Origin of the sequence: Trichocoleus sp. DQ-A3, from assembly GCF_039961975.1 — a bacterium.
Classification (GTDB): domain Bacteria; phylum Cyanobacteriota; class Cyanobacteriia; order Cyanobacteriales; family FACHB-T130; genus FACHB-T130.
Genome location: NZ_JAMPKC010000011.1, coordinates 115,343 through 157,755 on the forward strand (window position 1 = coordinate 115,343; position 42,413 = coordinate 157,755).

General features: G+C 47.4%; 36 protein-coding genes and 1 pseudogene (1 of these 37 cut by a window edge). 11 read left to right on the forward strand and 26 right to left on the reverse strand.

Annotation, left to right across the window (positions count from 1 at the left end; genetic code table 11):
• The 4 genes in view from NDI44_RS17320 to NDI44_RS17335 are tightly spaced (at most 50 nt apart) and all read right to left on the reverse strand, a layout consistent with a single transcriptional unit that may run on beyond the window.
• Positions 1-2,543 carry the 5' portion of an ATP-binding protein gene (locus NDI44_RS17320; RefSeq protein ID WP_190414448.1) on the reverse strand. It extends 79 nt beyond the left edge of the window, so only the first 2,543 of its 2,622 coding nucleotides appear in the window; it begins with the start codon at positions 2,541-2,543; its stop codon lies beyond the left edge, outside the window.
• Between the two features lie 2 nt (positions 2,544-2,545).
• Entirely contained in the window at positions 2,546-3,547 is a 1,002-nt protein-coding gene (locus tag NDI44_RS17325) for an ABC transporter substrate-binding protein (protein ID WP_190414449.1), read from the reverse strand.
• A 34-nt stretch (positions 3,548-3,581) separates the two neighbouring features.
• Positions 3,582-4,583: an ABC transporter substrate-binding protein gene (locus NDI44_RS17330; protein WP_190414450.1), complete on the reverse strand. Its 1,002-nt coding sequence runs from the start codon at positions 4,581-4,583 to the stop codon at positions 3,582-3,584.
• 50 nt (positions 4,584-4,633) lie between these two features.
• Positions 4,634-5,629, reverse strand: a complete 996-nt coding sequence (locus NDI44_RS17335) for an ABC transporter substrate-binding protein (RefSeq protein WP_190414451.1) — start codon at positions 5,627-5,629, stop codon at positions 4,634-4,636.
• A 537-nt stretch (positions 5,630-6,166) separates the two neighbouring features.
• Here NDI44_RS17335 and NDI44_RS17340 point away from each other — a divergent pair.
• Positions 6,167-6,373, forward strand: coding sequence for a glycogen debranching protein (locus NDI44_RS17340; RefSeq protein WP_190414452.1), 207 nt, complete (start codon positions 6,167-6,169; stop codon positions 6,371-6,373).
• A 34-nt stretch (positions 6,374-6,407) separates the two neighbouring features.
• On the opposite strand, the gene NDI44_RS17345 is transcribed toward NDI44_RS17340, so the two are convergent.
• On the reverse strand, positions 6,408-7,496 hold the full coding sequence (locus NDI44_RS17345; protein WP_190414453.1) for an NAD-binding protein: 1,089 nt from the start codon (positions 7,494-7,496) through the stop codon (positions 6,408-6,410).
• Between the two features lie 101 nt (positions 7,497-7,597).
• Here NDI44_RS17345 and NDI44_RS17350 point away from each other — a divergent pair, with 101 nt between their 5' ends.
• On the forward strand, positions 7,598-8,275 hold the full coding sequence (locus NDI44_RS17350) for a TrkA family potassium uptake protein (protein WP_190414454.1): 678 nt from the start codon (positions 7,598-7,600) through the stop codon (positions 8,273-8,275).
• On the opposite strand, the gene NDI44_RS17355 is transcribed toward NDI44_RS17350, so the two are convergent.
• Positions 8,272-9,912: a sodium:proton antiporter gene (locus tag NDI44_RS17355; protein WP_190414489.1), complete on the reverse strand. Its 1,641-nt coding sequence runs from the start codon at positions 9,910-9,912 to the stop codon at positions 8,272-8,274. The two genes, NDI44_RS17350 and NDI44_RS17355, sit on opposite strands and share 4 nt — an antisense overlap.
• A 282-nt stretch (positions 9,913-10,194) precedes the next feature.
• Between NDI44_RS17355 and NDI44_RS17360 the strand changes: the two genes are divergently transcribed.
• The gene (locus NDI44_RS17360; protein ID WP_190414455.1) at positions 10,195-11,472 is read left to right on the forward strand and encodes an acetylornithine/succinylornithine family transaminase; all 1,278 of its coding nucleotides are present in this window, start codon (positions 10,195-10,197) and stop codon (positions 11,470-11,472) included.
• Positions 11,473-11,543: 71 nt separating this feature from the next.
• Here the strand turns inward: NDI44_RS17360 and clpS are convergent, their stop codons facing one another.
• Both clpS and NDI44_RS17370 read right to left on the reverse strand, forming a co-directional pair.
• Positions 11,544-11,906: an ATP-dependent Clp protease adapter ClpS gene (gene clpS, locus NDI44_RS17365; RefSeq protein WP_190414456.1), complete on the reverse strand. Its 363-nt coding sequence runs from the start codon at positions 11,904-11,906 to the stop codon at positions 11,544-11,546.
• Positions 11,907-12,082: 176 nt separating this feature from the next.
• On the reverse strand, positions 12,083-12,649 hold the full coding sequence (locus NDI44_RS17370) for a hypothetical protein (RefSeq protein WP_190414457.1): 567 nt from the start codon (positions 12,647-12,649) through the stop codon (positions 12,083-12,085).
• A 150-nt stretch (positions 12,650-12,799) separates the two neighbouring features.
• Here NDI44_RS17370 and NDI44_RS17375 point away from each other — a divergent pair, with 150 nt between their 5' ends.
• The gene (locus tag NDI44_RS17375; RefSeq protein ID WP_190414458.1) at positions 12,800-13,813 is read left to right on the forward strand and encodes a hypothetical protein; all 1,014 of its coding nucleotides are present in this window, start codon (positions 12,800-12,802) and stop codon (positions 13,811-13,813) included.
• 52 nt (positions 13,814-13,865) lie between these two features.
• Here NDI44_RS17375 and NDI44_RS17380 read toward each other — a convergent pair whose 3' ends face one another.
• A complete protein-coding gene (locus NDI44_RS17380; RefSeq protein ID WP_190414459.1) occupies positions 13,866-15,884 on the reverse strand; it encodes an FAD-dependent oxidoreductase in 2,019 nt (672 codons plus the stop codon).
• Between the two features lie 787 nt (positions 15,885-16,671).
• Between NDI44_RS17380 and NDI44_RS17385 the strand changes: the two genes are divergently transcribed.
• Positions 16,672-17,478 carry a DUF4142 domain-containing protein gene (locus tag NDI44_RS17385; protein ID WP_242037129.1) on the forward strand — a complete coding sequence of 269 codons (807 nt, stop codon included), beginning with the start codon at positions 16,672-16,674 and terminating at the stop codon, positions 17,476-17,478.
• Between the two features lie 211 nt (positions 17,479-17,689).
• On the opposite strand, the gene lnt is transcribed toward NDI44_RS17385, so the two are convergent.
• The 4 genes from lnt to NDI44_RS17405 all read right to left on the reverse strand — a co-directional run bounded on the left by lnt (position 17,690) and on the right by NDI44_RS17405 (position 24,471).
• Positions 17,690-19,390 carry an apolipoprotein N-acyltransferase gene (lnt, locus tag NDI44_RS17390; RefSeq protein WP_190414460.1) on the reverse strand — a complete coding sequence of 567 codons (1,701 nt, stop codon included), beginning with the start codon at positions 19,388-19,390 and terminating at the stop codon, positions 17,690-17,692.
• A gap of 23 nt (positions 19,391-19,413) precedes the next feature.
• On the reverse strand, positions 19,414-21,996 hold the full coding sequence (gene gyrA / locus NDI44_RS17395; RefSeq protein WP_190414461.1) for a DNA gyrase subunit A: 2,583 nt from the start codon (positions 21,994-21,996) through the stop codon (positions 19,414-19,416).
• A 242-nt stretch (positions 21,997-22,238) separates the two neighbouring features.
• Complete coding sequence (locus NDI44_RS17400; protein ID WP_339380745.1) at positions 22,239-23,537, reverse strand: chloride channel protein; 1,299 nt, start codon at positions 23,535-23,537, stop codon at positions 22,239-22,241.
• Positions 23,538-23,799: 262 nt separating this feature from the next.
• Positions 23,800-24,471, reverse strand: a complete 672-nt coding sequence (locus tag NDI44_RS17405; protein ID WP_190414462.1) for a hypothetical protein — start codon at positions 24,469-24,471, stop codon at positions 23,800-23,802.
• A gap of 331 nt (positions 24,472-24,802) precedes the next feature.
• On the opposite strand from NDI44_RS17405, the gene NDI44_RS17410 reads away from it, so the two are divergent.
• Positions 24,803-25,018, forward strand: a complete 216-nt coding sequence (locus NDI44_RS17410) for a hypothetical protein (RefSeq protein WP_190414463.1) — start codon at positions 24,803-24,805, stop codon at positions 25,016-25,018.
• Between the two features lie 75 nt (positions 25,019-25,093).
• Positions 25,094-26,014 (forward strand): histone deacetylase, encoded by a 921-nt coding sequence (locus NDI44_RS17415; RefSeq protein ID WP_190414491.1) that lies wholly within the window; start codon positions 25,094-25,096, stop codon positions 26,012-26,014.
• Positions 26,015-26,324: 310 nt separating this feature from the next.
• Here the strand turns inward: NDI44_RS17415 and NDI44_RS17420 are convergent, their stop codons facing one another.
• From NDI44_RS17420 to NDI44_RS17430, 3 genes are all read right to left on the reverse strand, one after another.
• A complete protein-coding gene (locus NDI44_RS17420) occupies positions 26,325-26,948 on the reverse strand; it encodes a hypothetical protein (RefSeq protein ID WP_190414464.1) in 624 nt (207 codons plus the stop codon).
• 314 nt (positions 26,949-27,262) lie between these two features.
• A complete protein-coding gene (locus NDI44_RS17425) occupies positions 27,263-28,870 on the reverse strand; it encodes a peptide ligase PGM1-related protein (RefSeq protein ID WP_190414465.1) in 1,608 nt (535 codons plus the stop codon).
• Positions 28,871-29,104: 234 nt separating this feature from the next.
• Positions 29,105-30,394, reverse strand: a complete 1,290-nt coding sequence (locus NDI44_RS17430; RefSeq protein ID WP_190414466.1) for an aminopeptidase P N-terminal domain-containing protein — start codon at positions 30,392-30,394, stop codon at positions 29,105-29,107.
• Positions 30,395-30,711: 317 nt separating this feature from the next.
• Here NDI44_RS17430 and NDI44_RS17435 point away from each other — a divergent pair, with 317 nt between their 5' ends.
• On the forward strand, positions 30,712-31,254 hold the full coding sequence (locus NDI44_RS17435) for a carboxymuconolactone decarboxylase family protein (protein ID WP_190414467.1): 543 nt from the start codon (positions 30,712-30,714) through the stop codon (positions 31,252-31,254).
• A gap of 80 nt (positions 31,255-31,334) precedes the next feature.
• Positions 31,335-32,672, forward strand: a complete 1,338-nt coding sequence (locus NDI44_RS17440) for an adenylate/guanylate cyclase domain-containing protein (RefSeq protein ID WP_190414468.1) — start codon at positions 31,335-31,337, stop codon at positions 32,670-32,672.
• Positions 32,673-32,722: 50 nt separating this feature from the next.
• On the opposite strand, the gene NDI44_RS17445 is transcribed toward NDI44_RS17440, so the two are convergent.
• From NDI44_RS17445 to NDI44_RS17475, 7 genes are all read right to left on the reverse strand, one after another.
• Positions 32,723-33,502, reverse strand: a complete 780-nt coding sequence (locus tag NDI44_RS17445; RefSeq protein WP_190414469.1) for an MBL fold metallo-hydrolase — start codon at positions 33,500-33,502, stop codon at positions 32,723-32,725.
• 91 nt (positions 33,503-33,593) lie between these two features.
• Positions 33,594-34,181, reverse strand: coding sequence for an aminodeoxychorismate/anthranilate synthase component II (locus NDI44_RS17450; protein ID WP_190414470.1), 588 nt, complete (start codon positions 34,179-34,181; stop codon positions 33,594-33,596).
• A 50-nt stretch (positions 34,182-34,231) separates the two neighbouring features.
• Positions 34,232-34,684 (reverse strand): diacylglycerol kinase family protein, encoded by a 453-nt coding sequence (locus NDI44_RS17455; RefSeq protein WP_190414492.1) that lies wholly within the window; start codon positions 34,682-34,684, stop codon positions 34,232-34,234.
• Positions 34,685-34,800: 116 nt separating this feature from the next.
• Positions 34,801-35,307 (reverse strand): rRNA maturation RNase YbeY, encoded by a 507-nt coding sequence (gene ybeY / locus NDI44_RS17460; protein WP_190414493.1) that lies wholly within the window; start codon positions 35,305-35,307, stop codon positions 34,801-34,803.
• 22 nt (positions 35,308-35,329) lie between these two features.
• Positions 35,330-35,491, reverse strand: coding sequence for a DUF3285 domain-containing protein (locus NDI44_RS17465; protein WP_347275892.1), 162 nt, complete (start codon positions 35,489-35,491; stop codon positions 35,330-35,332).
• Positions 35,492-35,780: 289 nt separating this feature from the next.
• A protein-coding gene (gene prfB / locus NDI44_RS17470) for a peptide chain release factor 2 (RefSeq protein WP_190414494.1) occupies positions 35,781-36,888 on the reverse strand; the annotation gives its coding sequence in 2 pieces (ribosomal slippage) (positions 35,781-36,815 and positions 36,817-36,888; 1,107 coding nt in all).
• 408 nt (positions 36,889-37,296) lie between these two features.
• Positions 37,297-38,025, reverse strand: a complete 729-nt coding sequence (locus NDI44_RS17475) for a Bax inhibitor-1 family protein (RefSeq protein WP_190414472.1) — start codon at positions 38,023-38,025, stop codon at positions 37,297-37,299.
• Between the two features lie 328 nt (positions 38,026-38,353).
• On the opposite strand from NDI44_RS17475, the gene NDI44_RS17480 reads away from it, so the two are divergent.
• On the forward strand, positions 38,354-39,139 hold the full coding sequence (locus tag NDI44_RS17480) for an RNA polymerase sigma factor SigF (RefSeq protein ID WP_190414495.1): 786 nt from the start codon (positions 38,354-38,356) through the stop codon (positions 39,137-39,139).
• Between the two features lie 134 nt (positions 39,140-39,273).
• On the opposite strand, the gene NDI44_RS17485 is transcribed toward NDI44_RS17480, so the two are convergent.
• The 3 genes from NDI44_RS17485 to NDI44_RS17495 all read right to left on the reverse strand — a co-directional run bounded on the left by NDI44_RS17485 (position 39,274) and on the right by NDI44_RS17495 (position 41,854).
• A complete protein-coding gene (locus NDI44_RS17485) occupies positions 39,274-40,434 on the reverse strand; it encodes a beta-ketoacyl-ACP synthase (RefSeq protein WP_190414473.1) in 1,161 nt (386 codons plus the stop codon).
• Between the two features lie 25 nt (positions 40,435-40,459).
• Positions 40,460-41,212, reverse strand: coding sequence for a peptidylprolyl isomerase (locus NDI44_RS17490; RefSeq protein WP_190414474.1), 753 nt, complete (start codon positions 41,210-41,212; stop codon positions 40,460-40,462).
• Positions 41,213-41,287: 75 nt separating this feature from the next.
• Positions 41,288-41,854, reverse strand: a complete 567-nt coding sequence (locus NDI44_RS17495) for a photosystem I assembly protein Ycf4 (RefSeq protein WP_190414475.1) — start codon at positions 41,852-41,854, stop codon at positions 41,288-41,290.
• Positions 41,855-42,291: 437 nt separating this feature from the next.
• Between NDI44_RS17495 and NDI44_RS17500 the strand changes: the two are divergent.
• Positions 42,292-42,413, forward strand: a pseudogene (locus NDI44_RS17500) (photosystem II D2 protein (photosystem q(a) protein)); the annotation flags it as partial.

A 42,413-nucleotide genomic window follows, 5' to 3' on the forward strand; every position in this document is an offset into this window, starting at 1 on the left:
TTTTCGGTGACAATTTGGTAGCTAATCGCTAGACCCAGCCCAGTCCCTTTGCCGACGTTTTTCGTTGTAAAGAAGGGATCGAAGAGTTTTGGCTGCACCTCAGATGGAATCCCCAATCCATTGTCAATAATGCGGATTTCCACTTGATTGTTCCCGGCAACTTTGGTGCGAATCCAGATGGTAGTGGGGTTATGTTTAATTTCTTCAATTGAGCGTTGACGATTAAACTCATCGAGAGAATCAATTGCATTTGTCAGTAAATTCATAAACACTTGATTCAGTTGTCCGGCATAACATTCTACTAAAGGTAAATTGCCATACTCTTTAATCACCTGAATCTCCGGATGTCCCGGCTTATCTTTTAGTTGATTCTGTAAAATTACTAGCGTATTCTCAAGACCCTCATGAATGTCAACGGCTTTCATCTCCGCTTCATCCAAACGAGAGAAGTTTCTTAGAGATAGAACAATTTGACGAATCCGTTCGGCTCCGAACTTCATGGAAGATAGAATTTTCTGAAAATCAAGGAGCAGGAAGTCGAGTTCAACTTCTTCGATATAGTCTTGAATTTCTGGTTTAGGATTGGGGTAGTGTTGCTGGTACAACTTTAGGAGTTTGAGCAAATCTTCCAGGTATTCATTGGCAGGCGTGACGTTGCCATAAATAAAGTTGACTGGATTGTTAATTTCATGAGCAACTCCAGCCACCAGTTGACCCAAACTAGACATTTTTTCAGTTTGAATTAATTGAGTTTGAGTTTGTCTCAACTCAGATAGAGTTTGTTGCAACTCTTGAGCTTTGTCTCGGTATTGGGCTTCAGCCTTTTGAATTTCTTCAAACAAGCGGGCATTTTCTAAAGCCGTGGCGATTTGTCCAGCGAGGGTGTTGAACGTCTCTAGATCCGTTTGACTGAAGCGATCGCTTTCCTTGTCTTGAATGTCCAGCACTCCTAGTAGCGCCCCACGGGCGACTAAGGGCACCACTGCGGAAGAACCCATTTGGATGGGTTTCAAGTCTCCTGCTAGCCCCGCACTGTCCTGTTTATCTACCCAGATCGTTTGCTGCTTTCGGGCAGCAAGGGCGACTAAGCTGCGATCGTCAAGAGACAGACAAGCGCTTTCATCATGCCCAAGCATACCCTGATTGCCGGAGTCAGCCCGCCGGATGAGTTGATTCGTGGTTTGATCCAACAGATAAATTTGCACATAGTGCAAGCCGAAGCGATTCTGCATAAGAGCGATCGCTTCGCGCAATAGCTTTTCCGGGTCTATAATCGCTTTTGACAACTCGCTGACGGCAACCGTAACGTGTTGACTAACTTCCAGTTCGCGGGTACGCTCTTCTAGGCCTTGAAGCAATTTACCGACTTGTTCTGCCATCCCATTGAAACTCAACGCTAGCACCCCAATTTCATCCTTTGATTGGATAGAAGTACGAGCATTGAGGTTGCCAGCAGTGAATTGAGTCACTGTTCCAGCGAGATTAATCAGTGGCTTAGCCAGTAGTTCTCCGATCGTAATCGCCGCGATAATGACTACACCTGCAATAATCGCAGCCAGCAACAGCGTGTCGCGGGCTTGGGCTTCGATAGGCGCTAGAAATACCGCTTTCGGTTGGACAAAAACCACAAACCACGGTCGCGTCTTTAGCTTGGTAACTGCTGCTGCGTTCGGCTCGTTGTTTGTAGAGGATAAGGCGGTTGTAAAGTAAGGGGATGTTGCAGCGTTATCTAGACCTTGCTCAAAATCAGGCAAATTTGTCGAAAAGTCTGCCGTTTTCCCCTTGGGCAACCGTCCTTCTGCTTGCAGAGCCTTCACTTTAGCCGGTGGGAGTGGTGCTACCGATTTAAAATTTAACTCAGGTGCGTTTCCGTGAGCTAAACGAATATGGTTTTCGTCTAGCAAAATCGCAAAGGAAGCGCTTCCTCTCACTAGGTCGGTATTTTGGCTAACCAATCGCTGGACAGCAGCAGCGTTATAACGGATACGTAAGACACCGATAGTATTTCCCGACGCATTTCGTACCGGACTACTGAAGTACAAACCGATCTCATTAGTACTTGGAGAAAACACGATGGGCGAGACATAGGGTAAGCCAGTTTTAAACGGTCGCTGAAAGTAATTCTGGTCAGATTTATCTGTACCGATATCTGGTGTATAAGTATCAATTACATCTCGCCCCTGACTATCGAGCAGCGCGTAGGACGAGATATTCAAAGTATCTTTACGGCTGAGCGAACGTAAAGCGCCCTCGACTTCTGAAGCGATACTTTGTCTCTGGTTAGCAGGTAAACTTAAGTACTTGGCGAAGACTGGCAACTGAGCTTCAACCCGCACAGCATCCAGATTCGAGTTTATAAAAGCATCTATACTCAGGGCAGTTTGAGAAGCAGATGTTAAGAGGGTTTGGTTAGCATTGTTCGTCAGCGTCTTTTGTGTGGCTCGCTGATTCAAGAAGGCTAGTAATGCTAAGGGGAGGAGTGCCACACCCAGGAAAGAAAAAATCAGCTTAGTGCGTAGGGTATAAAGTTGGAGCTGTTTCACAGTCAATTTACCTTTTGTAACTGCTGCACAAAGGACGGATCGATTAGTTTTTGAATATCCGGCGCAGCGCTTAGCCCTCCGGTACGAGTATAAAAGTCGGCGTACAATTTGGCTGTATGATACAGCGACTCTGTTGTTGAACCTGGAGTAAATGCCTTTAAGTTGTCTTGCAAATTAGACAACTGGATGCCATCTGTTGAAATAATTTCAGGTTTGATATTGAGGGTTTTGGCAATTATTGCTTTGCTTTCTTCTGGATTCGCTTTCCAGTAGTCTTGGGCTTGGAACCAAGCGCGAATAAATGCCTTTATATCTTGAGGGCGATCGCGTAGCACATTGCTGTGAAACACGATGACATCTGGAATTAACCCAGGAGTCTGCTTACTGGTGAATAGCACTTTAGCCCCAGATTTGACTGCTTGAGACAAATGGGGTCCCCAGGTTTGTCCTGCTTGAATTTCACCACTTTTTAAGAAAGCTGGAATTGCTTCCGCTTCTATATTGACTAAGCTGACATCTTGAGTAGAAAGACCTTTCGTTTCTAGTATCTTAGTGACAAACAGTTCTCCAAAATCATTTAACTTAGTGCCGATCCGCTTACCCTTCAAATCAGCCACGCTTTTTATATGGCGCTGAGCTACCATTGCGTCAGCACCCGCTGATTGATCGGTGACTAAAACAATTTTTGCATCTGGGTTTTGCCCAAGCCTACTCATAACGCTACCTAATGGCAGCGCAACCCCATCATTTTTATTAGCACTGAAGTTAGACAGGGGTAGGAGATAGTTTTCTGAAAAAATGGGTTCGACTTTAACACCCTGCGCTTGGAAGAATCCTTTTTCTTGGGCGATCGCCATCGGAAACTGTCCAGCCCAAAGATTATAGCTGACCCTAAGAGGCAAAGACTGTGGGCTGGAAGTTACGGTTGTCGTGCCATTGCAGGCGGTGATTAGCACAATGCTGAGTAATACAAGAGATACAAAGCGTAGCAATCGAGATTTCATGCTAAAACCTGTTGATGTGTGTGACTGAATACGGTCAACTTCCTGGCTGCAACTGCTGCACAAAAGACGGATCGATCAGTTTTTGAATATCTGGCGCAGCGGTTAATCCTCCAGTACGAATCGAGAAATCGGCGTACAATTTGGCGGTATGGTACAACGACTCTTCTGTGGAACCTGGAGTAAACGCTTTTAAGTTTTCTTTTAAGGTGGACAGCTGAATGTTATCGGTTGAAACGCTCTCCGGTTTAATCTTCAGCCGCTTAGCAATCAGTGATTTGCTTGCTTCTGGGTTGGCTTTCCAGTAATCTTGGGCTTGGAACCAAGCTCGGACAAATGCTTTTATCTGTCCAGGGCGATCGCGTATTACATTGCTGCGAAATAAGATGACATTCGGAATCAACCTAGGTGTTTGCTTACTGGTAAATAGTACCTGCGCTCCGGCTTTCACTGCCTCTAATGTGTAGGGATACCAAGTTTGTCCGGCTTGAATATCACCGCTTTTTATGTGTGCTGGAATGGCTTCCCCTTCTATATCGACTAGCGTCACGTCATCGGTAGTAAGACCATTGCTCTCCAGCATCTTGACAACAAACAATTCTCCGTAGTCGCCTAACTTCACGCCGAGTCGCTTGCCCTTCAAGTCAACCACACTTTTAATATCACGTTGCACCACTACGGTATCAGCACCAGCCGATTGATCGGTTTCCAGGACAATGTGGATATCTGGGTTTTTCCCAATGATGCTCATCACACCACCCAATGTTACGATGATGCCATCATATTTACCTGCACTAAAATCAGAAACAACTCCTAAATAGTTTTCTGAATACACAGGTTCAACTTCCACCCCCTGTTCTGCGAAAAATCCTTGTTCTGAAGCAATCTCCATTGGGAAATATCCAGGCCACAGATTGTAGGCAATTCGCAGTGGTGGAAGCTCAGGTTTAGAGGTTATAAAGGTTCTGCCATTGCAGGCTGTAACCAGGAAAAGGCTGAGCAAAAAAAGAGACGCAAAGCGGAGAAATCGAGATTTCATCTTGAAAAACTGTTGATGTTGAACTGCATGGAATAACGCTTTTTTTCTCGTTAATTTCCTGCCTGCGACATCTGCACAAAAGAAGGATTAATCATTTTTTGAATATCTGGCGCGGTGCTTAATCCTCCGGTGCGAATATAGAAGTCGGCGTACAATTTGGCGGTATGGTACAACGACTCGGTTGTAGAACCAGGAGTAAATGCTTTTAAGTTGTCTTTTAAGGTGTACAACTTGACACCCTCAGTGGAAATTTCTTCAGGTTTGATGGAGAGCGTTTTCGCAATCAGTGCTTTACTTTCTTCGGGATTTGCCTGCCAGTAATCTTGTGCTTGAAACCAGGCGCGAATAAATGCTTGAATGTCTTTTGGGCGATCGCGTACTACTGAGGAGCGAAACACGATTACACTCGAAATTAAGCCGGGTGTGTCCTTACTGGTGAATAATACTCGCCCTCCAGATTTGGTTACTTCAGATAAGTACGGTTCCCAAGTATGTCCCGCTTGAATATCCCCGCTCTTAAAACGTGCTGGAACCGCTTCTCCTTCTACGTTGACTAGGGTCAAATTATCGCTAGTCAAACCATGTTTCTGGAGCATTTCGCTGACAAATAATTCTCCATCACCTAACCTGACTCCGAGGCGCTTGCCTTTCAAGTCAGCGACACTTTTAACCTCTGGGCGAACTACTATTGAGTCAGAACCAGCCGATTCATCAGTTGCCATCGCAATCTGTAAATCCGGGTTTTTCTCAATGATGCTCATCAAGCTACTTACTGTGATGGCAACTCCATCATATTGTCCAGCACTGAATTCAGACACCGATTCTAGAAAGTTTTGGACATAGACGGGTTTGACTTTGACCCCTTGAGCCGTGAAGAATTCTTTTTCTTGAGCGATCGCGATTGGGAACAACCCAGGCCACAAATTGTAGCCGACGGTAAGGGGCTGAGTTTCTTTTTGGGAAGTCACCGTCGTGCTATTGCAGGCTGCGATCAGCACAATACTGAGCAAAAAAAGAGACACGAAGCGGAAAAGTCGAGATTTCATAGAAACTATTTTTGTGACTTAACTGGGGTTATGCTGCCTTTTATCGCTGAACCGATTGACAGCTTTACGAATGTTCGATCCCAACTCTTGGGCTTCTATTGGCTCAAAGCCTTGTCATCCCTTAGTTTTAGCTCTCGCTAACTCAAGAATTAAGCGATCGCCGACAAGGATGACCTGCAATGATTAGAGTTTGCATCAGTACCCTTCTTAGAATTCCCGATTTTCTTCGGGTTTTCACTATTTGTTCTATAGCTTTAGTGGAGGGTGTGGGGATCGAAGCGGGTCGATTCCTTAGCGCTAGAGAGCCAACAAATGTAAAACACCTTGGCGTTGCCATTGGATTTGAAGGATGTGACAACGCAACTTGGTATAAGTATTAAATCAGCACCAATCAACAGATTGCTCTTTCCCAGCGCGAACTGACAAGTCAGCGCTAGGCTAACGCCTCGCTTCGGTAACGCGATCGCAGCCCAGAGGTAAGCGTTTTTTGTCGAGTTGCAAGCAGTCTATGCATTTAAAATTCAGGGAGAATGCCCTATGACCATTTGGGTGAACGAACAGATCGACCCGTCTGGGATGATTCATGCCTGTATTGCCTGTTGTGATGAAGCGCAGGCACAAGATTGTCATGAATCCTACCAGCAAAATTTAACCGATTTCCAAAAGGAGTCGGGTTGGATTGCCAGATTGCGGACGGTTGATTCTTGGGATGAGGTGCCAGTGAATTCCCTGAAACTGGATTAATTAAAGCGATCGCTGGGTAGAAAAACTGATTGGGTTAGGTATGCTTGGGCGGACGCAGCTTCCCAGAACTAATGGGAATGAGGATTTGGCTGAGGATTCGCAGTTGTTCTGCTGTACCCATGCAAATGAGCAAATCTCCCGCCAGTAATTGAGTTTCTCCCGTGGGACCCCCGATGAGGGTGCCATCGGCGCGACGAATGGCGAGAACTAAAGCGCCCGATTGCGATCGCAACCGGGCTTCTCTTAGGCTTTGTCTCACAACGGGACAACTTTGAGGATCGATCAGGAACTCTTCCATATAAAAAGCTCGATCGGTTCCCGTGAGGATACCATCCACAAAGTCCATCACCTGGGGTCGAAGCGCTGCTGCTGCCATGCGCCTGCCGCCAGTAATATAGGGCGAAACCACGGCATCAGCACCGGCGCGTTGCATTTTTTGCACCGCTTCTTCTGTACTTGCCCGCGCGATCGCTCGAATGTTTGGATTGAGCGTTTTCGCCGAAATCACCGTATAGAGATTTTCTGCATCCGAAGGCAGCGCCGCCACCAGACAAATCGCCCGTTCAATCGCTACCCTGTGAAGCGTGTCATCCAGTGTCGCATCGCCTTGCACCGCGATATAACCCAACTGTAGCGCCTCCTCTACCGGCTCCATCTGAGAGTCTATGGTCACAAACGCAATGCCTTCCGCCTTAAACTCTTTAGCAATCTGACGCCCGGTGCGTCCAAAGCCACAAAGGATATAGTGTTCGTTTAAAGAATCTACCAAACGCCGCCGCTGCCTCAGTCGTCCTCCCTCTTGAAAGTAGCCTTGAATCAGGGCTTCTGTAAACCGATTGACAATGTAACCGATGCTGACCACACCTGTTAAAATCAGGGCGATCGTAAACAAGCGACCGCGATTACCCAGCGGATTAGTTTCTCCATACCCCACAGTTGCTAGCGTGATCACAGTCATATAGGCTGCATCTGACCACGACCAACCCTCCACCAGCTTGTACCATAAAGTGCCGAGCAGGGCGACACCAAAGAGTGCGATCGCACCGCCAATCAACTCTTGACGAAGGCGTTCATATTTTTGCTCAAGTGCTGTCCGATCGTTGCTTACACTGCCTGTAGTCACCTAAGTCAATTTTAGAAAAAAATGTGGAGGATACCCTCGCAGGATAACCGCTCTCGACTTGTAAAGTGAAGCACAGAGTCAATATTCTTAGAGAGACAGCTATGTTTGTACTCATTGGTGGAGCCGGACTTGTTGGGTTGGATTTAGCGCAACGGCTGGTAGACCTGGGGCATACCGTCGCCGTAATTGATATCGATCCAAGTGCTTGCCGGTATGTCCGCGAACAAGTCGGCGCAATGGCATTTGAAGGCAGTGCGGTCAGTACCGAGGTGCTGCTAGAAGCCGGGATTCACAAAGCTGATGCCGTCGCAGCCGTTCTCCGTCATGATGCCTTAAATCTAGCAATGGTCACGCTTGCTAAACACTACGGCGTTTCCCATATTGTGAGTCGAGTACGCCACCGTGATTTTGCCGAACCCCTACGCATTGTCGGGGCTTCTCATATCATCAGTACTGTTGATTTGGGAGTTTCTACAATGGTGAATGCAATTGAGTATCCGCAAGTAGAATCAATGATGCATTTTGAGCAGGGTCAAATTGAAGTTTTAAAACTCTCGATTCCCCAAAAGTGCTATGTTGTCGGTCTTACCGTTGCTGAAATCGCTCAAGAACCCCAATTTCCTACAGGCTCTTTAATTATTGGTTATCAATCCCATCCCCACATGGATTTAGAAATTCCCAACGGGAGTACAGTATTAGAGCCAGGAGCGACGATATTAATGGTGACGAAGCCAGGGTCATTACATCAAGCCATTGATTTTATTAATGGTTGTGCCTAATCATCCTCTAGTTTCATCAGTTGTTCATCAATTGTTTTTATTCGCCCTTGCACAATTTCCTCAGAGAGAATTCGCTGCCGGATCGCCTCATTTAGCGCCCCTTTTTCTGCCAAGAGTAATCGTCGTCGAATGGCGTCAAGTTTTGAGCGATCGCCTTCAACTAATTGTCCCGGACGACGATTATAAAGATTCCGCAGCGCTTTTTCTGCCCCGGCAACTTGCACCTGATAAACGGCTCGCATTTCTTCATAAACACTTTTTGGCAAAACCCCTTTTTTCAATAGACTATCCAATTCATCTTGAGCTGCCTTAGAAGCAATTAACTGAGCCTGCAATTCCTCAATTTGTTGGCGAGAATCTGAGAAGCGAGAGAGTTGCAACCGGCGTACAAACCAAGGTAAACTTACGCCCTGCCCTACGAGAGATAACAACACCGCACCAAACACTAAGGCGATCAACTGCTCTCGCCCCGGTAGTGTTGTAGGTAGACTGAGGGCAAGAGCCATTGAAAGAGAGCCTTTGATGTTACCTAAAAACAGGACGTGCTGCCAGCGCAATGGAATCGGACGGTCAAACCAACGCACTCCAGCCAACAGCGGATAGACAGTGAGGACTCGCGCAATTTGGTAAGCCAAAACGGCAAGCAGAACCGCTGGCAAAGTCCTCCAGAACGTCACCGGGTTTATTTCTACACCAATCAGCAGAAAAATAAAGGTATTGACTGCAAAACTGGCATAGTCCCAAAAACTTAACAACGCGATCCGATCGGAAGCAGACGTGCTGCGAGAAAGCCCAACGTTCCCGAAAATTAATCCAGCTACAACCACAGCCACAGCACCGGATACCCCTAAAGATTGCCCGATTTGAAAGGTTCCTAATGCAACTGCAACGGTTAGCAAGAGACTGCTAAGGGGATCGTGTAAACGAAGAAATACAGGGATGCTTAAATAGCCCAAGACTAAGCCAACGAGACTGCCTCCCACGGCAACAAATAATAGTTGTTGGATTCCTTCTAATACTGTGAGCGAACCTGTCGAATACACTGTCAGAATCAGGTTAAATGAAACTAGGGCGGCAGCATCGTTGAAGAGGGTTTCTCCTTCAACGATCGTGGAAAGCCGGGAGGGTACAGGTATCTCCTTAAAAACGGCAATCATGGAAACCGTATCAGTGTTTGCGAGAATAACTCCAATTAGTAGCGCCGGTATCCAATCTAGCCCTAGCCCAAATTTCAACAGAACGGCAATAATCGCCGAGGAAAGTATCGCCCCTGGACCCGCTAAAAGGGCAATTGGTTTAAACGTGCTTCGGAGACGGCTAACATCTGTATTGATGCCAGCTTCAAAGATGAGAATTGGCAGGAAAAGATTCAATACTAAGGAAGGATCGAGTCCAATCCGGCGAGAAAATAGTTCCGTGATTGGTAAACCTGCCAACACTAAACCCGTGACATAGGGAACGCGAAGCCGCTGTGTCACCAGGGCAACAACTGTGGCAATTAGCAGGAGAATAATCAGAATTGGGACTAACTCTGCAATGTTTGCTTGAGGCTGCTGGTTTGTTTGGTTAAGATTACCGAGAACAAACGGCTGCGGAAAGCACCAGACGGGGAGTTTTGCTAAGGACAAAAGATGCATCATCTGATTTAGCTGATTGGGACAAACAAAAATGAGGAGCGATCGCAACTTAAACTTTCCCAAAATCATCCTGTCAGACGAGCCGATTGGATCAAGTGCAATGCTCGCGGTCAATCTTAGACTCAACCTGGAGTCGCGTGGACGATGTTAACCGCCTCAGCTAACCTTTCGCAAGTAAGGCTGTTTCTGTTTTCTCAGGGTTTATAGTTCCCTTTAAACAGAACTTTTTGAAAATTCCCTTTAAGATTGCCAAATAAGGATAAAAAATTTCAGGAGTAAGCAGTGAGTCTAGAAACTCTGGTTGAAAATTCCTCAATTCCGGCAGAGTCAGGCGTGTCCGTTACGTATGACCCAGAAGGCTTTGACGCCTCGGTGATGAGTACCTACGGGCGCTATCCCCTAGCTTTAGAACGGGGTGCGGGTTGCCGCCTGTGGGATAGCGAGGGGCGCGAATATCTGGACTTTGTTGCCGGGATTGCCACTTGTACCCTCGGACACGCTCACCCAGCTTTGGTGGAAACCGTAACTCGCCAAATCCAGACGCTGCACCATGTCTCTAACTTGTATTACATCCCGGTGCAAGGGGAATTGGCAAAATGGTTGATCGACCATTCCTGCGCGGATCGGGCGTTTTTCTGCAATTCCGGTGCTGAGGCAAACGAAGGGGCAATCAAACTGGCTCGGAAATATGCCCACACGGTCAAAGGGATCGAAAAGCCGATTATTTTGACGGCTCACGCCAGCTTCCACGGGCGCACGTTGGCGACGATTACCGCTACAGGTCAACCGAAGTACCAGAAAAATTTTGCCCCGTTGATGCCTGGTTTTTACTATGTGCCTTACAACGATATTGGGGCGATCAAGAATGCGATCGCTACCCTCGACGAAGGCGATCAAGGTGTCACCGCAATTATGCTGGAAGCCTTGCAGGGAGAAGGTGGCGTGCGTCCCGGCGATGTCAAATACTTCCAAGAATTGCGGAAAATCTGCGATGAGAACGACATCTTGCTAATTTTAGATGAAGTGCAAGTTGGCATGGGTCGCAGCGGCAAGTTCTGGGGATACGAGCATTTGGGAATTGAGCCGGATATCTTCACGTCTGCCAAGGGATTAGGTGGTGGCATTCCCATCGGTGCAACCTTGTGCAAGAAACATTGTGATGTTTTTCAGCCGGGAGATCATGCTAGCACTTATGGCGGCAATCCTTTTGCCTGTGCGGCTGCGTTAACCGTGTGTCAGACGCTAGAACGGGACAATATTCTGCAAAATGTACAAGATCGCGGCGAACAATTACGCGCTGGATTGAGCGCGATCGCATCTAAATATCCCGACCAAATTAGTGAAGTGCGTGGCTGGGGTTTAATCAGCGGCATAGAGTTGAAGGCAGAGATTGATTTAACTTCAGCCGATGTCGTTAAAGCAGCGATCGCCGACGGCCTATTGTTGGTACCTGCTGGTCCCAAAGTGATTCGATTTGTGCCGCCGCTGATTGTCTCTGCTGAAGAGGTAAACCAAGCGCTGCAAGCCGTTGAACGGGCAATGGCAACCGTAACCGCGTAGGAAATCGGAAAGTTTTGAGTTATGAGTGTTGAGTTTTGAACTAAGAATGCTAACTCAAACTCATAACTCTTTTAAGCCGCCTCTAGAGGAGCCATTGTCAACCCAGCGCGGCTGAGTTGCTCGTGGTAAAGTTCTGCCTGCTCTTGGGGACCCACCCAAACAATCGCTTGACCTTCAAAGTGGATTTGATAGGTGTGTTCCCAAGCGAGATCGCTCGTCATGTCAGGGATATACTTCACCAAACACTCGTGAACGTGTTCAAACGTATTGAAATCATCGTCTAACACGATCACTTTGTAATTAGGATATAACTTGCGGACAACTTGACTAGATCGTTCAGGAGTCTGAACAGGAGCTTGAATCGGTGCAGCGGCGGTCGGTAAAGTTATACCGGAGGCGATCGCGCCAACAGCGGCTGAAAGTCTCCTAGTCATAAGGCAGATTGCGAAAAGACCTTAACAAAATTAATTTACAAGTATTTTGCTCTATTTTAACAATCCTGAATCCCCGAAAGTAACAGGTTAAGTCAGAATCATCTTCGTTTCCTGTGACAACCAAGCAAAACCAGAGCGGGATTTGGGGCAAAGTTTTGGCGAAATGTCAACAAAACCTAGAAACCCTCTACCAGGAATTGTTCAAAGCGTTGTATAAATCCAACCGCCAGCTGTACCAAAGGCCATCCGACCAAACAAATTAACGCCGAATTGCGAGTGCTGATATCTAACCCTTGGCGGACTGCTACAATCACAGCCAGCAAACTCCAAACGGCTAGCACCCGCTCAAGTGGTTGTCCGAACAAAGGAATCAGCGTTAAGAAGTTCAGCACTTGCGGAGCATAGGCAAAGCCAATCGGAATCATCAAATCCCTATAGGTAACGTGATTTGGTTTTCGCCACTCCCCAATCTTCCAAATGGTAAGCGTCCAGAAATAGTAGCCTCCCACAATGCTCATCCCATCAATCAGAAGCGCCAGCAGCATTACGGGCAGCGTTGCCAGGTTAATTAATAAAATAACAGCACTACCCAAAGCATGGGACAGTGCTGCTAAAATCACAATAGTTTGGGCAATTCGATAGGTTTTAGGCGTATTTCGAGCATTTTCATAAAAATTTCCATCTAAAGCAAGTGCATTCCAAAGGGTCGTGCCCAAGCTTACTTTTGATTCCTCGCTGCTCACGTTGAATCCTTACTACTCACGATTGATGACAACTTTGGATAGGATACTGCGTCAGGGATGCCTCAGGGAGCCAATCACCAAAAAAATTCACTTCCTGACCGAAATTAATTGACGTTAAGACAGTAACAGTAAGCAACTAGATATTCTTGAATGCTGCGATTGATTTGGCGGATACTTGTATGGCTTCGAGGGGGAACCTTGAAGCTGTTGCTCCTAGCGGTCTTTATACTCATAATCTGGGGTATTACTTCGCCAGTCGGGACTGTAGTATGGTGGCTGGAACAAGGAGCAGAAACTTTAGGTTTGAAGAAAAACCAAAGCTCGATCTTGCCACCCAACAATGACTCAAATCCTGATGCCAAATCCTCCCCAATCAATTGTTACATTGTGTTTTTGACAGGAGTAGGAGATTTTTCTGCCAATGAATTAACACCGGGGGAAGAAGTCTTTTTAGACCGGATTGTTGAGAGTCATCCTAACTGCGTAGCCGTAGGAGATGTTTTCCCATACTCAGCAGAGAACAAGGGTCTAGGAGGACAGCGGTTATTAAGTCCCGTATGGCACTTTGCGAATCGAAATGGTGGGATGGGAATCGCCAGCGTGCTGATCAAAATCCGCAATCTCTGGCGATTTGCGATTTCCGCCGATCCTCGCTATGGCTCTATTTATAATCAGGGGATTGCCAATGCCATCATCGAGCGGATGAATAGTGGGCAGCCCATTTCCCGTAAAGGGGGTCAACCGCTTGACATCATTCTCGTTGGAACGAGTGGTGGCGTACAAGTTGCCTTGGGTGCGGCTCCCTATCTTAACCAATGGCTAGATACAAAAATCACTATCGTCTCTGTGGGTGGGGTCTTTAATGGGAGGTCGGGCTTTCAGGCGGCTCGTTTCTATCACCTGCGAGGGAGTCGAGACTGGGTTGAGGATCTCGGCGGTATTGTCTTCCCCTCTCGGTGGCTGTGGAACGTGAGTTCCCAATTTAATCAAGCTCGTTTGCAAGGGCATTATTCAGCCCGGAGCAGCGGCTCCCACGCTCACGATGGCCCTGAAGGTTATTTTGGTCTAGAAGTTGCTAAGCCGGAGGACATGACTTATGTAGAGTTAACCCTCCAAGAGGTGAATAAACTTCCTATTTGGTCGCTAGAGAAGCCAGCAAAGTAGTCATTGCGAATCGGGAATGGCTATCCAATTAGCCATTCCCGATTCACAAATATCACTTCCAATCTTCCCAATTCTGGTTGAAAATTGAGGTGTCTGGAAAGACAGTCGGATTGTTATTCTTATCCAATCGACGTTTCAGCGCTTCTAGTTGTGGTTCGGCGCGTGGCAGTTCATCCACTAGCTGATAAGGCGCGATCGCATTTTCTAAGGCAAAAGCGGCTGTCGTTCCAGCAGCAGCCCCCGCTGACCATTCAAAGGAATGCACTCGATAGGCAGCGGCGGCAATATGACTGGTCGCAATACTTTTCCCTGCCACTAGCATATTGTTGATTTTTTGGGGAATCATCGCTCTGAGAGGGATTTGGAACGGATAAGCTTGACCTGCACCCCGTCGTTCACCTTCCCGTTCGGTGTTTCCTGGAGCTTCTGCGGGGCTTTGGGTCATGCAAGGATGGAAGTCAATGGCATAGTGACCAATCCCCACAGCGTCGGGATAGATGGTGGAACGAGTGCGCCGCATGACTTGTTCCGGCGGCTTGGTGCCGCTCAGTACAGACGCTACTTCCAGTCCTGCAAGCGATGCCTGTAGTCTCCGATAGGTATCTGGTGACAATGTTTGACGGTAGTAGTCGTCTTTGTAGTTACGGCGAGAAATATCAATTTCCCAAATGCTAAAACCTTGAGGATAAGCCAAGGTGGGGCGTCCAATAATTCGCCGTCCTTCCCGCATATAAGGATACTTAGATAACCCATGCACCGTTCCCATTGGGGAATCTAACCCACTCAGGTAACGGTTATTGGGTTTCGCCTGCTTAACTCCTGGGCCAAGTTGAGAGTCGGTGGTTCCAGCAACCAGCCAGTGAAAATATCCCAGCGCGTTTTCCTCGCCTTTGCGGAGGGTTTCTGTCCGCAATCCTCCCATCCATTCTCCAGGCTGTAGCTGTCCGGCGGCTTGCAACTGGTCGCGAGTGTAAACTAAGTTATCTTCGGCGGTTCCGGGGCGGTAGTCGTTGCCCCAAGTCCAGTTCTGCATGGAGATGTCGCCGGGAGTGGGTCCCGTATAGGAGAGGCCCCCAAATTTGGTCGTTTCTCCAGCTTTAGGACTCCAAATGCGTCGGTAGGTGAAGACTAGCCCAAAGTCCGCCAGTCGCTTTAATTCATAGCTGTAGTAGGGTTCATATTGAGAATAGAAGGGTGGCGGGGTATGGGTTTGTGGTTGTTGGGTTGCCTCCATTGCAAAGGTGTAGGTAAAGCCTTGGGTGCAATAGCGATCGCCCTTTTCACTCGACGAAGAAGGTTCGAGGTAAGAACGGGGGTCAATCCCTAGCCGGTAAGGAACGTCAGCCAGGGCAATCAGTTCGCCGGTTTCTGAGGCGTCAACCACGTACCAATTTGGGGCTGCGGGTGCTGGCTTTTTCGCTGGCTGGGGTACAAAGCGCACAATGCTTTTTTCAAACTGAGGCGAGTTCTCGTAGCGATAAGAATCCTCAATCGTTTGCGATAGCGGCAGCGTGTTGAGAGGAGATGCGCCTTTCGCTGGACGATGCTGGATAGCGATCGCACCTTGAATCAAATTGCCCGCTTGGTCGATATTCAGTTCTTTGATTACCGTCGAGGGAAACCATTTCAGCTTGCCTCTGCCTCTTTTGGCAGCATCTTGCAATTGGTCGTACAGCAGTTTGTGAGCATCGCGGGGAAGAAAGCAGGATTCACTAACCCAACAATCGCCAGGATTGAGTTCTCCATATTTGCGATTGATTCGCTGTCGCAAGTCCAGGTAGCCGCGAGAATATAACAGCTTTTGCCGTTGGGTAGGGCGTTCATCCAGTGCGGAAGTTCCCTGTGCGGAAATTTGTCCTCCTACCCAGTCGGTAATTTCCGTGAGGCAAACGGTTCGCCCCGCCAATAAGCCTTCGTAGGCAGTCGCCGCACCGGAGAGTCCCCCTCCAACGACCAAGATTTCACACTCCACTGTTTGATCTGGGTTTCTAGGGGGTGCTGCCAAAGCAATTGGAGTGAATGATTCTAGCAATGTTAAGCCTAGAGTCAGGCTAAGGAGCGATCGCTTCATGTTTAGACGTTTCAGCTTCTACGTATATCTAGCTAGCTCTCCGACGCTACCACTCTCAAATTGTTCATTGCAAGCTTTTCTGGCGGCAGTCAGAACAAGCGATCGCTCTAGCCTATCCCGAAAAGGCGATAAATATTCCTCTACTCGAATCCCCCTGTTGAATTAGATGGCGATTCAAGTCAGCCTCTGCACTTTTCTATAGCTAGCAGTGCAGCTAATTCCCGCTATTGGTAGTGCTTCGGATTTTGATTGCAGTAGCGCTGCGAATAAATCCTAATTTCCTAAGGACTCGCTGAATAAGCCTCTACCTAATGAGATGTTTTTAGTTCTGAAAATCCCTTACTTTAGCCTAGTTTTTAATTTCATTATCCTGTATAAAACCGAACAAAAATAGATTGCATTCATTTTTATTCTAAAAAACAAATATCGATCGAGATTTAGTTGCAATTTAGAGCAAGCTAGAGATCGCATCTGATAGACACGGCGCTGTAATATGTTTTTTGGAATTTCCAGTGAAGCTACAAAGTAATCTTTAGCAGCAAGTACGGTTTTTAAGAATGAATTGATACGATTAGCTCTCTCGGTAAGCAAACATATCTAAAGAGAGAGGTAGTTGAAGAAAGATTAAGCAGTATTAGTAGATGTATACCTGCTCAGATGTAAATGATCGCTGAGTTGAGAAAAAAAATTTAGTGCATCAAGACTTTCCTGAATTTGTTAGCTCTTTTTTGGCTAACGAACCTACGGTCAGCCCTAGCAAACAAAAGTATTTCCTGGAGATTTAACCATGATGAAACGAACAACAGCAACTGCTGCCCTTGTAGCAGTTGGATTATTTACGTCTCTGGGCTTCTCAGCCGTAGCTCAGACCACCCGCCCCGTAACGCCATCAACCCGACCGGCAACGCCGTCAAACCGACAGGCAACGCCATCACGGAACAGCCAGTTGACTGCCCTAGATAGGCAGTTTATTATGGACGCCGCCCACGGGGGAATGGCAGAAGTACAACTTGGGCAACTGGCGTTAGAAAAGTCAACCGACCCGAATGTAAAGCAGTTCGCGCAGCAGATGATTCAGGAGCATACACGGGCGAACCAAGAGCTGATGCAGTTAGCGGCTCAGAAGGGAGTCACGCCTCCAACCACTCCGGGGCCAAAGTATGAAGCGGCAATGATGCGGCTTCAGCAGTTGTCTGGAAAGAGCTTCGACCAAGCCTATATGATGGAGGGTGGGCTGAACGGTCACTTGGAAAGTGCCGCAGTGTACCAGCGTCAAGTTGGACTGGGACAAGATCCCGATCTAAAAGCGTTTGCTAACAAAATCTTGCCAAGGGTGCAGGGTCATTTAGAAATGGCTGCGTCGATGACAGGTGCCAAGGTTGCTGAGACAGACAATGCAATGCCTGGAATGCCTGGGATGCAGATGAACCGTGGGATGCAGATGAACCGGGGGATGCAGATGAACCAGGGGATGCAGACAACCCCGAATATGCAGATGAACCGGGGAATGCAGACAACTCCTGGGACGCAGATGACTCCTGGAACACAGACGACCCCGATGCAGATGAACCGTGGGACGCAGATAAACCAGTAACATCGGGCAATACATCCAGCAATACTAAAGAGCGATCGCATTTTCCTAAGGGAGAGTGCGATCGCTCTTGTTTGTAGAGATCCAATTCATCGCGTCGCTTGAATTCAGGTTATTTAATCCGCCATCCCAAGATGGTTTTAACGGAGGGAGCGATCGCTATTCTTTGCGACTACGCTAAGCGAAAAATAAACGGGAAGCGGTAGGGTTGCCATCATCGTCCACGCTGATTATCTCGCCAGAAGATAGTGAAGAACCAAGCGATCGCTCCCAACACCAACAAAACGGGTGTTAACCAATCGCCCCAACGCACATATAAAGTCTGTGTTTGTCGTCGATAAATTGTGGCTACGTGTAGCTGGTAAGTATTCATTTTAGATATCCACAAGGTTCTCCCGTGAGGCTCTATAACGCCAGAAAATCCAGTATTCGTAGCGCGGACAGCCCAGCGATCGCTTTCAATTGCCCGCATCAAATCTTGAGCGTGATGTTGAGCCATCATTGATGAGGTGTAATGGGCATCGTTAGACGCTGTCAGAATAAATTGCCCACCCGCAGCCGCCTGACGCCGGAACAGTTCGGGAAAGGCGGAATCATAACAAATTCCCACAATGGCACGACCAAAAGGTGTATCAAATATTTGATTTGTTTTGCCAGAAATTAGGTGAGCATCGAGAGGAGAAAGTTTGTCAATCAGTTTCCCTAAAACTTTTTCAAAGGGAATAAATTCTCCTAAAGGCACTAGCTTGGTTTTGTCGTAGCGGCTAAAAGTTTCACCAGTACCCGTAATCGTATAAAGACTATTTGTATAATCATTTCCCTCTCCCCCAAAGGTTCCTACCCAAGCAACTACACCTTTATCCAAAATTGCTTGTAAGAAAGAATCTCGAATCCAACTGGGTTGCGTCCATTGGACGGGTAATGCTGTTTCTGGTATTAAAACAGCATCAACTCCCTCGTCCGCTAAAGTTTTGTAGCCGCTGGTATAGCCTTCGATTGCACGACGCCAGCCAATCGGATCGAATTTGAGTTTATTGGGAATATTTCCTTGAATAATTCCTACTTTTAATGCAGTTTGGAGAGGTTGAATCAAGGGACGGCTATACAGCCCAAATCCGATTAGATGTAACGCTACTAATAACCCAGCCGCAATGCTTAAATAACCTGGATGAAGAACGAACCGCCTTAGCGAAGCCATGCGCGTTAGCGCTTTAGGCGCAGAGGACGCAGAGGAAGGAGTGGAAAAATCTGTTTCTTCTCTATGTCTTATGTGTTGTTTGCGGTTAATCCATGCTTCGGCAATTAATCCATTAACGGCTACAATTGCTGCGGTTACTGTGTTCGGGCCAGAGATTTGACCAAGGTGCAAAATAGCTAGATTGTGAGGACTTTGGGTATAAGAAAGGGAAGTCCACCATAGCGATCCAGAACCCCAAAGGCTTTCAAGTCCGCACCACAAAACAATGCCAATCAAAAGACGAAGCAAGGATGAAGATGTTTTGCTTGCTGGCTTGCAGAGGAAAGCCAGAACAGCCGCCCAAATTGCAACTAATCCGGCTCCCCAAAGGGTGATGAAAGTCCAACAGAAGAATGCGATCGCTAAACTTGCCAGCCAGGGAACCCCCAACCATGTCATCGGGTGAATCCCGGTAATCCAAGATAAAGCAACGCCGTGATAGCCAATCCCCCACGCTAAACCAATTAAAAAGGGAGAATTAAAACTTAAAAATGAAGAAGTTTCTCCTCCTTTTTTAAGCTTTAATTCTCCCTTTTTAACGATTAAAATCCATAGAGGAGTTAAGGCAATCCAAGCGAGAGACCATGCTTGAATAGGAGCTGTTGTCACCCCCATCAAGATGCCACCTAGCAGAGAAATTAAAGATGCAGAATTAAAAATTAAAAGTAGTTTCTTCATTTTTAATTTTGCATTTTTAATGTTTAATTCTCTACTTCTTCCTCATCATCAGTCGAGTCAGTCGAGTCAGTCGAGGGGGGTACTAATGCAACAGCAGCGATCGCATCATCTTCATCCAGCCGTTGCACCCGCACTCCAGTAGCCATCCGGGATTGCAGGGAAATCGCATTGGTTGCTTGACGGATGATAATGCCTCGGTTTGTCACCATCATTAGCTCATCGCCTTCATTAATCACCCGCAATGCAGCGAGTCGATCCTTCGGCTTCCGGAACTTCGTCGCCACTAACCCCATCCCAGCGCGATTTTGCAGGCGGAATTGGGAAACCGGGATTCGCTTACCGTATCCACCCATTGTAATCGCCAACACCCACGGCCCTTGACCATTGGTGATAGGAGCGTCTTCAGCTAATGCTTCCGATGCTTCTGATGCTTCCGACTCCTCACTCTCGACGATCTTCGCAACCACTTGACTTGGCAAGATATCCATGCTGATCAGTTCATCCGCATTGCGGAGAGCCATTGCCCGGACTCCTCGCGTGGCGCGACCGAGGGGCCGCAGTTGCTCGTGATTGGTTCTAAAGTGAATTGCCATTCCTTGGCGCGATCCGATGATGATGCTGTCATCGGCTCTGGCTCTTCGCACCCACCGCAACTGGTCGCCTTCTTCTAAAGAAATCGCAATCAAGCCATTTGCCCGAATATTGCCGAAAGCAGACAGTTCTGTCTTTTTGATGTAACCACCCTTGGTCAGCATCACCAGATATTCATCGCTGGTAAACTCTGTAACCGGCACGATGGAGGTGATTTTCTCGTCTCGCGGGATGGGCAGCATTTGCACAATCGGGATACCCCGCGCTGTGCGAGACGAGGCTGGGATTTGGTATGCTTTGAGGCAATAAACGACACCGCGATCGCTAAAAAATAGAACGCTATCGTGGTCGCAGCAGGTGAGGAAATGCTCAACGCCATCATCCTCTTTCATGCCAGTGCCTTTCTTCCCTCTCGTATTGCGACTTTGCGCCTCGAAGGTGTTGACTGGCATCCGTTTGATATAACCCTGCTCTGTTAGCAGAATTAAGGCTTTTTCGTTGGCAATTAAATCGGTGTCATCAATCTCACCTTCCGCGTGTTCGATGGTGGTTCGTCGCGGTGTTGCGAAGGTAGTTTTGATTTGCGACACTTCATTTTCAATAATTTCCAGGATGCGACTTTTGTTCGCCAGAATATCCTGCAAATCAGCAATTTGCGCTTGTAACTCTTCGTGTTCTAAGCGAATCTTTTCAGCTTCGAGTGCTGTCAGGCGTCGCAGCTGCATCTGCAAAATCGCATCCGCTTGCGACTCAGACAACCCGTAAGTTTCCATCATTTCCGCTTTGGCGGTTGGGGTGTCGGCGGCTCTGCGGATTAGCTCAATCATCGCATCCAGGTGCAACAGGGCAATCAGCAGCCCTTGCAGCATATGATCTCGCTCTTCTGCTTTCCGCAATTCGTAGCGGGTGCGCCGGGTGATGCACTCAATCCGGAAATCTAGGAAAACGGTGAGGAATTTTTTGATACTGAGTAACTGGGGTTCCCCATTTACCAGCGCCAGCATATTCGCCCCGAAGTTTGCTTGGATGGGCGTTTGCTTGTAGAGGTTATTCAAGACAACGCGGGGATAAGCGTCTCGCCGGAGTTCTACGACAATCCGCATGCCATCGCGATCGCTTTCATCCCGAATATCAGCAATTCCCTCCAGCCTCTTCTCATTCACCATTTCGGCAATTTTCTCAATCAGCGCCGCCTTATTCGTTTGGTAAGGCAACTGAGTGATAATGATTGCTTCCCGGTCAGGACGCCCCCGATGTTCAATGGTCTCTATCTGGGCAACGCCCCGCATTGTAATCGAACCGCGCCCAGTCGTATAGGCTTCCTTAATCCCAGAAACTCCCAGGATTTGCCCACCCGTTGGAAAGTCTGGGCCAGGAATATACTGCATCAACTCCAGGTCGGTAATCTCTGGATTGTGGATCAAGGCGATCAATCCAGAGATTAACTCTCCCAGATTGTGCGGGGGAATGTTCGTTGCCATCCCCACCGCAATCCCAGAAGAACCATTAAGCAACATCTGGGGAATGCGTGCGGGTAATACCAGCGGTTCTTGCTGGGAACCATCGAAGTTATCCCCAAAATCTACTGTTTCCGCTTCAATATCCTGGAGGAGGGCAACCCCTGTGAGGGCTTGCAAGCGGCATTCGGTGTATCGCATTGCCGCTGGTGGATCGTTGTCCACCGAGCCGAAGTTGCCGTGTCCGTTAATTAGCGGGTCGCGCATGGAAAAATCCTGCGCCATCCGCACTAGGGCGTCGTATACCGCTGTATCACCGTGAGGATGGTATTTACCCAGCACTTCCCCCACCACACGGGCACATTTGCGGAAAGGTCGATCGTGGGTAAGACCCAGCTCATTCATGGCGTAGAGAATCCGCCGGTGTACAGGTTTCAGACCATCCCTAGCGTCTGGGAGTGCCCTACCAACAATTACGCTCATCGCGTATTCCAGGTAAGACCGGGACATCTCGCTCCCTAAATCCGTGGGGATAATCCGCTCCGGGGAAGTGGTCATACTGTGAAAAAGCTCCAAAAGTATAGAAAAATGGCAGATAATATGCAAAGGCTTGCAATAAGTTCCGCCTTAATTCCAAATAATGACAAATTCTATTAAAATTCTATCACATTTTGGTCTTTATCAGTCATTATTTAAGGCTTAATTGCTGATGGAAGAATGGCGAATCGTTCGTGGTTAATAATGCGTTTTGCCACGAGTCACGAACAATCTTCAATTAGCAATCTTTTAACGGACTGTGGTTACTCTGCGATCGCTTCTTGGTTCGTTTTGAGTTGAGCCGTAATCAGAGGTGCTTTGGGAGCCAGAAAAAAGCCAATCAAACTGGCAAACAAGACAGGCGTTAACGGACTTATGTTCGTTAGTTTTGTCAACAGTAAAGTTGTACTTACGGGCGTCCGCGTTACCGATGCATTGAAAGCCGCCATGACGCAAATCATGGCAAGGGCAGGATTCAGTCCCGGAATCAATAGGGCGATCGCTTTGCCGATACAAGCACCCGTGAAAAAGATCGGGATGATAAACCCACCCCGCCAACCACCTGTAACCGTAATGGAAATCGCCACCATTTTGGCAATCGCTAGGGTTAACAAGAAAGCGATTGAAAAATCACGCTCGAGGACTTCTGCTAACTCTTCGTGTCCAAAATAACGGGTGAGGGGGAAAAGAGTCGCTAAAATGCCCAATCCTAAACCAGCAAAAGTCGTCCGTACATAAATGGGGCCGGGAATTCGAGCCAAAAGGCGATCGCATCCTCGAAAAATGCTCATGAACAGCCATCCGGCTACGGCTCCAATCACTCCGTACAGGATCGCCATCGCAAAATCATCAATGTTGTCGAGAGTGTACTGAGGAAAATGCCAAGTTGGGGCAATCCCTAGTTTGGTAATTGCCGCAAAAACTAGATAACTCGCGCAACTCGCCACAATTGCTGGCAGAATTGCTTCGTAATACTCCAAAACGTGTTGATGATGCAAAATCTCTAAGGCGAACATGGCACCGCCAAGGGGTGCGCCAAACAAAGCAGTGAAGCCCGCCGCCATCGCCGCTAAACTCATCGATCGCAGGTCTTCTCCCTGCAAATCTAAGCGGTCAGCGACCCAAGTTCCCAAAGATCCGGTGACTTGTACCAGCGGTGCTTCTGGGCCAGCACTGCCCCCGGCGGATATGCTCAATAGGGACGCCAGAATCATCGAGGGATTTTTGGTCGCATCCAGGCGTCCGCCGCGAAAGTGGATATTATCAACAAGTACGGCAATTTCACCGGGATTCCCTAGAAAATAAATCACCAAGCCGATTAGCAACCCGGCAAGTGGCATCACCAGCAGTAGAGTCGGCCCTTCAACCCGGTTGAGGATGTGAATCAAGAACTCCAGAACGTTCCAGTACAACCCAGCGAATAAGCCACAAGCAGTACCGAGAACCGTCCAGCGTAAGACCCAGCGTGAAATCATCAGAGGATTTCGCTTTGCCAAGCCAAAAAGTTGAAGAAACCTCCAGCGTTGAATGCGCTCTGGGGGGTTGGGCTTTTCTGGTGACACTGCTATTTCCTCCCTATTGCTGACAAATAAGTAATTTTTTTGTCTTAACTCTACAAATTGGCATGAAACTTATCTATTTTTAATAATAAATTGAATCAGAGCCTACAAAATACTTATGTTGATTATGCATTCAGTGACAGCGATTCCCATTCGAGTGGAATCTACCTAGCAACGCCAGGTGCAGTATTTTTTTTATATGTGGTCTTGGGGGCGCTTCTTTCTGAATCCCGATCGGGAGCGAAATATAAATAGCGGTGCAATCCTACCAGCGACAGACAAGCGGTAGCACAGGGCGGAAATCTGCTTGCTGTTGCTGTAACTCCCGATCAAAGCCAAGTTCGAGAAGATACTCCTCTCCAAGGCTTAAATCCACCAAGTTAGCATCGGCGATCGCTTTGAGTTCTGTAGAGGGTTTGTCTGCATAAGGACTCACGAATTTCACGCGAGTAACCTCGCACAAACCCGAAGTATGTTTCAAAGGTTGACTTTTGTTAATCTCAAAATTGTCTGGTCTTTCACCAAAGGACAGATAGAAGAGCATCGGCTCAGTTATTACATTGGAGTTCCTCCCCATAGGAATACTCAACGACTCTGGTAGATATGGTGGATGATACTCCCAGGTTGAGAAGGGAAGACTACTGACCGGATGGGATGTCGATCGCAAACAAAACCCAAATGGGCAAGCACCCCGCTTTCGGTCTACCCATCGTTCCCATATATGTATCCCAGAAATAGGGGTAGATTGTGCCTCTTGTGAGTTGTGTACCCACAGCAATTCCAACATGACGTTATGGAAGAAGAAGCGACGATTGGCTGTACCCTGCCCCGGATGAAGGTTGGGCGTCCCTTCAGTTAAGCCAAAGGCTATTAAACCATCGGCTTCAGGAGCGTCAATATCAGTACAAATAAACAGATGATCGAGTTCAAATGCCATATTCAGGGATGCTGGTGAGTAAGATTTAAATGCAGCAGATAACCTCAAATTTATCAAGGTTCTGTTGCGCCCAAACACAGGCGATGCCTGGAATAGCCAGGATCTCTACAAGTTATGGGATATAGGAGATAGACAGCCTAGAAGCGATCGCTCCTGCCCAAAACCAATCGGGTAGGCTGACAAAGGCTTGGAGTCACTGTGCAATAGGGTTTTGTCCTCTTGAACAATTAGCAATTAGCATTTAGCAATTTAAGCCTCAAGACAGTGTATGTCTCGCCGCAGACAAGATTAAGCTGAGTCACGTAAGCTAAACCTGTTTGGGCAAGTACGTATGAGTGCTGAAGAACCTAAAGAAGAAAACACGAATCAATCAGACGAAACACTAGAACCAGAAGTGGAGGCAGCGATCGCTAAGATCAAACAGCCTCCGTCAATCAACGAAACTCTGTTGAATGTAGAGCCAGGTGAACTGAAGAATAACCCGGCGGTGGCACCTCAAATGTACAACGAAGGTGAAGATTTGAGGGATGATTTGAAACGGGATTAAGCAAGGTGCAGATAATGCCAGAAAGCATTGATGCTGCCTATGATTGATCCTGGTGTTGCCAACCTTTCTCGGACTATGCTGCCTGTAATCTACTCAGATGAGTTTCTCGATCACGACACGGGTCGATCCCACCCAGAACGACCCGCACGCCTGACGGCAATTGTGAACGCTTTAAAAGCTGCGCCTTGGGCAGATCAAATTGAATGGCAGCTGCCAACGCCGGTAGAGAACCGAGCGAGCGCGCCGATTTTACAACAAGTCCACACTCAACAACACATTGAGAAAGTCCGACAGATTGCCCAAAAAGGTGGCGGATATTTGGATGGTGGCGATACCCTTGTTTCTCCTCGGAGTTACGAGGTGGCAATGCTTGCAGCCAGCGCGTGGCTGGATGGGGTAGATTGCGTCCTTGCCACTAATAACCCAGCTTTTGTGCTGGCACGTCCTCCCGGACACCATGCAGAACGCAATTATGGCATGGGGTTTTGCTTATTTTCCAATGCAGCGATCGCAGCCTACTACGCCCTCGAACAACCCAGCATCAATCGCGTTGCTATCCTCGACTGGGATGTTCATCACGGCAACGGCACGCAAAATATTGTAGAAACCCACCCCCAAATTGCCTACTGTTCCTTGCACCAATCTCCTTGCTATCCCGGCACCGGACAAGCTTCCGAACGCGGTATCCACAACAATGTGCTGAATTTCCCCATGTTTCCTGGCAGCACAATCACTGAATACCAACCGCTTTTTGAGCAGAAGATTGTACCCTTTTTAACCAATTTTCAGCCAGATTTGCTGATAGTCAGTGCCGGTTATGACGCGAATGCAGATGACCCATTAGCTAGTATTAACCTGCAACCGCAAGATTATGGGTTATTTACCGATTATTGTCTGCAAGTAACTCGTCGCATTGTTTTTGGTCTTGAGGGCGGTTATGACCTCTCATCATTAGCGAAATCTGTTCTATCAACGATTGAGCGATGTTTAGTATAGGCTTTTGGCGCTCAGTTTTTGCCGCTTAAAATAGGACGGAGGACTGAAGGGTCAGGACTGAGTAACTAATCGTTTAAGTAGTTTAAACTCAGGGTCTTTACCTATTCTTTTTTTCAGCCTATTGCTCCTAAATGGACGCCATTTATGTAAGATTAGTGTTAAATAATTTTCAACCACTAGGAGCGATCGCGATTACTCTCCAGGCTGTTTCCCACTAGCAAAACTTCTATTGTCGAGGTGGGTAATCGCAAATTATCTTACCATTACCCGCCTGAACTGACTAATTTAGCCGCAGGGAAACTGATACAAATTACGCAACTTTCTTGGTACGCTTCAACTGGAAAACAGTACCAAAAGCACCCACTACGATCAGACTCATCGTAGATGCAGGTTCCGGGACGGTTTGCGTATCTGGGTCTGGGGGAGTGACGACCACCTCGGAGTCAGAATCACACTTGCCGACAGCCTGGGACTGTGTGTCTGTAGTTTTTTCCCAAACTAGAGCATCACACCCGGTTTCGTTGTCTTTATAAGTTTCAAATGTAAGGGAGCCGTTAGGAAGAGTAGGTGGCATATCGTATATGTAAAAAGCTCCAGCGTGCATATTCTTAACGGACTTAGAAACTGTATCAAATTCAAATTGAAATAAAGATGATAAAGTTGAATACTGTTGTTCGACTTTCCCCTGTTTTAAAAATGAAATCTTAAAAGAATTTAATTTATTTTTGCCGATTGTTCCTGAGTAAAGGGTGTCATCATAACTAAAAGAACCTAAAATCGTATACTCATCATTTCCAGCAAAGCTAAAGTTATAAAAACTGGCAGCTTCAGAAGGATTAGACAAACTAAGAACAGTAGCAGTAGCAATAGTGGCTGCAATCGGAAACGTGCTAGTAGCAGCTAACGCTAATTTCTGTATGATGTTAGATGTCATTCAATTCTCCCTGAGCGATTCACGTTTGTCATTACGTTTACTATTAAACTGTCATGAATCGCTCAACTACATCCTCCACTTGTATCGCCCAGTAGGGCGATGTGAGACAAACTGTAAACGTGCGTTTTGTCTCTTAAGCTGCTTCTTTAAAACAACTTCACACAAATTAAACGCTTGCTTCGTTTTGCTTCTTTTGATATATGAGATTCGTGTTCTATAATTTTCAGCTACTAGGAGCGATCGCTGCTTTGCACTGCAACGCTTAACATCACTTTTATCTGAGTCAGTCAAGCGTTGCGCTAGCTCCACACTCTTTAACTCTTTCCACTCCAAGCAATCGGAGGGCTGGGATAGGATGCCGAATAAGAAGCATTAGGGCGAGTTTTCGTTTCTTCGTCTAGGACTTTCACAACTTTGTTGTAAATTTCTTCTGCCTGTTGCAGAGAATCACCAATACTGGTTAATCCCAGCTTGCCGAACTCGGAAAGACAACCCATGAGATGGAAAACGGTGCCGGTTTCTGTACTGGTATCAAAGTGCAGCCGTTGGTGGGCAATAATATCCATCAAATCATTCGGCAACAGCCCTACATAACGTTCTTTTTGGAGGTTGTCGGTAGCAACATAGTATTTTGGGCGACCTTGTTGGCTGTAGAACAAACCCGTGGAACTGTCATAGCGACCGTTGGTTAAAAACTTGAGGGTCATAAACGGGTGGGTCGTCCCGCCCTTCCGCAAATTGATTTCAATCGCTTGGATGTCCCACTGCTCGCCAGATTTTTCGGGGTGATGACAGGCGATAAAGTCCACCCCAAAGCGTTCTAAAGCTCCTTTTTTTGCCAGGTTTCGCCCCACACGCAATCCTAAGTCCTGCAAGCGCAGGCGGTAAGCTTCATCGGCGGGGAAGTTGCAACCGAGATAAATCTGACCATCTGGGCCACCCAGAATTTGGTCGTGCGTGGAGAGAATTTCTACCTCTCCATTGGGGTCAATGCGACCTTGAACGCTAGGCGATCGCTTATGCTCTCCTTCAATAAAAGCTTCTACAATTGCCCCTAACTCTGGGATACGGCTGGAAAAATTTTCCCAAGTTTCTGCTTTGGCTTGAAAGCTTAAGGAAGAAAAGCGATCGCTGATAGCGGCAACCCTTTCGGCATGGGAGGCTTCTCCGGGTGCTACATTTTTGATCGGTCTGAGATCCAGTAGCGCATTCCCCTCGCCGGAAAATCCTTCATTGAGTTTGACAACCATCCGCTTTAACTGGGGTTGGCGTTCCCATAATTCGGCTGCTGCTACACCCAAGTCTTCTGCATTCCAGACACTGTCGCTGCCATCGGGATGAGGAACCCCACACTCGGCAAAGATTTTCCGGCTGCCGCTTTTGGTGCCCCAGGTGAGTAAATCGGGGTCGAGCGCCAGAAGGGGAATGCCCATCTGTACTGCCAGATCTCGCTCTAGCAAGGTCGAGTTATAGCAGATCATGTAAGATTTTTCGGGGCGCAAGGCTTGTCGCATCCGCTCCATCAAGCGTGGGCGCTCTAAAATCTTCTGAGTGAGAGGTTTGGCTGAGGAATCGTAGGTAGAAAATAGTAACAAGCGATCGCGGGCATGAGAAAACGGAATTCCTGGCAACAGCTGCAAGTAGTAATCAATCACAATTGGCGGTAACGGCTGTGAAGTTACATAAATCAGCCGCGTGCGCGGGTGTCGCAGGCGAATTAGAGAAAAGAGCAGCCGCTCTTCATAATTGAGAAAGCCCTGAATTTTAAGTAGTTCCCGCTGGTCAAGGCTGACCGAAGGAATCACTAAAATATCGTAGTCATCGCTGTCGAACAAATCGACTCCCTGCCAGCGATCGCGCAGTTGGGCTTGAAGCAGTTGAAACTGCTCCGCCTGCTTAGAGGAATTCTCTACACCTTGCATTACCATAGACCTCCGCCTTGCTCCCAACGCTGCCCCTATCAGCGATTTTACCCAGATAAGGGGGAAAATATGGGCTTTGCGACACAAAACTGTAATTCTGCTTGACTGATGGCGCGAGTTGGAAACAAACAAACAGATTCCGCCTCGGCTGTTTCCAAAAAAAAGATACCCTCACTAAACCCGTAGATTTGAGGATAATGAGGGATTTTGATGAAGTTTAAAGTTTAATCCAATCTACTTGGGAACCCCCGCCGTCAGTACCTCATGTCCTGATTCAGTAACTAACACATCATCTTCAATGCGGATACCAATCCCACGCCACCTGTCATCAATTGCCGGTTGCCCCTCGGCTGGTTCTACATCCAGTCCAATATATAGACCCGGTTCCACTGTTAGCACATGACCGGGTTGCAAACTCTGCCAAACTTCTTCCCCGTGCTTATAAACACCAGCATCGTGGACATCTAAACCCAGCCAATGTCCGGTGCGGTGCATATAAAAGGGTTTATATTTCTCCTCTTTGATAATTTCTTCAATATCACCCGCCAGGAGTCCCACATCGATTAAACCTTCGACCAAAACGCGCACTGCCGTGTCGTGACCTAAGTTGTAGGGATTTCCGGGTTGAACTTGCGCGATCGCCTGTAACTGCGCTTCTAATACAATGTCGTAAAGTGTCTTCTGTTCTGGCGTAAACTTGCCCCCGACCGGAAATGTGCGCGTGATGTCGCCGTTGTAGTAGTCGTAGCAACAACCCGCATCAATTAGCAGTAACTCGTTATCCTGCATCTGCCGATTATTCTCTATGTAGTGCAGCACGCAAGCATTCGCGCCAGAGGCAACAATTGAGGGATAAGCTGGCCCCATTCCACCCCGTTTTCGGAAGATGTGTTCTATCTCCGCCTGCACTTCGTACTCGTAACGCCCCGGTTGAGCGAATTCTCGCGCCCAGTTGTGAGCTTCTGCCGAGATGTCAGCCGCACGACGCATCAATTCTATCTCGGCTGGACTCTTCACCAGTCGCATCCCGTGAAGCACCGGATTGGTGTCTTCAATCGCAATGGGTCCCGTACCCCGCTTGGGATAACCCGCCATCAACCGCTGCCAGTGGGTGAGGATAGTCTCATTAAAAGCGCGATCGCGTCCCAAATGATAATAAATCCGGTCGGCTTTTTCTAAATACTGAGGTAGTTTCTCATTTAGTTCTGCAATCGGGTAAGCTTCATCCGCCCCATAGAATTCTTTTGCCTTTTCCACCCCGACCCGATATCCTGTCCAAACTTCCTTATCTCGTTCCTTTGGCTGGACAAACAATACAAATCGGTGTTCTGGATGGTGGGGCGCTAAAACTGCCACCGCCTCTGGTTCATTAAATCCAGTTAAGTAATAAAAATCACTATCCTGCCGAAAAGTGTACTCAACATCGTTGTGCATGACAGCCACTGGGGCACTCCGAAAGATGGCAGTGCCGTTGCCAATTTTCGCCATCAACTGCTCGCGACGCGCTGCGTATTCTGCTTGCATAATCTCAACTACGTATCTTTGTTTTTCTAGGTGGTCGAGTCAGTCGAATTGACCAATATATTTTCAAGGTTATACTATGAGAGATTTGGTAACAAATCTTTATAGGGTGTACTCGAATACAACTCAAATTAAAATTTTCTGAATCGTTAGCGATTTTTTCAGGTGATTGGCTGCGCGATCGCTAATGACTGGATTCGACGGAACGATACTCCCGATCGACTCTTGCATCTATTAAATGAGAACAAAAATATTTCAGATAACAAAAAAACCGCTTCCATCTCGCTTAGCAATTTTACAAACGAATGATAGAGGCAACTATGACTCGCTTCCCCCTTCAAGAACAAGATGAAGTCACAGATTTAAAGGTCAAAACAGTATATAACGAAATTTTGTCTGAATTAGGGTTTGGCATCATTCCCAACATTTTCAAATCAATGGCGATAAATCCCGATGTGCTGGAAGGGAATTGGAAAAAATTCCGCGCTACCATCCTGCAAGGAGATGTGCCCCGCACCCTGAAGGAAATGGTGGGAGTTGCCATCTCTCAAGCTCACAACAGCCCCTATGCCCTCAACGTTCACTTGCATGGATTATCTGCTCTAGGAATGAGCGAGGAAGTTCTCCGGACATTGGTTTCAGACTTTGCTGCCTGTCCCCTCCCCAAGCGCGAAAAAGCAGTCATTAGTTTTGGCTTACTTGCCGGGACTAAACCCCAGGAACTGACCGCAGAAGATTACCAAAATCTCCGAGAGTTGGGGCTAGATGACTCAGAAATCTTCGAGATTATTGCCACTGCTGACTTATTTACCAGCATAAATCGATACACAGATGCGATCGCTCTCGAAATTGACCAATTGTAAATTGCCAGTTTTCTCGTGAGTCCGTATTTTCTTGAGAATGTCGTTCGTTAAATTTCAGGAAAAACAGAATCATCCCAATAATGGGCAATACCCATGACTCTTTCCCTCCGTTTGATAGTAGCAATGAGCTAGAAAAACAAGCTCGCGAACCACTACTGCTGATAGCCCGCCGTCTGCTTGCGGAAGCCCAAGCTCTTTCCAGCCGCATCGCCGCTGTCAATGAAATTGCGACAGCGATTAACCGTACCCTGGATATAGACGAGATTTTGCGGGTTGTTGGTAAACAAGCTAAATGGCTCTTGGATTTCGAGCATTGTAGTGTCTATATCTGCACCGATACCAGTTCTTGCCGCCTCGTAACCCTATTTGGCGATCCTGTAGAGTTGACTGCCACGATTGTCGCAGAGGACAGCCCTTTAGGTCGTGCAATGAAAACAGGTCAATCGCAACTGATTCGAGAAGGCTCTCCATCTGTTTTTCTGCACTCTTATGCTTCCCAAATATTCGTCCCCCTACAGAGCGATCGCCAAGTCATTGGTACTATCAACTTTGCGACTACCCAAGCCCACGCTTACACACTGGAAGATTTACGCATTAGTTATTTACTAGCCTTGCAAGTATCGGCAGCAATTCGTAACGCCAGTGGCTTCGCCCAATTAAATCAGCTATATGCCCAACTAGAGGCAGAAAAACGCAAATCTGAGCAACTGTTACTGAACGTACTTCCTGTACGTGTAGCCGATGAATTAAAACGCACTGGCAGAGTTAAACCCGTGCATTATGACTCTGCCTCAGTATTGTTTACCGACTTTAAAGATTTCACTCAATTAGCCGAACAACTTACTCCCGAAGATTTAGTCAATGAATTAGATTATTGCTTTTCTTGCTTCGATATGCTCATTGAAACCCACAAGTTAGAGAAATTAAAAACAATTGGTGACAGTTATATGTGTGTTGGAGGAATTCCCACTCCTAACCGCACTCATGCAATTGATGCTGTACTAGCCGCCTTACAAATTCAAGCCTTTATGCAATGGCGGCGGCTCGAAAAAATCAAAAATAATCATCCCTATTGGGAAGTCCGCATCGGCATCCACTCAGGACCCTTGCTAGCGGGTGCGATTGGTCATAATAAATTTTCTTATGATGTTTGGGGCGATACGGTTAATACTGCCTCCAGAATGGAATCCTGTGGAGTTTGTGGCAACATTAATATTTCAAAAGCCACGTTTGAGTTAGTGAAAAATTTTTTTGATTGTGAATATCGGGGAAAAGTCAATGCAAAAAATAAGGGTGACATTGATATGTATCTTGTCACCCGCCTCAAAAAATGCTTTTCCCTAGATCCCACCGGATTGTTACCCAATGAGGATTTTAATCAACTTTATGCGGCAATCCAATCGGGGCATCCTGATTAGTCATTAGCCATTCACTAAATAATAACTAGGGACTCATCACGCATGATTGTTTAAAACTTATAACTCATCACTGCGATCGCAGTGCCATTTTCTGGCAAATCCGTTGATTTAACCGTCAAAGTATCACTATTGACCCGACGCACCGGCATTCCATCCATCAATGCCAAAAATTCATCCACGGAGACAATATCGCAACTCGCAGCATCGGCGGCTTGGGTACGGTAATGCGTGGGAATCACCAATTTGGGATTGAGGACTTGTACTGCCTGCATGGCTTCCTGAGGCGTGTAGGCTTTGTCACTTCCGCCTACGGGTACTAACAATACATCGGGACGTCCCATCAGGATTTTTTGCTCAATATCAATCGGTGCTGCTGCACCGCCTAAATGCAGAATATTGATTCCTCCTTGCGTCCAACGCCAAGCCACGTTCGTGCCAAACCGGCGTCCACCGTTGCGATCGTGGTTAATGCTCATTCCTTGAATTTTTAGGTTGTCAACTTGGTAAACTCCCGGTTTATATAAAAACTGGGGATTCCCTGGCAACCCTTCCACCGCCCCTTCATCAAGTAATAGGCTGCTGACTAACACTAAATCCGCGGGCACCTTCGATGAACGATACCCAGCCGTACAGCCCAGCTTCTGAAAGGGATTCGCCAAGACTCGTTTACCACTTCCAGTAAACAAAAAGCTGGTATGCCCCAGCCATTTAACAGACACAGATCCACCAGGTGTTGCCGCCTGATAAGTCTGAAATCCAGAAGCCAAGCCTGTTCCTAATGCTGTAAGCAAACCCGCCCCAGCATAGCGCATCAACTGTCGCCGTTTCATCAGAATTTAGTCCTCAGTCATTAGTCATTAGTCCTTTGCTAATCGCTAATGCTTAATTGACCAATGAACAATTAGCCATTAGCCATTAGCACTAAAGCGATTCCAGGAAATTTCGCAGCAATTGCTTTCCTGAAGCCGTCAGAATACTCTCCGGATGGAATTGGACGCCCTCAATATGCGGATAGTTCCGATGCCGGACGCCCATGATGGTTCCGTCGTCTACCCAAGCCGTAATTTCCAGGACATCTGGGCAGCTGTGTCGGTCAATCACCAAACTATGATACCGGGTAGCGGTAAAGGGATTGTCTAATCCTCGAAATACGCCGACACCTGTGTGATGAATTGGAGAAGTTTTGCCATGCATCAACATGGGTGCAGAAACAATTTCACCGCCGAATACTTGACCAATGCCTTGATGTCCCAGGCAAACGCCCAAAATGGGTACCCCGGAACCCATCTTTTGAATTAACTCCAGGGAAATTCCGGCATCTTCTGGACGCCCTGGTCCCGGCGAAATCACAATTCCATCGGGTTTAAGCTTTTCGATTTGCTCAAGGGAGATTTGGTCATTGCGATACACCTGAATTTCAGATGCTACGGGCAGTTCAGCGCCAAGTTCTCCCAGATACTGCACCAAGTTATAGGTAAAACTGTCGTAATTATCAATAACCAGAATCAAATGTAAACTCCTTGTGAGTCAGAAGCCTTCAACTCAAAACTCAAAACTACTTAGCGCAGCATCGACTGAATCCGAATTACAAGGGGTGGCAAAAGCAGCGAACCAGCGACCAATACCGACACGAGTGCCGAAACCAGAACGGCACCAGCAGCACAGTCTTTAGCAATTTTGGCAAGCTCATGGTAAGCCTGCTTAACCGTTAAGTCAACAACTGACTCAATTGCCGTATTCAATAACTCCAGCGCCAACACTAGCCCAATTGTTATTCCAATCACCGCCATTTCGACTGCCTTCAACTGCAAAAAGACACCCAAACCAATAGCTAGGGTGCCTATAACTACATGGATGCGAAAGTTGCGTTGGGTAATAAAGGCATATCGAAGTCCGGCCCAAGCATATTTAAAACTAATTATTAAGTTCGGCGCAATTCGCCAAGCTAAATCCCGGTTTGGTTTCACTACATCTGAGTGGTTCAAAGAAGGTGTGGAAATTTCTTGAGACATGGCAAGGGTTTTACGGGGCTGAAGGGCATGAACCATCGCTCCGGCTGGCGCGTGGGCGAAACTTGAATCTAAGTCTTGAATCTAAGTACAGATGAGGGCTATTGGGTATAGCTAGGCTAGATAGTAAGACCAATAACCTGGAGTAAAGTTTCCTGCTGGTTCAACATTTTAGTCAGGCTATCTTCATCGGGATGATCCCAGCCGAGTAGATGAAGCAAACCGTGAGCCGCTAACCAGGCTAGCTCTGTTTTTAAGGGATGTTCCTGTTGTTGAGCCTGCCGAGTCGCAGTCTCAACGGAGATGGCGATATCACCAAGATACAGAGGTGTATCCTCTAAAAAATCCATCGGCTGAGGACAGTCTACCTCTAAGGATGCAAAAGCTAATACATCTGTCGGTTTATTTTGATGACGATACTGGGCGTTGAGGGTCTGTATTTCTTTATCGTCCGTGAGGCGCAAACTCAGTTCATAGGCATCCGCTTGAGGAAGATCTAGATGCAGCGTTTCCATCCAACGATGGAACCAAGTTTCCCAAGTTTCAGGTGAAATTTCTTCTTGGGCACTGGCATCTGCTGGATTGGACGAGAAGAAATAGTCTTGGATGCTAACTTCTATGTTTATGCCCATACAACCGTGTTCCGGATTAACGAGTCAGGTAAGAAAGACCGATCAGCAGCGCCACAAGACCAATGGTTGACAGGGCAAAATGTTTTAACGAAGTGCCTCCTTTTCGTACCATGTTTCGCATTGCCAGCTTTACGTAGCTGGGTTGAGGCTCTGTCGAGGCGGGTGTCGATTCAGAAATGGGTTCTGGAGTTTGTGATGCCGCTTGTGGCGTTGACGAGGAGTTACTCATAAGGATAATTACTGAAGACTCAAAAGTGGTTTTTCCAGCTGATGATAAGCCAGGGATAAACTTTTCTTCCAACAATGTAACAGTTTGTTTCGCAATTGATGGCAAATCACCGAATCAGCAAGTAAAGGACAAAGGAGCGATCGCTCCTTTGTCCACCCGATGTTACTAATTTCTTGGTGTCTTGGTGGCTAAATAACCCTCTCACAGAGGCTACCCTAAAGACCCAACGGCGCAGCTTTTAGGTAAGCTGATTTTCTTGGCGCAGATAGGCTTCAATGAACGAATCGAGGTCGCCATTCATCACATCGTTAATGGCAGTCGTTTCCACACCTGTCCGCAGATCCTTGACCATCTGGTACGGGTGGAAAACGTAGTTACGAATTTGGTTGCCCCAAGCTGCCTCTACCATATCGCCTCGAATGTCAGCAATTTCCTTGGCGCGTTGCTCTTGGGCGACAATCAGCAACTTAGCTTTGAGGATAGCAAGACCTTTTTCTTTGTTTTGCAGCTGACTTCGCTCTTCGGTACAGCGCACGGCAAGCCCGGTGGGAATATGAACAATCCGCACCGCTGTTTCCACTTTGTTGACATTTTGTCCACCTTTACCGCCAGCCCTAGAGGTGGTGATTTCCAAATCCTTATCTGGAATGTCTAGAGTCACGGATCTATCCAGAGTTGGCATTACTTCCACTCCAGCAAAGCTTGTTTGGCGCTTGTCGTTGGCGTTGAAAGGCGATATCCGCACTAGCCGGTGGGTTCCTTTTTCTGCCTTCAGGTAGCCATAAGCATAACGCCCTTCAATCTCTAAGGTGGCTGACTTAAGCCCCGCTTCTTCTCCTTTGGAGATTTCCGCTAAGGTAACTTTGTAACCGTGGTTTTCTGCCCAGCGAGTGTACATCCGCAGCAACATTTCCGCCCAGTCTTGGGCGTCTGTGCCACCTGCACCGGCGTTAATGGTTAAAACGGCTCCGCTTTGGTCATAAGTACCGGAAAGCATCTGTTGCAATTCCCATCGCTCAAGTTCCTGATTGAGCTTGGTGATGTTGCTTTCAGCTTCCAAAAGCAGTGACTCGTCGGCTTCTAATTCCAGCAGTTCCACAACCGCCCTGGCGTCTTCTAGGCTGTTTTTCCACTGGTGAAATTGTTCCAAGTGGGATTTGAGGTCATTGAGTTCTTGGAGGGTTTGTTGGGCACTCGTTTGGTCGTCCCAAAAATCCGGTTGCGCCGCGACTTGCTCCAAGTCTTGAATTTTGGCAGTTAGAGCAGGAACGTCAAAGATAGTCCTGGGTTTTACCCAGGCGATCGCACAACGTTTCGACTTCGCGTTTAATGTCTAGGAGTTCAATCATTGTTTTGAGCTTTTTCCGATGAGCGCTTGGTAGTAAAGTTGCACTCTTTTCGATCTTAGCTGGAGTCTCTCTCCCAATCACTAAGACCTGAACAAAGAAAGCGAAGGAGAGGAACAGGGGAAGTTACCAATTATCTTTTACCCATTACCCCATTAAGATTGAATTTGTGGAGTAACTGCTGAAAGTTAAAGATAGTCTTGATCTTGATCCAGATGCTAAGACAACGTTTCTACTTCACGTTGGATGTCTATGATTTCCAGCATTGCTTTAGCGCTTTTTCTTGAGCGCTGCTCATATTGCACTGCAATCAAATTTATCTAAGTTTGTTGGTAAATGTCCAGTTCCAAAAAAAGCCGTGGGAAACCACGGCTTCAAAATGTGTGCGCTTAATGAAACTTTTGCCTTTTAGTCGCGGCTATTGAGCGCGTTCAGCAACCGCAGAATGAAAATGAACAAATTGATGTAAGTCAGATACATCGACAAAGCAGCAGGCAGATATTGGTCATCGCGGTAAGCGCGGGGCAGGATATAGAAATCTACCACAGCAGCACCGGCAAACAAAAACACGCCAATTCCAGAAATGGCAATTTCTAGCCAAGTGGGTGTATAGACACCAAACAAAGACAACAGCAGCTGACCCACTAGCACAACAACTAAGGCAATAATGCCTAGCTGTACTGTTTTCGTGAGAGCCATACCGTCTTGATCCGACAGATTGGAGCCAATCTGTCGTGCAGCAATAAAGGTAACGCCACAGCCGAGGGCGGCAAAACCAATTCCTGCCACACCGACCCCTGGTGTCCTCAGAGCCACGAATATCAATCCGCTCAGGGTATAGCCCGACAACAGACTGTAGGTAGCCAGAAGGGGCAGAGCAACGCTTTTCTTGCCATTAATGGCAACGTTTTGGGCAACGAAGAAAAGGGCAAATTCTGCAATCAGGGCAACCCAGAAGGTTGGCATGAATAGCCCTGGGTTGGAACGGAGAACGCCAAGACCCCCGTAGGTGCCAAGTGCAGTTAAGACAAGGCCACCGCCGACGTAGGGGAGGGCGTTGGCAATAACGTTGGGGCCAACGAGTGCGTGATTTTTAGCCTCACGCATCGCTTGACGGAAGTTACTGGTGTTACTCATGAAGCTTCCTCAGAAATATTACGAGTCATTTACATTTATGCGATCGCCAGTCTAATTCAATTGTGACGTAGAGCCGGAGTCCTTAGAAGGGTGGGTTTCACGAAGCAAACGCTTACGGTTTGTTTTTGAAGTAAGGATTAGTTTTTGGCTACATCAAACTGCAACTTACGTATATATGCTGACATTCCTGGAGAGGCTCTCTGTGAGTTCCGTATTCCAACGATGGTTGTTGAAAGCGCCTATACAGAAAATGAATTCAGTTAGACGAAATGAAGAGATAGCGATTTCCCAATCTCCCAAACGGGGTGGTTTTACAGAGGCTTTGACAATGGCGACTCAATCTTCTTGCAGCTCCGATTCGATGGAACTTTTGATTGCTTACTATAAAAATCCATCAGTTGAAGTTCGCAATCAACTGGTGCAGTTGAATGCTGGACTGGTTCGGAAGATGGCTCATCGAGTCAGCTATCAGTGTGCGGAACCTTATGAAGATTTGGAACAACTCGGCTATCTCGGTTTGATTCGGGCGATTGAGCGATTCAATCCCCATCAAGGTTATGCTTTTAGTTCCTTTGCGGTTCCTTACATTCGCGGCGAGATGCTGCATTATTTACGCGACAGAAGCGGCGTAATGAAAATGCCTCGTCGGTGGCAGGAAATCCAGCAGGAAGGACAAAAGGCGCGAAAAGAGTTGGCACAAACTTTAGGGCGATCGCCAAAAGAAGCTGAAATTGCCCAAGCAATTAAAGTATCTCTAGAAGAGTGGAGTGAAAGCAAGGTTGCGGCTCAAAACTGCCGACCATTAAGTTTAGATAGTGTCGTTTTTGAGCAGTCTGACTTTCAGGTGACGTTGGCGGAAACACTCCCTGACCCTCGCTATCAATCCTGGCAAAGTCAAGAAGAAGAACGGCAAGAGCTGGAAGGGGCAATGAGTTATTTGGACAACAAAACTCAAGCAGCAATTGAGTTGGTGTTGGTACGAGATCTTCCTCGGAAAGAAGCGGCTAAGCGAATTGGTGTCAGCCCGATGACGGTGACACGGCATCTTCAAAGAGGAGTTGAGCAGTTGGTATCGCTGTTGCAACCTCAATCAACCGAGCGTTTGGCTAGTTAAAGGCTTCCTGGAAAGAATTACAAGCAAGACAGCTTGTTTGGGAAGTAGTCGCCAGTTAAAAATTAGTAGAGAGTTTGTAGAGTGGTATATACCACTCTATTTTTTTAGGTGGCATAACGCCTGAAGGCGTTCGGCTACTTTTTCCCCAAAGCTACCACTGCATTCTGCCCTCCGAAACCAAAGCTGAAACAAAGCACCTGTTTAATTTCACCTTGACGCGGGACTTTAACTAAATCTAAATCAAATTCTGGTTCCTTTAACCCCACACACGGTGGCAAGATTTGATGCTTCAATGCCATTAGGGAGAAAGCGACACCTAAGGCTCCAGATGCTCCCAATGTATGACCTGTGGCTCCCTTAGTAGAACTGACTGGCACCGTTTGGGGAAAGAGATACTGAATTAAGTGCGCCTCATTTTGGTCGTTGAGCTGGGTAGCGGTACCGTGAGCGTGGATGTAATGGATGTCCGCAGGGAAAAGGTTGCTGCGATCGCAACATTGTTTGACCGCCGCGATCGCGCTGCGACTTCCCGGTTCTGGCGCGTTAGTATGATAAGCGTCCGATGTCAAGCCAAATCCCAGCACTTGACCATAAATTCGTGCTGAGCGACGCTTTGCCAATTCTGCGGATTCCAGTACCAAGACGGCTCCCCCCTCTCCCAAGGCTAAGCCTTCCCGCCGCCGATCAAAAGGATAAGCGCCCGTTTGAGCTAAAGCGCCCATCTGCTGAAACCCTGCCAGGGTCAGCGGTGTAATCGATGATTCCACGGCTCCAGCAATGACTTGCTGACAGTGCCCAGTTTCCAAGAGCGACGCTGCTTGCGCGATCGCCCAAATTCCAGTTGCACAAGCCGCCATTGGTGCCAAGACTGACCCCGTTGCCCCGATTTGACGAGCGGCTGCGATCGCATTCATGTGGGGCAGCGTCTCCAAAAAAGCCTGGGTTGGCAGGTGTTTGTATAGCGGCGATTTTACTGGTTCGGCATCCCGATAAAACTCCCGCGCCAATTTCTCCCAAGATGCCTGATAAGAGCGACTCGAACCAATGACGACTCCACAATCGGGCAAAGGCGAAACCAAACCAGCATCTTCCAGCGCCATAGCGACAACCCGCTGAGTCAGGGTTGCTAACTCAGCGGGTTGTTTCCCTATCAATCCTAAGGGTCGGGGGGCAAGTTCTGGAAAGGGTTGATGCAACTGAATGCCAGATTGACCGGCGATTAAACGTTGCCAGCTCGTCTGCAAGCTGTTACCCAAAGCCGAGACTAAACCAATCCCAGTAACGACAATCTCCACCGATTACCCAGCGAATCGCCAATTGCTATTTCTTGAGATTTTCCGCACCTTTGGTCACCTTAGCCGATTCAATGCGATCGCCCTGCTGAATCTTGTCAACGACCTCCATCCCTTTGGTTACATAGCCAAAAACAGCATAGTCACCATCCAAGAACGGCAAATCGGCTAAAGCAATGTAAAACTGCGACGAAGCCGAGTCGGGTAAAGATGAGCGAGCCATTGCGACAGCGCCACGAGTATGTCGCAACTGCGGGGGTTGAGAAACACCCGCACTTTTGAGCGTTTCGCTGAGAACGGGTTTTTCCGCCCCTTTGGGCTTAATTTCGAGGGGAATGTAACGCGCTTGACCCGTCGCTGGATCGATAAAACCACCCATCCCCAGACGTTCTGTGGGCACATTCGGGTCTTTACTTTGCGGATCGCCACCCTGAGCAACAAAGGGTTGCGGTTGCCGCACTACGCGGTGAAAGACCAGTCCGTTATAGACACCTCTTTGAACTAAATCGACGAAATTCCCAGATGTAATCGGGGCATTAGTGCCATCGACTTCAATCGTAATTAGCGAGCCTTTAACCGTCATGTCTACGGTGGCTTTACCTTCTAGGCGGGGCAAACTGCTTGTTTTGGGACTACTCGCTGGAGTGGCAGATGCTGAGGTTGTTTCAGTTGCTGAGGGGCTGGTATCCGAGGAAGTAGCCTGCTCGGTGGTACATCCCCCCAACATCAGTCCTGCGATCGCAAAAAGTAATATAAACCAGTGCCGGATTTGTATCTGCATTTTCATTTCACCTAATTGGTAGCCAGAGCTACTGAATCATCTTATGCAGATATTGGGAGGCTCAACCAAGAATTGTTAGAGACCTTCAATGGGCACTTCCAAGAAGCGAGCCAGTTGGGCACCCTGATTTTCCAGCTCTGACAAGGGTAGAGGTTCCCCAACTCGCGTCAGGGGAATATCGCGGCGTCCTTTGACGCGCAGGTAAATCGACCGGCGTGGGTTGAGACCTTCTTTAATTTCCACCCGAATCGCTTGGACATCTTGTATGCGACAGCCGACTTCAATTTGGCGGTTTTTGCCGAGAAAGCCCCATCTAAAGATCCGAATATATCCGGTTTCTTGATTAAACTCGTTGTAACCGCCCCCTACGTCTAAAAGAATCATCATCCATAGATAGAGCGCTACGAGTAACCCAGCTAACCCGTAAAGTCCCATGACTATCCCTTGAGGGATAAAAAGTAACTTGGTGGGGTCAGCAAAAGGGAGAAGATTGACTTTTAGGTAACTTGAAATTCCAGCCAATAAAAAGCCTGTAGCTCCCAAGGAGACTACGGTTGCCCACCAATAGTTACTCAAACGACGAGAGCCTAAAACCTCTTGACGGAGAACGCGGTTACTTGTGGATGTTGTCGGTGCAGCCATGAAAGAAAACTCTGTGTTCGCCAAAGTTGTTAAGGAAAATTTTTAAGATCGGACTGATTCAGATTATCTAGCTTCCCAGGGATTTATGCTATTGATTTAGCAATCTAACTGAGCTAGAGATTAATGAGAAGTACGTGTCAGATTGTAAAAATTCTGATATTTTCTTATCATAGAGGACACGTGCTAGAACCCTAGGGTTTTACTTTGGGGACAAAAAGCGCCCCATTCCCAAATAACAGTAGCCTGAAACCCGGTATCAGGGCGACAGGTTAGTGGAAATTGACACGCAGGGGAATCAAGCGAGTGTGTCTATTGAAGACAGAACCCGGCAAACTTCTCCAAAATAATCCCACTACTGTCTGACGTGGGTCGTGTCAAATAAATAATGTTAATTGCTCAAGTTCAGACGATTTGACGCAATAGTAAGAGGATTTGAAATGACCATTGCAGTCGGACGCGCGCCAAGTTCAAGAGGGTGGTTTGACGCCATTGACGACTGGCTCAAGCGCGATCGCTTCGTATTTGTCGGCTGGTCCGGCCTACTGCTATTCCCCTGCGC

Coding starts and splice junctions, on each gene's coding strand:
- NDI44_RS17325 (WP_190414449.1), bottom strand. CDS start 3,547: ATGAAATCTCGATTGCTACGCTTTGTATCTCTTGTATTACTCAGCATT.
- NDI44_RS17330 (WP_190414450.1), bottom strand. CDS start 4,583: ATGAAATCTCGATTTCTCCGCTTTGCGTCTCTTTTTTTGCTCAGCCTT.
- NDI44_RS17335 (WP_190414451.1), bottom strand. CDS start 5,629: ATGAAATCTCGACTTTTCCGCTTCGTGTCTCTTTTTTTGCTCAGTATT.
- NDI44_RS17340 (WP_190414452.1), top strand. CDS start 6,167: ATGACCATTTGGGTGAACGAACAGATCGACCCGTCTGGGATGATTCAT.
- NDI44_RS17350 (WP_190414454.1), top strand. CDS start 7,598: ATGTTTGTACTCATTGGTGGAGCCGGACTTGTTGGGTTGGATTTAGCG.
- NDI44_RS17355 (WP_190414489.1), bottom strand. CDS start 9,912: ATGCATCTTTTGTCCTTAGCAAAACTCCCCGTCTGGTGCTTTCCGCAG.
- clpS (WP_190414456.1), bottom strand. CDS start 11,906: ATGACTAGGAGACTTTCAGCCGCTGTTGGCGCGATCGCCTCCGGTATA.
- NDI44_RS17375 (WP_190414458.1), top strand. CDS start 12,800: ATGCTGCGATTGATTTGGCGGATACTTGTATGGCTTCGAGGGGGAACC.
- NDI44_RS17380 (WP_190414459.1), bottom strand. CDS start 15,884: ATGAAGCGATCGCTCCTTAGCCTGACTCTAGGCTTAACATTGCTAGAA.
- NDI44_RS17385 (WP_242037129.1), top strand. CDS start 16,672: ATGATGAAACGAACAACAGCAACTGCTGCCCTTGTAGCAGTTGGATTA.
- lnt (WP_190414460.1), bottom strand. CDS start 19,390: ATGAAGAAACTACTTTTAATTTTTAATTCTGCATCTTTAATTTCTCTG.
- gyrA (WP_190414461.1), bottom strand. CDS start 21,996: ATGACCACTTCCCCGGAGCGGATTATCCCCACGGATTTAGGGAGCGAG.
- NDI44_RS17405 (WP_190414462.1), bottom strand. CDS start 24,471: ATGGCATTTGAACTCGATCATCTGTTTATTTGTACTGATATTGACGCT.
- NDI44_RS17410 (WP_190414463.1), top strand. CDS start 24,803: ATGAGTGCTGAAGAACCTAAAGAAGAAAACACGAATCAATCAGACGAA.
- NDI44_RS17415 (WP_190414491.1), top strand. CDS start 25,094: ATGCTGCCTGTAATCTACTCAGATGAGTTTCTCGATCACGACACGGGT.
- NDI44_RS17420 (WP_190414464.1), bottom strand. CDS start 26,948: ATGACATCTAACATCATACAGAAATTAGCGTTAGCTGCTACTAGCACG.
- NDI44_RS17425 (WP_190414465.1), bottom strand. CDS start 28,870: ATGCAAGGTGTAGAGAATTCCTCTAAGCAGGCGGAGCAGTTTCAACTG.
- NDI44_RS17430 (WP_190414466.1), bottom strand. CDS start 30,394: ATGCAAGCAGAATACGCAGCGCGTCGCGAGCAGTTGATGGCGAAAATT.
- NDI44_RS17435 (WP_190414467.1), top strand. CDS start 30,712: ATGACTCGCTTCCCCCTTCAAGAACAAGATGAAGTCACAGATTTAAAG.
- NDI44_RS17440 (WP_190414468.1), top strand. CDS start 31,335: ATGGGCAATACCCATGACTCTTTCCCTCCGTTTGATAGTAGCAATGAG.
- NDI44_RS17445 (WP_190414469.1), bottom strand. CDS start 33,502: ATGAAACGGCGACAGTTGATGCGCTATGCTGGGGCGGGTTTGCTTACA.
- NDI44_RS17455 (WP_190414492.1), bottom strand. CDS start 34,684: ATGTCTCAAGAAATTTCCACACCTTCTTTGAACCACTCAGATGTAGTG.
- NDI44_RS17475 (WP_190414472.1), bottom strand. CDS start 38,025: ATGAGTAACACCAGTAACTTCCGTCAAGCGATGCGTGAGGCTAAAAAT.
- NDI44_RS17480 (WP_190414495.1), top strand. CDS start 38,354: ATGGCGACTCAATCTTCTTGCAGCTCCGATTCGATGGAACTTTTGATT.
- NDI44_RS17490 (WP_190414474.1), bottom strand. CDS start 41,212: ATGCAGATACAAATCCGGCACTGGTTTATATTACTTTTTGCGATCGCA.
- NDI44_RS17495 (WP_190414475.1), bottom strand. CDS start 41,854: ATGGCTGCACCGACAACATCCACAAGTAACCGCGTTCTCCGTCAAGAG.